Annotated in this window: 39 protein-coding genes, 2 pseudogenes and 1 riboswitch; of the genes and pseudogenes, 23 read left to right on the top strand and 18 right to left on the bottom strand. The window is 72.1% G+C overall.

Annotation, left to right across the window (positions count from 1 at the left end; genetic code table 11):
- Nucleotides 1–51 precede the first annotated feature (51 nt).
- From rsgA to AB0G74_RS29125, 3 genes are all read right to left on the bottom strand, one after another.
- Entirely contained in the window at nt 52–1,065 is a 1,014-nt protein-coding gene (rsgA, locus tag AB0G74_RS29135) for a ribosome small subunit-dependent GTPase A (RefSeq protein WP_361152107.1), read from the bottom strand.
- A gap of 15 nt (nt 1,066–1,080) precedes the next feature.
- On the bottom strand, nt 1,081–2,427 hold the full coding sequence (gene aroA, locus AB0G74_RS29130) for a 3-phosphoshikimate 1-carboxyvinyltransferase (RefSeq protein WP_361152105.1): 1,347 nt from the start codon (nt 2,425–2,427) through the stop codon (nt 1,081–1,083).
- Nucleotides 2,428–2,534: 107 nt separating this feature from the next.
- A complete protein-coding gene (locus AB0G74_RS29125) occupies nt 2,535–3,311 on the bottom strand; it encodes a M50 family metallopeptidase (protein WP_361152103.1) in 777 nt (258 codons plus the stop codon).
- Between the two features lie 394 nt (nt 3,312–3,705).
- Here AB0G74_RS29125 and AB0G74_RS29120 point away from each other — a divergent pair, with 394 nt between their 5' ends.
- The 8 genes from AB0G74_RS29120 (at nt 3,706) to def (ending at nt 11,982) form a co-directional block, all read left to right on the top strand.
- On the top strand, nt 3,706–4,521 hold the full coding sequence (locus AB0G74_RS29120) for an SOS response-associated peptidase (protein ID WP_361152100.1): 816 nt from the start codon (nt 3,706–3,708) through the stop codon (nt 4,519–4,521).
- A 187-nt stretch (nt 4,522–4,708) separates the two neighbouring features.
- Nucleotides 4,709–5,299: an alpha/beta family hydrolase gene (locus AB0G74_RS29115; RefSeq protein WP_361152111.1), complete on the top strand. Its 591-nt coding sequence runs from the start codon at nt 4,709–4,711 to the stop codon at nt 5,297–5,299.
- Nucleotides 5,300–5,577: 278 nt separating this feature from the next.
- Entirely contained in the window at nt 5,578–6,315 is a 738-nt protein-coding gene (locus AB0G74_RS29110; protein ID WP_361152109.1) for a sigma-70 family RNA polymerase sigma factor, read from the top strand.
- Nucleotides 6,312–6,638, top strand: coding sequence for a mycothiol system anti-sigma-R factor (gene rsrA / locus AB0G74_RS29105; protein ID WP_361152096.1), 327 nt, complete (start codon nt 6,312–6,314; stop codon nt 6,636–6,638). The genes AB0G74_RS29110 and rsrA overlap by 4 nt, the downstream gene beginning before the upstream one ends.
- 286 nt (nt 6,639–6,924) lie before the next feature.
- On the top strand, nt 6,925–8,451 hold the full coding sequence (locus tag AB0G74_RS29100; RefSeq protein WP_361152093.1) for an HD-GYP domain-containing protein: 1,527 nt from the start codon (nt 6,925–6,927) through the stop codon (nt 8,449–8,451).
- Nucleotides 8,448–9,923: an HD domain-containing protein gene (locus AB0G74_RS29095; protein ID WP_361152090.1), complete on the top strand. Its 1,476-nt coding sequence runs from the start codon at nt 8,448–8,450 to the stop codon at nt 9,921–9,923. The genes AB0G74_RS29100 and AB0G74_RS29095 overlap by 4 nt, the downstream gene beginning before the upstream one ends.
- A gap of 251 nt (nt 9,924–10,174) precedes the next feature.
- A complete protein-coding gene (locus tag AB0G74_RS29090; RefSeq protein ID WP_361152088.1) occupies nt 10,175–11,182 on the top strand; it encodes a hypothetical protein in 1,008 nt (335 codons plus the stop codon).
- Between the two features lie 167 nt (nt 11,183–11,349).
- Complete coding sequence (def, locus tag AB0G74_RS29085) at nt 11,350–11,982, top strand: peptide deformylase (RefSeq protein WP_361152086.1); 633 nt, start codon at nt 11,350–11,352, stop codon at nt 11,980–11,982.
- A gap of 83 nt (nt 11,983–12,065) precedes the next feature.
- On the opposite strand, the gene AB0G74_RS29080 is transcribed toward def, so the two are convergent.
- The 3 genes from AB0G74_RS29080 to AB0G74_RS29070 all read right to left on the bottom strand — a co-directional run bounded on the left by AB0G74_RS29080 (nt 12,066) and on the right by AB0G74_RS29070 (nt 13,822).
- On the bottom strand, nt 12,066–12,260 hold the full coding sequence (locus AB0G74_RS29080) for a DUF397 domain-containing protein (protein ID WP_361152083.1): 195 nt from the start codon (nt 12,258–12,260) through the stop codon (nt 12,066–12,068).
- On the bottom strand, nt 12,247–13,113 hold the full coding sequence (locus AB0G74_RS29075; protein WP_361152080.1) for a helix-turn-helix transcriptional regulator: 867 nt from the start codon (nt 13,111–13,113) through the stop codon (nt 12,247–12,249). Before AB0G74_RS29075 ends, AB0G74_RS29080 begins: the two co-directional genes overlap by 14 nt.
- 88 nt (nt 13,114–13,201) lie before the next feature.
- Nucleotides 13,202–13,822, bottom strand: a complete 621-nt coding sequence (locus tag AB0G74_RS29070; RefSeq protein ID WP_361152077.1) for a TetR/AcrR family transcriptional regulator — start codon at nt 13,820–13,822, stop codon at nt 13,202–13,204.
- Nucleotides 13,823–13,947: 125 nt separating this feature from the next.
- Between AB0G74_RS29070 and AB0G74_RS29065 the strand changes: the two are divergent.
- Nucleotides 13,948–14,139, top strand: a pseudogene (locus tag AB0G74_RS29065) (amidase family protein); the annotation flags it as partial.
- A 255-nt stretch (nt 14,140–14,394) separates the two neighbouring features.
- Nucleotides 14,395–15,594 (top strand): annotated as a pseudogene (locus AB0G74_RS29060) (amidase family protein); the annotation flags it as partial.
- A 115-nt stretch (nt 15,595–15,709) separates the two neighbouring features.
- On the opposite strand, the gene AB0G74_RS29055 reads toward AB0G74_RS29060, so the two are convergent.
- From AB0G74_RS29055 to AB0G74_RS29045, 3 genes are all read right to left on the bottom strand, one after another.
- Complete coding sequence (locus tag AB0G74_RS29055) at nt 15,710–16,750, bottom strand: ribonucleotide-diphosphate reductase subunit beta (RefSeq protein ID WP_361152075.1); 1,041 nt, start codon at nt 16,748–16,750, stop codon at nt 15,710–15,712.
- Nucleotides 16,750–19,179: a ribonucleoside-diphosphate reductase subunit alpha gene (locus AB0G74_RS29050; protein ID WP_361152072.1), complete on the bottom strand. Its 2,430-nt coding sequence runs from the start codon at nt 19,177–19,179 to the stop codon at nt 16,750–16,752. Before AB0G74_RS29050 ends, AB0G74_RS29055 begins: the two co-directional genes overlap by 1 nt.
- 172 nt (nt 19,180–19,351) lie before the next feature.
- Nucleotides 19,352–19,423: riboswitch (cobalamin riboswitch) on the bottom strand.
- Between the two features lie 500 nt (nt 19,424–19,923).
- A complete protein-coding gene (locus AB0G74_RS29045; protein ID WP_361152070.1) occupies nt 19,924–20,688 on the bottom strand; it encodes a GntR family transcriptional regulator in 765 nt (254 codons plus the stop codon).
- Between the two features lie 390 nt (nt 20,689–21,078).
- On the opposite strand from AB0G74_RS29045, the gene AB0G74_RS29040 reads away from it, so the two are divergent.
- The 6 genes from AB0G74_RS29040 to AB0G74_RS29015 all read left to right on the top strand — a co-directional run bounded on the left by AB0G74_RS29040 (nt 21,079) and on the right by AB0G74_RS29015 (nt 29,540).
- The gene (locus AB0G74_RS29040; RefSeq protein WP_361152068.1) at nt 21,079–22,359 is read left to right on the top strand and encodes an extracellular solute-binding protein; all 1,281 of its coding nucleotides are present in this window, start codon (nt 21,079–21,081) and stop codon (nt 22,357–22,359) included.
- 89 nt (nt 22,360–22,448) lie between these two features.
- Nucleotides 22,449–23,429 (top strand): sugar ABC transporter permease, encoded by a 981-nt coding sequence (locus AB0G74_RS29035; protein WP_361152065.1) that lies wholly within the window; start codon nt 22,449–22,451, stop codon nt 23,427–23,429.
- Nucleotides 23,426–24,256, top strand: coding sequence for a carbohydrate ABC transporter permease (locus AB0G74_RS29030; protein ID WP_361152062.1), 831 nt, complete (start codon nt 23,426–23,428; stop codon nt 24,254–24,256). The genes AB0G74_RS29035 and AB0G74_RS29030 overlap by 4 nt, the downstream gene beginning before the upstream one ends.
- A 15-nt stretch (nt 24,257–24,271) precedes the next feature.
- Nucleotides 24,272–25,846 (top strand): glycoside hydrolase family 3 N-terminal domain-containing protein, encoded by a 1,575-nt coding sequence (locus AB0G74_RS29025; protein ID WP_361152059.1) that lies wholly within the window; start codon nt 24,272–24,274, stop codon nt 25,844–25,846.
- Between the two features lie 94 nt (nt 25,847–25,940).
- On the top strand, nt 25,941–27,023 hold the full coding sequence (locus AB0G74_RS29020) for an SIS domain-containing protein (protein ID WP_361152056.1): 1,083 nt from the start codon (nt 25,941–25,943) through the stop codon (nt 27,021–27,023).
- Between the two features lie 1,044 nt (nt 27,024–28,067).
- Nucleotides 28,068–29,540, top strand: coding sequence for a PAS domain-containing sensor histidine kinase (locus AB0G74_RS29015; RefSeq protein WP_361152108.1), 1,473 nt, complete (start codon nt 28,068–28,070; stop codon nt 29,538–29,540).
- A gap of 176 nt (nt 29,541–29,716) precedes the next feature.
- Here the strand turns inward: AB0G74_RS29015 and AB0G74_RS29010 are convergent, their stop codons facing one another.
- A complete protein-coding gene (locus AB0G74_RS29010) occupies nt 29,717–29,974 on the bottom strand; it encodes a WhiB family transcriptional regulator (RefSeq protein ID WP_003953983.1) in 258 nt (85 codons plus the stop codon).
- Between the two features lie 321 nt (nt 29,975–30,295).
- Nucleotides 30,296–31,264 carry a diacylglycerol kinase family protein gene (locus AB0G74_RS29005; protein ID WP_361152053.1) on the bottom strand — a complete coding sequence of 323 codons (969 nt, stop codon included), beginning with the start codon at nt 31,262–31,264 and terminating at the stop codon, nt 30,296–30,298.
- A gap of 223 nt (nt 31,265–31,487) precedes the next feature.
- Here AB0G74_RS29005 and AB0G74_RS29000 point away from each other — a divergent pair, with 223 nt between their 5' ends.
- A complete protein-coding gene (locus AB0G74_RS29000) occupies nt 31,488–31,901 on the top strand; it encodes a hypothetical protein (RefSeq protein ID WP_361152051.1) in 414 nt (137 codons plus the stop codon).
- Nucleotides 31,902–32,064: 163 nt separating this feature from the next.
- On the opposite strand, the gene AB0G74_RS28995 is transcribed toward AB0G74_RS29000, so the two are convergent.
- The 3 genes from AB0G74_RS28995 to AB0G74_RS28985 form a co-directional block, all read right to left on the bottom strand.
- A complete protein-coding gene (locus tag AB0G74_RS28995) occupies nt 32,065–33,339 on the bottom strand; it encodes an RNA polymerase sigma factor SigF (protein ID WP_361152044.1) in 1,275 nt (424 codons plus the stop codon).
- A complete protein-coding gene (locus tag AB0G74_RS28990; RefSeq protein WP_358825682.1) occupies nt 33,336–33,749 on the bottom strand; it encodes an anti-sigma regulatory factor in 414 nt (137 codons plus the stop codon). The genes AB0G74_RS28995 and AB0G74_RS28990 overlap by 4 nt, the downstream gene beginning before the upstream one ends.
- A 308-nt stretch (nt 33,750–34,057) precedes the next feature.
- Entirely contained in the window at nt 34,058–34,318 is a 261-nt protein-coding gene (locus AB0G74_RS28985; RefSeq protein ID WP_361152040.1) for a UBP-type zinc finger domain-containing protein, read from the bottom strand.
- A gap of 92 nt (nt 34,319–34,410) precedes the next feature.
- Here AB0G74_RS28985 and AB0G74_RS28980 point away from each other — a divergent pair, with 92 nt between their 5' ends.
- Nucleotides 34,411–36,003, top strand: a complete 1,593-nt coding sequence (locus tag AB0G74_RS28980; RefSeq protein ID WP_361152038.1) for a Na+/H+ antiporter — start codon at nt 34,411–34,413, stop codon at nt 36,001–36,003.
- 436 nt (nt 36,004–36,439) lie between these two features.
- Here AB0G74_RS28980 and AB0G74_RS28975 read toward each other — a convergent pair whose 3' ends face one another.
- Nucleotides 36,440–37,366 (bottom strand): pyridoxal-phosphate dependent enzyme, encoded by a 927-nt coding sequence (locus AB0G74_RS28975; RefSeq protein WP_361152035.1) that lies wholly within the window; start codon nt 37,364–37,366, stop codon nt 36,440–36,442.
- Between the two features lie 842 nt (nt 37,367–38,208).
- On the opposite strand from AB0G74_RS28975, the gene AB0G74_RS28970 reads away from it, so the two are divergent.
- The 3 genes from AB0G74_RS28970 to AB0G74_RS28960 all read left to right on the top strand — a co-directional run bounded on the left by AB0G74_RS28970 (nt 38,209) and on the right by AB0G74_RS28960 (nt 40,145).
- Nucleotides 38,209–39,246, top strand: coding sequence for a family 2 encapsulin nanocompartment cargo protein polyprenyl transferase (locus AB0G74_RS28970; protein WP_361152033.1), 1,038 nt, complete (start codon nt 38,209–38,211; stop codon nt 39,244–39,246).
- Between the two features lie 92 nt (nt 39,247–39,338).
- Complete coding sequence (locus AB0G74_RS28965; protein ID WP_361152031.1) at nt 39,339–39,566, top strand: hypothetical protein; 228 nt, start codon at nt 39,339–39,341, stop codon at nt 39,564–39,566.
- 138 nt (nt 39,567–39,704) lie between these two features.
- Nucleotides 39,705–40,145, top strand: coding sequence for a DUF6304 family protein (locus tag AB0G74_RS28960; protein ID WP_361152028.1), 441 nt, complete (start codon nt 39,705–39,707; stop codon nt 40,143–40,145).
- A 229-nt stretch (nt 40,146–40,374) separates the two neighbouring features.
- Here AB0G74_RS28960 and snpA read toward each other — a convergent pair whose 3' ends face one another.
- Nucleotides 40,375–41,058 carry a snapalysin gene (snpA, locus tag AB0G74_RS28955; RefSeq protein ID WP_361152025.1) on the bottom strand — a complete coding sequence of 228 codons (684 nt, stop codon included), beginning with the start codon at nt 41,056–41,058 and terminating at the stop codon, nt 40,375–40,377.
- A gap of 491 nt (nt 41,059–41,549) precedes the next feature.
- Here snpA and AB0G74_RS28950 point away from each other — a divergent pair, with 491 nt between their 5' ends.
- On the top strand, nt 41,550–42,512 hold the full coding sequence (locus AB0G74_RS28950) for a LysR family transcriptional regulator (RefSeq protein ID WP_361152022.1): 963 nt from the start codon (nt 41,550–41,552) through the stop codon (nt 42,510–42,512).
- Between the two features lie 438 nt (nt 42,513–42,950).
- Here AB0G74_RS28950 and AB0G74_RS28945 read toward each other — a convergent pair whose 3' ends face one another.
- Together AB0G74_RS28945 and AB0G74_RS28940 are read right to left on the bottom strand one after the other, a co-directional pair.
- On the bottom strand, nt 42,951–45,269 hold the full coding sequence (locus AB0G74_RS28945) for a peptidoglycan recognition protein (protein ID WP_361152020.1): 2,319 nt from the start codon (nt 45,267–45,269) through the stop codon (nt 42,951–42,953).
- A gap of 128 nt (nt 45,270–45,397) precedes the next feature.
- On the bottom strand, nt 45,398–45,934 hold the full coding sequence (locus tag AB0G74_RS28940; RefSeq protein WP_361152017.1) for an NUDIX hydrolase: 537 nt from the start codon (nt 45,932–45,934) through the stop codon (nt 45,398–45,400).
- Between the two features lie 250 nt (nt 45,935–46,184).
- On the opposite strand from AB0G74_RS28940, the gene AB0G74_RS28935 reads away from it, so the two are divergent.
- On the top strand, nt 46,185–46,985 hold an 801-nt coding region (locus AB0G74_RS28935; protein WP_361152015.1), incomplete at its 3' end, for a hypothetical protein.

The raw sequence follows: 46,985 nt of genomic DNA, 5'->3' as shown, positions 1-46,985 counted from the left end.
GGGGGCGTGGGCCTCACCCGGAGGGCCAAGGCGCTGGGGCCGCCGCCCCCGTCAGTCGCCCTCGCGGCGCTCCCGCGTCGACAGCAGTCGCCGCAGGGACAGCAGCCGGGCCGGGTCCGCGTGGCCGGCGGCCACCCACGCGTCGAGCGCGCAGTCGGGCTCGTCGTGGCTACAGGCGCGCGGGCAGTCCTCGGTGCCCGGCACCAGATCGGGGAAGGCGTTGATGACCCGGGACGGATCGACGTGGTGGAGGCCGAAGGACCGTACGCCCGGGGTGTCGATCACCCAGCCGCCGCCTTCGACGGCCAGCGGCAGCGCCAGCGCGGAGGTGGTGGTGTGCCGGCCCCGGCCGGTGACCGCGTTGACATGGCCGGTACTGCGCCGCCGCTCCTCCGGGACCAGCGCGTTGACCAGGGTCGTCTTTCCGACTCCGGAGTGGCCGACGAAGGCGGTGGTCCGTCCGGCGAGATGTTCCAGGACCCGGTCGGCGGCCCGCCCGTCCACGAACTCCTCGCGGGTGGTGACGATGTACGGCACACCGAGCGCGCCGTACATCTCCAGCAGTTCGTCGGGGGGCGCGAGGTCGGATTTGGTGAGGACGAGAAGGGGTTCGAGCCCGCCGTCGTACGCGGCGACCAGGCAGCGGTCGATCAGCCGGGGCCGGGGTTCGGGGTCGGCCAGGGCCGTGACGACGGCGAGCTGGTCGGCGTTGGCGACGACGACCCGCTCGTACGGGTCGTCGTCGTCGGCGGTACGGCGCAGTACGGAGTCCCGGGGCTCGATCCGGACGATCCGGGCGAGGGTGTCCTTGGCCCCGGAGAGATCCCCGACGAGGGCGACCCGGTCGCCCACGACGGCCGCCTTTCGGCCCAGCTCACGGGCCTTCATCGCGACCACGGTCCGGTCCTCGACGAGACAGGTCAGCCGTCCCCGGTCCACGGTGAGGACCATGCCTTCGGAGGCGTCCTCGTGCTTGGGCCGGATATTGGTCCTGGGCCGGTTCCCCTTGCGGTTGGGCCGGACGCGGATGTCGTCCTCGTCGGGGTTCTTGCCGTAGCGCCGCATTTCCTCAGGCCCCGTTCAGCTTTCCGCTCCCGCAGGGTCGGGGACGCCGAGCAGGGCGGCCCACATCGCCGGGAAGTCGGGGAGGGTCTTGGCGGTGGTCGCCACGTTCTCGATCTCGACGTCCTTGACCGCGAGGCCGATGACGGCGCCCGCGGTGGCCATCCGGTGGTCGTCGTAGGTGTGGAAGATCCCGCCGTGCAGGGTGCGCGGCCGGATGTGGAGGCCGTCCTCGGTCTCGGTGACGTCGCCGCCGAGGCCGTTGATCTCCCGGGTGAGGGCGGCCAGCCGGTCCGTCTCGTGGAGCCGCAGATGCGCGACGCCGCGCAGGGTGGAGGGGGAGTCCGCGAGGGCGGCGACGGCGGCGATGCCGGGGGTCAGCTCGCCGACCTCGGAGAGGTCGACGTCGATGCCGTGGATCCGGCCGCTGCCGGTGAAGACCAGTCCGTGGTCGGTCAGCTCGCAGGAGCCGCCCATCTCGGTGAAGATCCGGCGCAGCGCGTCACCGGGCTGGGTGGTCCGCTCGGGCCAGTCGCGGACGGTGACCCGGCCGCCGGTGATCAGGGCGGCGGCGAGGAACGGCTGGGCGTTCGACAGATCGGGCTCGATGGTCAGGTCGCGGCCGAGCAGCGCGGAGGGGGAGACCCGCCAGACGTTGGGCTCGCCGCCGGTCTCCGGCTCGTCGACCTGGGCGCCGACGGAGCGGAGCATGTCGACGGTCATCCGGATGTGCGGCATGGAGGGCAGCCGGTCGCCGGTGTGCCGTACCTCGACGCCCTGGTTGAACCGGGGCGCGGAGAGCAGCAGGGCCGAGACGAACTGCGACGACGAGGAGGCGTCGATCTCGACGGGGCCGCCGTCCAGGGCGCCGCCGCCGTGGACGGTCATCGGGAGGGAGCCCCGGCCGTCGTCGTCGATCCGGGCGCCGAGGACGCGCAGGGCGTCGATCACGCCGTGCAGGGGGCGCTCGTAGGAGCGGGGGTCGCCGTCGAAGCGGACCGGGCCGTCGGCGAGGGCGGCGACGGGCGGCAGGAAGCGCATGACCGTGCCCGCGTTGCCGACGTCGACCGTGGCGGGGCCGTGCAGCCCGGCGGGGATCACCCGCCAGACCTCGCCTTCGCCGTCCGGGCCGACGCCCTCCTCGATGCCGACGCCGAGGGCACGCAGTGCCTCCGCCATCAGCAGGCTGTCGCGGGAGCGCAGGGGGCGGCGCAGCCAGCCGGGCTCGGCGGCGAGCGCCGCCAGTACGAGGGCGCGGTTGGTGACCGATTTCGATCCGGGCACGGTCACCGTCGCTTCGACGGCTCCGCTCGCGTAGGGGGCGGGCCAGAGTGCGGGGGAGTGGTGCGCGGGGGCTTCGGTCATGGCCAATACTTTAGTGGCTCGGCCGACACCCCGATCTTGATCAAATGCGCCGAAACCGGGGCGTAACCATGAGGTGGTAGGGAAGCGTGCCGCTCCGGGCGCCGGGTTCAGCGCTCAAGCAGCCAGCGGCCGCCGCCGATGAGCGAGCTGAGCGATACCGCGTGGAAGAGGAAGAGCCAGAGCCCGGCGGGTACGTGGGTGAGCCGGGAGAGCTGGTCGGCGTCGGAGTCGGGGGCGCCGCCCCGGCGCCGCTTGGACTGGAGCTCGAAGGCCGGGCGGACCCCGCCGAGCAGCAGGAACCAGACCACCGTATAGGCGAAGGCGGCCTGGACGCCGGAGTCCGCGAGCCAGGAGATCAGCAGGAAGGCTGCGCCCGTCAGGACGACGGCGAAGGCCCCGTACGCGTTCCGGATCATCACCAGCATCGCCAGCAGCAGGGCCGTCGCCAGCCAGAGCAGCAGGGTGATGTGCCCGGTGGAGAGCAGGGCTGCGCCGCCGAGGCCGAGCAGGGGCGGGGCGGTGTAGCCCGCGGCGGCGGTGAGGATCATGCCGATCCCGGTGGGCCTGCCCCGGCTGACCGTCAGTCCGCTGGTGTCCGAATGCAGCCGGATGCCTTCCAGGGAGCGGCCGGTGAGCAGGGCGATCAGCCCGTGGCCGCCCTCGTGGGCGATGGTGACGGCGGTCCGGGAGAGCCGCCATATCGGGTTGGGTACGACGGCGATCAGGGCGAGGGCCCCGGCGAGGACCACGATCCACTGTTCCGGCGACGGCTGGGTGCCGGTGAGCCGGTCCCACAGGTCGGCCGCCGACGCGGCGCTCAGGACGGTGCCGGTGGTCGCGTCGGTCGCCGGGGCGAGGAGACCGGTGGTCGGCGTGGGGTCCATGGCGGGCGGCTCCTCGGGCGGGGCGGGCGGCGGAGTGTCGCAGTCTGGCACCCGGGGGTGCCCACTCGGGAGGACGCCCTGCCGGAGCGGATCGTTCCGGGCAGTGGTACGGGCCGGGCCGGTGCGGCGGCGGTACGGAGCACGGCCCCGGGCGCCGCGACGGTACGGCGGTACGGCATCGGCTCGTACGGCCCCGGCGGCTGCCCGGCCCCGGTTCCGTACGGCCCCGGACCCGCGCGCTCCCGTGGCCCGGCGGCTGCCGGGACCGGGCCCGACCCCGCCCCACCAGGGCTTTCCGCCCCCCCGCCCGGCTCTCCGCCCGGCCCTGGCCCGCGAAGCCACCGTGACTGTCGGTGCCCGCCGGTAGGCTTCTGGATCAAAGGGGTGGTTGACGATGTGTGGACGGTACGCGGCCAGCCGGGCGCCGAAGGATCTCGTCGGGATCTTCGACGTGGCCAAGTGGGATCCGCTGGAGACCCTGGCCCCGGATTTCAACGTGGCGCCCACCAAGCAGGTGTACGCGATAGTCCAGCGGGCCCTGAAGGACTCCGACGACCCGGCGCCCGTCCGGCAGCTGCGGATCCTGAAGTGGGGGCTCGTCCCCTCCTGGGCCAAGTCGCCCGAGGGCGCCGCCCGGATGATCAACGCCCGGGCGGAGACGGTGCACGAGAAGCCGTCGTTCCGCCGGGCCTTCGCCACCCGCCGCTGTCTGATCCCCGCCGACGGCTACTTCGAGTGGGTCACCGGCTCCGACGAGCGGCAGCTGGAGGAGAAGGGCCGCCGCAAGCGCCCCCGTAAGCAGCCGTATTTCGTCACGCCCGCCGACGGTTCGGTCTTCGCGATGGCCGGGCTCTACGAGTTCTGGCGGGACCGCACCCTGCCCGACGACCATCCGCAGGCGTGGTGGGCCACCTGCACCGTCGTCACCACCGAGGCGGAACAGGGCCCCCTGGGCGTCGCGCCCGCCGACGGTCCGGGCAGCCTGGCGGAGATCCACCCCCGGATGCCGCTGATGCTGACCCCCGACCGCTGGGCCGACTGGCTGGACCCGGCGCGGACGGAGGTCGAGGATCTGCGGTCCCTGCTCGTCCCGCCGCCCGAGGGCCTGATGCGGGCCTATCCGGTCTCCACCGCCGTCAGCAATGTCCGTAACAACGGCCCCGAGCTGCTGACGGAGCTGGAGGCCCCGGAGGAGGGCACCCTCTTCTGAGCGCCGCGTGGGAGCCGGGGTACGGGCGGACGTCCGGCCGCCGGACGGCCGTACGCGGCAGGATGGGCCCGTGACCAGCACATCGAGTACATCGAGCGGATCGAGCGCCTCCAACGGATCGAACAGATCGAAGAAGTCGCCCCCGCCCGTCACCGAGGACGTCGAGACCCCCGCCGGGACGGCCCGGATCCACTGGCACCGGGCGGCCCGCCCCCGGCTGGTGCTGGCCCTCGGCCACGGCGCGGGCGGCGGCACCGGCGCCCGCGATCTGACGGCCCTCGCCGCCGCCCTGCCCGCCGACGGGGTGACCGTCGCCCTGGTGGAGCAGCCCTGGCGGGTGGCCGGGAAGAAGGTCGCGCCCGCGCCCAAGACCCTGGACGCGGCCTGGCACGGCGTCTGGCCCGCCCTCACCCGGCCGGGCCCGCCCGTCGTCGCCGGTGGCCGCAGCGCCGGGGCCCGGGTCGCCTGCCGTACGGCCACCGCCCTCGGCGCCCGGGCCGTACTCGCCCTGAGCTTTCCGCTCCATCCGCCCGGCCGCCCGGAGAAGTCCCGGGCGGACGAGCTGCTCGGTTCCGGCGCGCCCACCCTCGTCGTCCAGGGCGGCAACGACTCGTTCGGCCGCCCGGAGGAGTTCCCCCGCGGTGATTTCGAACTGGTCGAGGTGGAGTTCGCCGACCACGGGTTCGCCGTCCCCAAGCGCTCCGGCCGGACCGAGGAGGAGACCGTGACGATGATCACTGGCGCGGTACGGGAATGGCTGGGCCGACTCCGGGAATGACCGGGCCCCATGGGGTGTTGAGGCGAATACCGAGGTAGTCGCGGTACGTCAGCACGCAGCCAGCACCGAGCATGGAGTAGGGAGTCCGACGCATGGGACCGACCATCTGCCCCCGCCGTCCGCACGCCGCCGGTCTGGAGTGGTCCGTGCTCTCGGCGGGCGCCGCGGGCCCCGACCGGCCCAAGGGTGCGGTCGATCACCGGGAGACCTCGGGTGAAGGTCGACTATCCTCCGATTCGAGCGGGTCCGCGTTCGGATTCGCCGCGGCGCTGGAGGAGGTGGGTCCGGTCACTGGGACCGACGCGGGGACCGACGGCGGTCAGCCCGAGAAGACCGGCAAGACCGGTTCCGCGAAGGCGGTCACCGCCGCCGCGGCCGGAGCGGCCGCCCGGGACGGTCAGGAGCGGACGGAGACGCCCGCCGAGCGGAACGCCCGCTTCGAGCGGGACGCCCTCGCCTTCCTCGACCAGATGTACTCGGCTGCCCTGCGGATGACCCGCAACCCGGCCGACGCGGAGGACCTGGTCCAGGAGACCTATGCCAAGGCGTACGGCTCCTTCCACCAGTTCCGTGAGGGCACCAACCTCAAGGCGTGGCTGTACCGGATCCTCACCAACACCTTCATCAACTCGTACCGCAAGAAGCAGCGCGAACCCCAGCGCAGTGCGGCCGAGGAGATCGAGGACTGGCAGCTCGCGCGGGCCGAGTCCCATATGTCCACCGGACTGCGCTCGGCCGAGTCGCAGGCGCTGGACCATCTGCCGGACTCGGATGTGAAGGCCGCGCTCCAGGCCATTCCGGAGGAGTTCCGGATCGCCGTCTATCTCGCGGACGTCGAGGGCTTTGCGTACAAGGAGATCGCGGACATCATGGGTACACCCATCGGGACGGTGATGTCCCGCCTGCACCGCGGTCGCCGTCAGCTGCGCGGCATGCTGGAGGATTACGCGCGTGAGCGCGGACTCGTCCCCGCCGGTGCGGGGGAGTCGGACGAAGCGAAAGGCTCGGGCTCATGAGCTGCGGAGAGCCGCACGAGACGGACTGCTCCGAGGTGCTGGACCACCTCTATGAGCTTCTCGACGGTGAGATGCCCGACGCCGACTGCACCAAGTTCGAGGTGCACTTCGAGGAGTGCTCCCCCTGCCTGGAGATGTACGGTCTCGAACAGGCGGTGAAGAAGCTGGTCAAGCGGTGCTGCGGTTCGGACGACGTGCCGACCGACCTGCGTTCCAAGGTGATGGGCCGGATCGATCTGATCCGGGCCGGTCACCCGGTGCCGGACGAGGAGATCACCGTCGGCGAGCCCGAGCCCGCACCCCGTGCGGCGCCGCGCGAGTAGTACCACCGGCGGTCCGCCCGCCCGGCGCCCGGCGCCGTACGGCACAGGACGCCCGCGCGGCACACCACCACCGCGCCCCCTCCCTCCGCGTTTCCCGCCCCGGGCATCCGTCTGCCGTCGCCCGGGCGGGAGGCCATATCTCCCCCTCGACCGTGCGGTCACCGCCCCGGATTCACCCGGATGCGGGAATCGTCGGATCGGCCGTCACTCCCTTTTCCACGGCTCGTTAGCGTGACGCCCGGGTGCACCGGAAGCACGCGGAGCACGAGGAAGGGGTGGGGCGGACGTGAGGTCCGTACCGGCGGCGGCGCACGCCTATGTGCTGACCGTCGCGCTCGGTGCCGTCTGCTGCGCGCTGCCCGCCCTCCCCGTCCCGCCCGGCCCCTTCCCGCCGGTCTCCTGGCCGACGGCCGCTCTGCTCGCAGGGCTCTACGCGCTCTGCGAGCTGCCCGGCCGCACCCCGGACCCCGGCCGCTCCCCGGACAAGGGGCACCGCGTCCCGGCGGCGGTCCGCTCCGGGTCCTTCTTCCCGGTCCTGCTGGCTGCCGCGTTCCTGCTCCCCGCCGCCGTCGCGGCCCTCGTACCCGTACCGGGCGCGCTGCTGGCCCGGCCCCGCCGCCGTCCGGTCGGGCTGCGCCGGGTCTGGGGGGCGGCCCGGCTGGCGCTGGCGACCTGGGCGGCGGCCGGGACGTACGAACTCATCGGGATCGCCCGCGCCCCGGGCCCGCCGTACTTCCCGCAGGCCCTGCTCGCCGCCGCGGCCGGGGCCCTCGCCTTCTGCGTGGTGCTGGGGCTGCTGGAGACCGGGATCCTGGTCACCGCCGAACGGCTGCCGCCGCGCCGGGCCTGGCGGCTGGCGGGCGGCCGGGGCGGACCCGGCGCCCCGGGTGCGCCCGGCGGCCCCGTCGGCACGGCCGCCCTGCCATATCTGGTGCACGGACTGGCCGGGCTGGTGATGGCGGTCCTGTGGCGCAGCCCGTACGGTCCGGGCTCGGCGGTCTTCGTCCTGCTGCCGATCCATATCTCCTGCTGGCTGTTCGCCCAGTACGACCGGGAGGCCGCCGCGCACCGGGCCACCATCCGGGCCCTGGTCCAGGCCGTGGACATCAAGGACCGGTACACCCGGGGGCACGGTGAGCGGGTGGGCCGCGCGGCGGCGCTGATCGCCCTGGAGCTGCGGATGGACGAGGGGCGGCGGGAGGCGATCCGGCTGGCCGGGATCCTGCACGACGTGGGCAAGCTGGGCGTCCCCACCCGGATCCTGCGCAAGGACGGCCCGCTGACGCCGGAGGAGCGCCGGATCATCGAGCTGCACCCGGAGTACGGGCACGAGATCACCCGGGGCATCGGCTTCCTCCGCGAGGCGCGCGAGGCGATCCTGCACCACCACGAACGGCTCGACGGGACGGGCTATCCGTGCGGGCTCGACGGGGACGGGATCCCCGAGTCCGCCCGGGTCGTCGCGGTCGCCGACGCCTTCGACGCGATGACCTCGACCCGCTCCTACAGCCGGGCCCGCCCGGTGCCGGTGGCCCTCAAGGAACTGGAGCGGTGCGCGGGCACACAGTTCGATCCCCGGATGGTGTCGGCGCTGGTCAGGGCGTTGTCGCGGTACGGCTGGCAGACCTCGGTGACGTCGGACGAGCCGCTGCCGCCGCCGCGGCCGGTGGATCCGGTACCGCCACCGGACGGGGCGGCGGCCCCCGCCGGCCGGCCGAAACGGTCCGCCGCGCCCACCGCGCGCCCGGCACACTCCCCGGCCCCGGACGGCGGTGGCGGTACGGGCCCGGCGCCGGGGAACGGCCCCCGATGAGCGACCGCCGCCGACTCCCGGTCCCGCCACCCCGCCGCACCCAAGGCCCCCCACGGTCCCGGTCCCGGCTCCGGCCGAGGCCCGGGGCGGTCGTCCACGGGGCCGCCGGGGCACTCGGCGCCGCCGGACTGGTGAGCATCGCGGTCAACGGGGTGCACCACCTCGCGATCGCCCTCGGCTTCGGGCTGCTGATCACCGTCGGGGAGGCCGCCCGGCAGCCCTCGGCTTCGGGGGAGCGCGACCCCGCGCCCCTCGGGGCGGCCGGAGTGCTGGGATACGCCCTCCTCGGCGAGTGCGCCGGCCGGATGACGGCACCCGGCACGCTCCAGGTCGTCGCCGTGGTCCTGCTCGCGACCCTCGCCGGTTCCCTGCCCTGCTGGGCCCGGCTGCCCTGCCGGTCCCGGCCGCCCCGCCGCCACGGCGCGGGACCGGGACCGCGCGCCCCCGCCCGTGCCCCCGCGCCCTCCCGGGCCGAACTGGCGGACCATCTCGCCCGGCGGGTCCTGGTCGCCGCCTTCGCCGCCGTCTGCTTCCAGCCCCTGTACGCCGCCGGACCGCCCGCCGACCACTACGCGGGCGCCCTGTACGCCCTCGCCATGCTGGTCCTGCTGATGCTGACGGCGCTCTGCGACAGCGTGCTGCGCGCGGCGGTACGCGGTTCGCGCACCGGCTTCCCGTACGGCCCCCTGCTCCGCGACGAGCTCCGCGCGCTCCCCGGTATCGGCTCCGCCGTCTGCGCCACCGGCGTGGTGATCGCGCTCTCCGTGACCGTCGCCGGACTGTGGGCGCTGCCCGTGTTCAGCCTGCCGCTGCTGCTCACCCAGCTCTCCCTCAGCCGGTACGAGGCCGTCCAGACGACCTACCGCCAGACCATCGCGTCCCTGGCCCGGGCCACCGAGGTCGCCGGATACACCCCGCCCGGACATGCCCGCCGGGTCGCCGATCTCGCCGTCGCCGTCGGGCGCGAGCTGGGGCTCGGCGGCGACGATCTGACCGTCCTGGAGTACGCGGCCCTGATGCACGACATCGGCCAGCTCTCCCTCGTCGACCCGGTGCCGGACGGCGCCACCGCCCCGCTCCCGGCGGCCGAGCAGCGCCGGATCGCCCTGCTGGGCGGCGCGGTGGTCCGGCAGACCGGGGTGCCGTCGGCCGTCGCCGTCGTGGTGGAGCGGCAGGCGGATCCGTACCGCGATCAGCCGCTCACGGCCCGTATCGTCCGGACCGTCAACGCATACGACGATCTGACCGGGGGAACCGGAAGGGAGAACGGCCCGCGACCGGGCGGGCGCCGTACGGTGACCCCGCTGGACGCGCTCGAACGGCTCCGGCTCGCCACCGGCCGCGACCATCAGCCCGAGGTCGTGGAGGCGCTGGCCGGGGTCCTGGGCCGGGGCGGCGGGCCACGGATCCCCCCGCGCCGCCGGGCACAGGGGGCACAACGCCCGCTCCGGGCCCCGGACCATCCCGGGTAACCCACGAGTAATGAGCGGGCCTTCGGTGCGGCATGGTTGGATGCGAAGAGGGGGAGCGGCAGCGCGAGCGGGAAGGAGCGGCGGACCGGCACCGACCGGTACCGACGAGCACGGCCAGGTTCGGACAACGGCACGGCAAGGGTACGGAAGGTACGGACAGGCACCGCGGGAGACGCCCCGGCGGCGTCCGGCGGGCGGAACGAGACAGCACGTCCGGGGGAACTGTCCCGAGCGACCGGCAGGCGGGAATCGTGAAGATCTTCGGGAAGGTACGGCATCGGCCGTCCGCCTCGTGGCGGCAGGCCACCGACCGCGCGTTCACGCTGATCGGCGACGGCCGGTACGAGGACGCGGGCGCCCTGCTGACCCGGGCCGCCGATCTGGAGCCCTGGCTCTCCGAGTCCTGGTTCAACCTGGCGCTGTTGCACAAGTTCCGGCACGACTGGGAGCAGGCGCGGGCTGCCGGACTGCGCGCGGTCGCCCTGCTCGACCGCGATACCGGAGCCCCGGACTGGTGGAATGTGGGTATCGCGGCGACCGCCCTCCAGGACTGGCCGCTGGCCCGCCGCGCCTGGCAGGCGTACGGGCTGAAGGTGCCCGGCGGCGGGGCGCGGACCGGTGGCCGGGCGGCGCTCGGTCCCGCGACCGAACCCGTCGGCATGGAGCTGGGCAGCGCCGCCGTCCGGCTCTCGCCCGAGGGCGAGGCCGAAGTCGTCTGGGGCCGCAGGCTCGACCCGGCCCGGATGGAGGTCCTCTCCGTGCCGCTGCCGTCGTCCGGCCGCCGCTGGGGCGAGGTCGTCCTGCACGACGGCGTCCCCAACGGGGAGCGGACCACGGCCGCGGGCCCCTCCTACCCGGTCTTCGACGAGATCGAGCTGTGGGCCCCCTCACCCGTCCCCACCTGGGTCGTGCTGCTGGAAGCCGGGACCGAGGAGGACCGGGACGCGCTGGAGCGGCTGGCGTCGGACGCCGGTTACGCCGCCGAGGACTGGTCGTCGTCGGTACGGCTGCTCTGCCGGACCTGCTCCGAGGGGTCGATGCCCAGCGCCGAGGGCGAGGGCGAACACCTCGACCCGCACGACCACAGCGAGCCGGGCCACCCGGGTCCGCTGGGGCACCGTACCTCCGGCGACCTCTGGTCCCCCGAACGCGAGTGCGGCATAGCGGCCCCGGCCGGACTGGTGCGCGGGCTGCTCGACGGCTGGGTCGCCGACAGCCCGGACAGCCGTGAGTGGCGGGACCTCGAAGAGGTCTGCTGAGCCGCCCGCCGGGCCCGCCGGATCCGGCCACCGGCACGATCACCGGACCCCGGACCGGCCCCGGGCCGTAGTCTGTACGTGCGCGGATGCCCGCGCAGGGGCCCGCGCCCGCCGCGCGGCGCCTCTCGGCCAGTCACCGAACGATTACCCGGGGTTTCGAGGAACACATGGCGTCGCAGCAGGACACGGACCAGTCGCTCGTCGACGAGTTCATCAATGACACGGAGGACGCCGAGGCGCGCGAGCTGGCGTACCGCGAGCGGGGCACGTCCCGTCCGATCACGGTCGTCGGCAACCCCGTTCTCCACCGGGAGTGCCGGAACGTCACCGAGTTCGACGACGAACTCGCGCGGCTCATCGACGACATGTTCGCCAGCCAGCGGACCGCCGAGGGGGTCGGCCTGGCCGCCAACCAGATCGGTGTGGACGCCAAGGTCTTCGTCTACGACTGCCCGGACGACGACGGCGTCCGGCACGTGGGCTATGTGATCAACCCGGTCCTGGAGGAGCTGCCCGCCGACCGCCGGGTCCTGGACGAGTCCAACGAGGGCTGCCTGTCCGTCCCGACCGCGTACGCGGCCCTGGCCCGCCCGGACTACGCGGTGGTCAGCGGCCAGGACGCGCGGGGCAACCCGATCCGGGTCGAGGGCACGGGCTACTTCGCCCGCTGCCTCCAGCACGAGACGGACCACGTCTACGGCCGGCTGTACATCGACCGCCTCTCCAAGCGGGACCGCAAGGACGCGCTCCGGCAGATGGAGGAAGGCACGCCGCGCTATCCGGTCGTCGCCAACGACTGAGCCGTACGCGCGAGTACGCGACGGGAAGGGCCGCCCCCTGGAATTCGCCCGAGGAGGCGGCCCTCTGTCGTACCCCGGCCGGTTCAGCCGTCGTGCTTGACCATGCCGATGAAGGCGGCCCAGGCGGGGTCGGCGAAGCTGAGGGCGGGCCCGTGGGGGACCTTGGAGTCGCGCACGGGGACCGCGCCGGGGACGTCGTCCGCGACCTCGACGCAGTTACCGCCAGCTCCGTCGCTGTAGCTGGACTTGCGCCAGACCGGTGCGTCAGTGCGGTTCATTTTCGTAGTCCTCTGCGATCGTCCTGATCAGAGCCAGGGATTGCTCGTGCGACAGGGCATCCCCCAGGGCGAGATCGTAGGCCGTCTGTACTTGTAGTACCAGGTCGGGTTCATCCATCAGGCAACCGGAGTTGAGTGCTTCCGTATAGGCGATCGGGGGCATGTCCTCGAACCACATCAGGGTCGTATTGCAGTTCAGCAGGGCATGGCTGCCCAGCTCGAACGGGAGGACATGGACCCGGATCCGGTCCGATTCGCCCAGGGCCTGGATATGGCGCAACTGCTCCGCCATGACCGCCCGGCCCCCCACCTCGCGCCGTAGCGCCGCCTCGTCCAGCAGCGCCATGAAGACCGGCTCCACGGGGTCCAGCAGGATCTGGGCCCGGTCGAGCCGCGCGGTGACGGCCGATTCGACCTGCTCTGCGGGCTTCGACGGGAAGTGGCGCCGGAACAGCGCCCTCATAAAGCCCTCGGTCTGGAGCAGACCCGGGATCAGCAGACCGCCGTACTCCCGGATCATGTTCGCCATCTGCTCGAAGTGGCGAGCCGCCTCGAAGTGCCGGGCGACCTGCCGCACATTCAGCAGCGGCAGGAAGTTGACGAACACCCCGCCCGTGTCGAGTGCCGCGTCCAGCCGCCGGGCGTCCTGGAGGCAGGGCTTCCGGCGGCCCGCCTCGATATGGGCGATGTGCGTACGGGTCATGATCGCGCGGTCGGCCAGTACCTGCTGGGTCAGGCCCGCCGCGAGCCGTCGGCGGCGCAGCTCCGTTCCGTACGGGGTCCTCGGCCTGTCCATCGGCTCGGCGTCGGCGTTGTTGATGTTCTCGGTGTTCTCGGTGTCGTCGGCGGACATCGGAACCAACTCCTCGACGTGCTCAGGTGATTACCGTGAGTCTTGATGCGTTCCGAGATTACGCTCGCCGCCGAGGCCGCTGGTTTGTTTACTCAGAACCACTCGTGTGGGTGATGAACCTGCTTTCCAGGGCCGCGAGTTGGGTCCGGACGACCTCTCCCGCCTCCGCCGAGGTGCGATGGCCGACCAGGACGTGCATGGTGAGGCCGTCCGCGAGGGCGAGCAGTGCGCGGGCCTCCCGTACGGCCTCCGGCTCCCGGCCCCCGTCCGGTCCGGCCGCGCGGAGCAGCAGCCGGACGAACAGCTCTTCCAGCTCCGTGTAGTCGGCGCGCAGTACGGCCGCGAGGGAGTCGGTGACGGCGGCCTGGGCGACGAACGAGAGCCAGACCCGGGCGTCGGCGCTGTCGGCCGCGTCGACCAGGGCGACCTCGGTGACCGCGCGGGCGAGGCCGGTGAGCGATCCCGGGGCGGTCGGGATATCGGCCCCGGCCCTGACCCGGGTCCCGATCCGTTCGCCGACCTCGGTCAGGGCGAACCTCAGCATCTCGTCCTTCGTACGGAAGCAGCGCTGGACGGCCCCCATGGAGACGCCCGCGCGGGCCGCCACGTCCCGCAGGGTCACCCCTTCGAGGCCGTGTTCGTCGGCGAGGGCGCGGACCGCGTCGGCGATCCGGCGCCGCCGGGCCTCGGTGTCGACCGTTCTCGGCATAGCTCCTCGAACCCCCTGGGTCGGCCCGGTGCCGGGCTGCCGCGGTATTCCGATGCGGTTGCATCGCTGCCAGGATACGGTTCCGATGCAAGTGCATCGGAACGAGGCCCTGGAGGACGAGAACGGTGTCGTACGACGACGACCACACCGCCCCGTGGCGGCTGACGGCGGCGGAGCTGACGGAGAGCCATCTCGGCCGGATCGCCGAGGTCGACCCCCGGGTCAACGCGGTCACCCAGCTCATGGCGGAGAGCGCGCGGGAGACCGCCGCCGCGATCGACCGGCGGATCGCGGCGGGCGAGGACCCCGGGCCGCTAGGCCGTCTCTTTCGGATCTTGCTGGGGCTCGCGTGCCCTGGCACCGCGCTCCCCCTGGGCCTGGCGGCCCGGGCGGTACCCCCACGCCGCGTTGTCGTCAATCACCAATGGCCCCCTGCGCCTAACGGCGCGGGTGGGGGTCCCCCCGGGCGAAGCCCAGGGGGCGTACCCCCACCGCAGTGGCTCAATCCTCCGCCTTGCGATCCACGGCACCAGACCCCGCTCCCTATCCCAGCCTGATCCGAAAGAAACGACCTGGCCGGGGTGCCGTTCACGGTCAAGGAGACGACACCGGTCGCCGGGGTGCCGACCACCTTCGGCGTCGAGCGGTTCCGGGACCTGGTGGCCGCCGCCGACGCGATCCCGGTGGTCCGGCTGCGGGCCGCCGGAGCCGTACCGGTCGGCCATACCAATATGCCGACCCTGGTCCTGGCCGGGATGCACAGCCGCAGCGACCTCTTCGGCGACACGGTCAACCCGTGGGACCCGGCCCGAACCCCGGGCGGTTCCAGCGGCGGCGACGGGGTCGCGGTCGCCACCGGGATGGCCGCCATCGGACTCGGCAACGACGCGGGCGGCTCGGTCCGGCTGCCCGCCTCCTTCTGCGGGGTGACCGGACTGAAGCCGACCCCCGGCCGGTTCCCCGCCGACCCCCGGGTGATCGGCCCCGACGATCCGGGGCCCGCGTCGCAGATCCTGGTCACGGACGGCCCGCTGGCCCGCTCGGTCGCCGATCTGCGCCTCGCCTACGAGACCCTGGCCGGGCCGGACCCGCGCGACCCCCGGGCCGTGCCCGTACCGCCGTACGGCGAACCGCTCCCCGGCCCGGTGAAGGTCGCCGTCGTCACCGACCCCGGCGGCCTCGGGGTGCATCCCGTGGTCGCCGGGGCGATCGCGACCGCCGCCGACGCGCTGCGCGACGCGGGCTACGACGTCCACGAGGTGACCGAGCTGCCGCTGTTCGCGGAGGCGCTGGCCGCGTACGACACCCTCACGGTCACCGAGTTCGCGCCCGCCTGGCCGCTCGTCCGGCAGCTCCTCGGCGACGGCGGCGACCGCTACATCGCTATGACCATGGAGCGCGTCGAACCCGCCGACTCCGCCGGACTGGTCCGGCTACTGGCCCGACGGCTGACGATCCGCCGGGCCTGGGCCGAATTCCTCGACACGTATCCGCTGCTCCTGGGCCCGGTCTTCACCGAACCACCGGTCGAACCGGGAATCGAGTCCCGGGACCCGGCGGGCCGCGACCGGGTGGCGACGGCGCTCCGGCTCTCCGCCGTGACCAGCTTCGTCGGGGTACCCGCGGTCGCCGTGCCCACGGGCGTCACGGCCGGACTCCCGACGGGCGTCCAGCTCATCGGCCGGGCCTTCCGGGAGGACCTGTGCCTGGCCGCCGGTCAGGCGCTGGAGAACCGGCTCGGGGTACTGACCCCGATCGACCCCCGGGACTGACGGCCGCCGGGCCCGGCGAGTCCCGGCGGCCGGGTACGGGAACGGGCCCGGCGCCCCCCCCTTCGGCGGGGGCACCGGGCCCGTTCCGAGGCCGTCCGGCCCGGTGCCGTACGGCTCAGAAGTCGTCGTCGAAGCCGACCGAGCCCTCCACCGCGACCTGGTACGCCGACGGGCGGCGCTCGAAGAAGTTGGTCAGCTCCTGGACGCCCTGGAGCTCCATGAACGAGAACGGGTTCTCCGAGCCGTACACCGGCGCGAAGCCCAGCCGGACCAGCCGCTGGTCGGCCACGCACTGGAGGTACTCGCGCATCGACTCGGTGTTCATCCCCGGCAGACCGTCGCCGCACAGGTCACGGCCGAACTGCAGCTCGGCCTCCACGGCCTCCTTCAGCATGTCCGTGACCTGCTGCCGCAGCTCGTCGTCGAACAGCTCCGGCTCCTCCTTGCGGACCGTGTCGACGACCTCGAAGGCGAAGTTCATGTGCATGGTCTCGTCGCGGAACACCCAGTTGGTGCCGGTAGCCAGGCCGTGCAGCAGACCGCGCGAGCGGAACCAGTAGACGTAGGCGAAGGCGCCGTAGAAGAACAGGCCCTCGATACAGGCCGCGAAGCAGATCAGGTTGAGCAGGAAGCGCCGGCGGTCCGCCTTGGTCTCCAGCGTGTCCAGCTTCTCGACCTGGTCCATCCAGCGGAAGCAGAACTGCGCCTTCTCCCGGATGGAGGGGATGTTCTCGACCGCCGCGAAGGCCGCCGTACGGTCCTCCGGGTCGGGGAGATAGGTGTCCAGCAGGGTCAGATAGAACTGGACGTGCACCGCCTCCTCGAAGAGCTGACGGCTCAGATACAGCCGCGCCTCGGGGGAGTTGATGTGCTTGTAGAGGGTGAGCACCAGGTTGTTGGCGACGATCGAGTCACCGGTGGCGAAGAACGCCACCAGGCGGCCGATCAGATGCTGCTCACCGGGGGTGAGCTTGGCCAGGTCGGCGACGTCGGAGTGGAGGTCGACCTCCTCGACGGTCCAGGTGTTCTTGATCGCGTCGCGGTACCGCTCGTAGAAGTCGGGGTAGCGCATCGGCCGCAGGGTCAGCTCGAACCCCGGGTCCAGCAGATTCTGGGTACGCCCGGTGGCCGCGGCGGTGGTAGTGGTCTCGGACATTACTGGCACGCCTCGCAGGACTCGGGGTTCTCCAGGGAGCAGGCGAGCGCCTCTTCGGGCGTGACCTGCGCCGGTACGGCGGAGGAAGGAGATGAAGGAGAGGAGGGAGATGAAGGAGAGGGGACGGGAGCGGTGGCGGCGGTCGAGCCCGTCGCCGCGCGGGCGATCCGGGTCGCGGGCCGGGACCGCAGGTAGTACGTGGTCTTCAGACCCCGCTTCCAGGCGTACGCGTACATCGAGCTGAGCTTCCCGATGGTCGGCGTCTCCAGGAACAGATTCAGCGACTGCGACTGGTCGAGATAGGGCGTACGGTCCGCCGCCATGTCGATCAGACCCCGCTGCGGGATCTCCCACGCCGTCCGGTACAGCTCCCGGATCTCCGCCGGGACCCAGGAGAAGCCCTGGACCGAGCCGCTGGCGTCGCGCAGCGCCTCCCGGGTCTGGGCATCCCAGACGCCCAGCTCCTTCAGATCCGCCACCAGATACGAGTTCACCTGGAGGAACTCACCCGACAGCGTCTCCCGCTTGAAGAGATTGGAGACCTGGGGCTCGATGCACTCGTAGACCCCCGCGATGGAGGCGATCGTCGCGGTCGGCGCGATCGCCAGCAGCAGCGAGTTGCGCATCCCGGTCGCCGCGATCCGCTCGCGCAGCGCCGCCCACCGCTCCGGCCAGGCCGAATCGACACCGTAGTGGTCCGGGTGGAACACGCCCCGGGCCGCCCGGGTCTTCTCCCACGCCGGGAACGTGCCGTGCCGCTCGGCCAGCTCGGCGGACGCCTCGTACGCGGCCAGCATGATCCGCTCGGCGATCCGGGTCGACAGCGCCCGGGCCTCGGGCGAGTCGAACGGCAGCCGCAGCTTGAAGAAGACGTCCTGGAGGCCCATCGCGCCCAGGCCCACCGGCCGCCAGCGGGCATTGGAGCGGCCCGCCTGCTCGGTCGGGTAGAAGTTGATGTCCACGACCCGGTCGAGGAAGGTCACGGCCGTCCGGACCGTGGCGTCCAGCCGCTCCCAGTCGAGGTCGTCACCGGCCACGAAGGCGCCCAGGTTGACCGAGCCCAGATTGCAGACCGCGGTCTCGCCGTCGTCCGTGACCTCCAGGATCTCGGTGCACAGATTCGACGAGTGGACCGTGTGGCCCGGCTCGGCGGTCTGGTTCGCGGTCCGGTTCGCGGCGTCCTTGAACGTCATCCAGCCGTTGCCGGTCTGGGCCAGGGTCCGCATCATCCGCCCGTACAGCTCCCGGGCGGGCATCGTCTTACGGGCCAGGCCCTTCGCCTCCGCCGCCCGGTACGCGGCGTCGAACTCGTCGCCCCACAGATCGACCAGCTCGGGGGCGTCGGCCGGGGAGAAGAGCGACCACTCGGCGTCCGCGTCGACCCGGCGCATGAACTCGTCCGGGATCCAGTGCGCCAGATTGAGGTTGTGGGTGCGGCGGGCGTCCTCGCCCGTGTTGTCCCGCAGCTCCAGGAACTCCTCGATATCCGCGTGCCAGGTCTCCAGGTAGACGGCCGCCGCGCCCTTGCGCCGACCGCCCTGGTTCACCGCCGCGACCGAGGCGTCGAGGGTCTTCAGGAACGGCACGATGCCGTTGGAGTGGCCGTTCGTGCCCCGGATGAGGGAGCCGCGGGCCCGGATCCGGGAGTACGAGAGCCCGATCCCGCCCGCGTGCTTCGACAGCCGGGCGACCTGGTGGTACCGGTCGTAGATGGAGTCCAGCTCGTCCAGCGGCGAGTCCAGCAGATAGCAGGACGACATCTGCGGGTGCCGGGTGCCCGAATTGAAGAGCGTCGGCGACGAGGGCAGGTAGTCCAGCCGGCTCATCAGCCCGTACAGCGCCACGACCTCGTCCAGGGCGCGGACACTGTCGTCCTCGGCCAGTCCCGAAGCGACCCGCAGCATGAAGTGCTGCGGGGTCTCCACGACCTGCCGGGTGATCGGATGGCGCAGCAGATACCGGCTGTAGAGGGTACGCAGCCCGAAGTAGCCGAACCGGTCGTCGCCCGCCGGGTCGATCACGGCGTCCAGGCGGTCCGCGTAACGGGCCACGAAAGCGGCCGTACGGTCCGCGATCAGGCCCTCGGTGTGACCCACCGCGACCGAGGCGGAGAACGAGACCGCGCCCTGACCCGCGGCCTCGTCGGCGATCGTCCGGGTCAGCAGCCGGGCGGCCAGCCGGGAGTACGCCGGGTCCTCGGAGATCAGCCCGGCGGCGGCGTCCGTGGCCAGCTGCCGCAGCTCCGCCGCGTCCGAACCGGGGTGCCGGCCGCGGAGCGCGGCGGCGGCGACCCTGCCGGGGTCGGTGTCCGGCAGATCGGCGGTGAGATCGGTCAGGGTCCGCAGCAGCGCGGTCCCCGGGCCGTCCTCGGGCGCGGACACCGCCGGGGCGGCGATGCCTGAAGCCGGATCGGCAGGCGCGATGGTCACGTGGAGCACTCCCTCGCTCGGCTCACGGACCGGTGGCGAGAGGAACGGCGGCAGGCCGGAGCGGGCCCGGCCTCGTCCGGCGGGCGACACGCGACGGCGTCCACCGGCCCAACCACGAGGCCCGGACGTCTGGGCACCGGGTCGGACGACCGGGTGCACTGTCGGCAGACGGCCGGACTCGCTTGCGGCATGACAAAGTATGCCGAAGATCACCGTTGCGGGACAGTTCCGGATTCGCACCGGATTCCTCTGCGACGACAGCGAGATGAGCATACATGTGGGGGCGGGCCCGCGACGTACCCCCCACATGTTGTGTCGCGCCTGGCGGCCTCTCTCCCCGTTCCGGCCGTCCTGCGGGCCGCCTGTGGCTTGTCTCGCAGTTCCCCGAGCCCCTAAATGCTCTCCCGAGCGCCGCCCCGGGGGGAGGGGTCGTCTCCCTGCGAGGGCGACGAGAAGAGCAACCCAGGGGCGCGGGGAACTGCGCGAACGGCCACGACGGTGGCGCGGACCGCGAACAAGAATCAGTGGCTGGGCGCGGCCCGGGGTTGTGGGCCTCACCCGGAGGGCCAAGGCGCTGGGGGTCCTCCCATTGCCGAAGGCATAGGGGGCGGAACTGCGCGACAAGCCCACCGCCGGGGTGCGGACTGTGAGCAAGCTCAGGGAGGCGCGGCGCGGGGCGGTTCGGAAAAGGGGCGCGCCCCTGAAGGGAGGCTTCAGGGGCGCGGGTGCCGTAAAGAGGCGGCGTCAGTCGTGGGGGCGGCGGAGGCGGGCGACGAACTTGTAGCGGTCGCCGCGGTACACCGAGCGGACCCACTCCACCGGCTCCCCCTGCGCGTCCAGCGAATGCCGCGAGAGCATCAGCATCGGCAGGCCCACGTCCGTCCCGAGCAGCCCCGCTTCCCGCGGCGTCGCCAGGGACGTCTCGATGGTCTCCTCGGCTTCGGCGAGGTGGACGTCGTACACCTCGGCGAGGGCGGTGTAGAGGGACGTGTACTTGACGAGGCTGCGCCGCAGCGCCGGGAAGCGCTTCGCGGAGAGATGCGTCGTCTCGATCGCCATCGGCTCACCGCTGGCCAGCCGGAGCCGTTCGATCCGCAGGACCCGGCCGCCGGTGGTGATGTCGAGCAGTCCGGCGAGGGTGTCGTCCGCGGTGACGTACCCGATGTCGAGAAGCTGGGAGGTGGGTTCGAGGCCCTGGGCCTTCATGTCCTCGGTGTACGAGGTCAGCTGGAGCGCCTGGGACACCTTGGGCTTGGCGACGAATGTGCCCTTGCCCTGGATCCGTTCGAGCCTGCCTTCGACGACCAGCTCCTGGAGCGCCTGGCGGACCGTGGTGCGGGAGGTGTCGAACTCGGCGGCGAGGGTCCGTTCCGGCGGTACGGGCGTACCGGGCGGAAGGGTCTCCGTCATGTCCAGCAGGTGCCGCTTGAGGCGGTAGTACTTGGGTACGCGCGCGGTCCGGGTCGGTGCTCCCGCCTCGGTCTCCGCAACCACCCCGTCCGTCGTCATGGCCCGCCTTCCCGTTCCCGACTGCTGCGCTGCCGTCACCGGCTCCTCCGTCTGTAGCGGATCACATCGTGGCACGGGCCGGTCCCGGGGAGTGACCCTCTCCCGCCTGGATTTCTGTCTCCATGGGGACACCACTGCTTCTTATACACCGAGGGGGCTAGGGTTGGTCTAGTCCAAGGGGATGCCCCAAGGGCGCCCGGATCGTGCCCAGATGTCGGTCCGATAACGGACTGGACAGGCAGGTTTATCGAGCCTTGACAGCCCCAAAGGTCTAGGCCAAGCTCCCGGTACTGGTCTAAACCATTAAAGACCAGGTCCCAGCCCCAGGCAGTACTTTTCCCGTATCGCTTCGTGGTGGGCGGGGTGGCAGGCATCCCTTAGGAGGGTGGCGTGAAGCGCAAGCTCATCGCGGCGATCGGTGTCGCGGGCATGTTGGTCAGTGTTGCCGCATGTGGCTCGGACGACAAGAAGAAGGACGAGGGCGGCCCCGGCAAGGACGGCAGCTACAAGGGTCAGACCCTGACCTTCTGGGCCATGGACGGCTCCACGCCGGACCAGTGGCTGGCCGACCTCACCAAGGAGTTCGAGGCCAAGACCGGCGCCAAGCTGAAGTACGAGAAGCAGGCGTGGAACGGTATTCAGCAGAAGCTGACGACCGCCCTCTCCGAGGAGAACCCGCCCGACGTCTTCGAGATCGGCAACACCCAGACCCCCGCGTACGCCAAGACCGGCGGTCTCGCCGACCTGGGTGACGTGAAGTCCGCGATCGGCGCCGACTGGTCCGAGACCCTGAACAAGGCGTCCGTCTTCGAGGGCAAGCAGTACGCCGCCCCGTGGTACTTCGCCAACCGCGTCGTGGTCTACAACAAGAAGGTCTTCGCCGAGGCCGGCATCGCCGCGCCGCCGAAGACCCGCGCCGAGTTCTACGCCGCGCTCGACAAGATCAAGGCGAAGGGCAAGGAGCCGATCTACCTGCCCGGCCAGAACTGGTACCACTTCGTCGGTCTGGTGATCGGCCAGGGTGGCGAGCTGGTCAAGAAGGACGGCGACAAGTGGGTCTCCAACCTGGCTGACCCGAAGGTCCAGGCCGCCGCCGAGGAATACAAGAAGATGCAGGCGTACTCCAAGGCGCCCAAGGACAAGGACGAGGCCACCCCGCAGCAGGCCGACGTCTTCGCCAAGGGCAACGTCGGTGCCTTCATCGGCATGGGCTGGGAGGGCGCCACCGCCATCAAGGCGAACCCGGCCATCGAGAAGGACCTCGGCTACTTCACCATCCCCGGTGAGACCCCGGACAAGCCCGAGGGCGTCTTCCTCGGCGGCTCCAACGTCGCCGTGGCCGAGGGCAGCAAGAACAAGGCGCTCGCCAAGGAGTTCCTGAAGCTGCTGCTGTCCGACAAGTACGAGGGCGGTCTGGCCAAGGCCAGCGGCGTCATCCCGAACAAGGAGTCCCTCAACTCCAACCTGACGGGCAACCCGGTCGCCGAGGCCGCCGCGCCGTCCGCCAAGTTCGGTGGCACCACCCCGCTGATCGCCGAGTGGGCCTCCGTCGAGAACGAGCCCAACCCGATCAAGGCTTACCTCACCGCCGTGGTGAGCGGTAAGTCCCCGGCGGACGCCGCCAAGCAGGTCGAGGGCGACTTCAACAAGCGCCTGTCGCAGAAGCAGTAACCGAATCCGGCGGCCGGGGCGGGGGTCTCACGGCCCTGCCCCGGCCGCCGACTGCTGTCCCCCGAGCGCCTAGTGAAGAGATGGCGAGCATGACCGTGCAGACCGAACGGGCGCCTTCCGGCCCCGCGGAGGTACCCACCCCTCCGGTCAAGGGCAAGGGCAGGCCCAAAGCGCCGCGCAGAGTCGGCGATTTCGTTCCTTATCTGTTGCTGCTTCCCGCGGTAGGCGTCACCCTGGTCTTCCTGGGGTGGCCCCTGGTGAACAACGCGGTTCTGTCGTTCCAGAACCTCAATATGAGACAGCTGATCCAGCGTCTCACCGAGTGGAACGGCATCGACAACTACCGGGAAATCCTCACCGGCGAGGAATTCTGGCGGGTCACCGGACGCTCGATCGCCTTCACCGGCGTCAACGTCCTGCTGATCATGATTCTGGGTACCCTCGTAGGTCTGCTGCTCGCCCGCCTCGGCAAGAAGATGCGCTTCGCCCTGATGATCGGGCTCGTGCTCGCCTGGGCCATGCCGGTCGTCGCCTCCACCACTGTCTACCAGTGGCTCTTCGCCCAGCGCTTCGGTGTCGTCAACTGGGTCCTGGTCCAGCTCGGCTTCGACGGGATGGCCAACCACAACTGGTTCGGCACCCAGATGTCCACCTTCTTCGTGATCACCCTGCTGATCGTCTGGCAGTCGATCCCGTTCGTCGCCCTCTCCCTCTACGCGGCGACGACCACCATTCCGAAGGAGCTGTACGAGGCCGCCGCACTGGACGGCGCCAACGCCTGGCGCCAGTTCACCTCGGTGACCATGCCCTTCCTGCGGCCGTTCCTCTACGCCACCACGTTCCTGGAGATCATCTGGGTCTTCAAGGCCCTGGTCCAGGTGCTCAACATCAACCGCGGTGGTCCCGACCGGCTCACCGAGATCCTCCCCGTCTACGCCTACATCGAGGGCATGGGCAACCAGCACTACGGCATGGGCGCGGCCATCGCGATGCTCACCATCGTGATCATGCTGTTCCTGACGTCCTACTACCTCCGGATCGTGCTCAAGCAAGAGGAGGACGTGCGATGAAGCGTTCCCTGTTCGGCCGCTTCTGGCCCAACGCGACCGCCGTACTCCTGGTCGCCTTCTTCGCCTTCCCCGTCTACTGGATGTTCGCCACGGCATTCAAGAAGACGCCGGACATCGTCGCCGACACCCCGGTGTGGATCCCGCTCGAACCGACGATGCAGCACTTCAAGTCGGCGATCGACGCGGAGAACTTCTGGACGTTCGTCGCCAACTCGTTCACCGTGACACTCCTCGCGGTGATCTTCTCCCTGATGATCGCCCTGGCCGCGTCCTTCGCACTGGCCCGGATGAAGTTCAAGGGACGGCGCGGCTTCATCATCGGCTTCATGATCGCCCAGATGGCGCCCTGGGAAGTGATGGTCATCTCCATCTACTTCATCGTCCGCGACGCCGACATGCTGAACAGCCTGATCCCGCTGACGATCTTCTACATGGTGATGATCCTCCCCTTCACCCTCCTGACGCTCCGCGGCTTCGTCGCCGCCGTGCCCAGGGAGCTGGAGGAGGCCGCCATGGTCGACGGCTGCTCCCGCCGCCAGGCGTTCATCAAGGTGATCTTCCCGCTGCTCGCCCCCGGTCTGATGTCGACCTCGATGTTCGGCTTCATCACCGCCTGGAACGAGTTCCCGATGGTGCTGGTCCTCAACAAGCAGGTCGAATACCAGACCCTGCCGCTCTGGCTCTCCGGATTCCAGTCCGTCTTCGGCAACGACTGGGGCGCCACCATGGCGGCGTCGTCCCTCTTCGCCATTCCGGTACTGCTCCTCTTCCTCTACCTCCAGCGCGGAGCCGTAAGCGGGCTCTCCGACGGTGCGGTGAAGGGATAATCCGCGGTGACTTCCATGACCAACGACCTGCGGGCGACCGGCCAGCTCAGCCGTGACGCCCTCACCGTCCTCCAGCCCGGCTTCGAGGGCACCACCGCCCCCGACTGGCTGCTCCGCCAGATCGCCGACGGGCTCGGCGCCGTCGGCCTCTTCGGCCGGAACATCACCACCCCCGAGCAGCTCACGGCGCTCAACGCCCAGCTCCGGGCCGAACGCGACGACCTCCTCATCGCCATCGACGAGGAGAGCGGCGACGTCACCCGCCTGGAGGTGGTCGAAGGCTCCTCCTTCCCGGGCAACTACGCCCTCGGCACCGTCGACGACACCGGGCTCACCCGGGACGTCGCGCACGCCCTCGGCCGGCGGCTCGCCGCCTGCGGCGTCGACCTCAACTGGGCGCCGTCCGCCGACGTCAACGCCAACCCGGACAACCCCGTCATCGGGGTCCGGTCCTTCGGCGCCGACGCCGGACTGACCGCCCGGCACACCGTCGCGTACGTCCACGGCCTCCAGGCCGCCGGAGTCGCCGCCTGTGTGAAGCACTTCCCCGGCCACGGGGACACCAATGTCGACTCCCACCACGCGATGCCCCGGATCGACGTCGGACTCGACACCCTGCACGCCCGCGACCTGCTGCCGTTCCGCGAGTCCATCGCGGCCGGCGCCAAGGCGGTCATGAGCGCGCACATCCTGGTGCCCGTACTCGACGCCGACCGTCCGGCGACCCTCAGCCCCCGGATCCTCACCGGCCTCCTCCGCGAGGAGCTGGGCTTCGACGGGCTGATCGTCACCGACGGTATGGAGATGCAGGCCATCGCCGCGGTGTACGGCATCGAACGCGGCTCCGTCCTCGCGCTCGCCGCGGGCGCCGACGCGATCTGCGTCGGCGGAGGACTCGCCGACGAGGCGACCGTACTGGCACTGCGGGACGCCATCGTCGCCGCGGTCCGGGACGGTGACCTGCCCGAGGAGCGGCTGGCCGACGCGGCGGCGCGAGTACGCGCCCTCGCCGACTGGACGCGCCGGGCCCGGGGGGCCGACGCGGAGCCGGGCGCGGAAATGCAGGAGGGGACCGCGCTCGGCATCCGCGCCGGTGCCACCGCCGGTGCCAACGATGTCGGCCTGGTCGCCGCCCGGCGGGCCGTCCAGATCACCCCCGGTGAGGAGCCGTACGAGCCGGTCACCGAGCCGCCGTACGTCGTCACCTTCTCGCCCGAGGCGAACATCGCCGTCGGTGACGAGACCCCGTGGGGCGTCGCCGGAGAACTGACGGCCCTGGTGCCCGGGACGCTCACCGCGACCCACACCGACGTCCCCGTCGAAGCCGCCGGCGACCTCGCCGGTGAGGTGCTGGCGGCGGCGGCAGACCGTAGGATCGTCGCAGTGGTACGCGATGTCCACCGCCACCCCTGGATGGCGACGGCCCTCGACGCGGTCCTCGCCGCCCGGCCCGACACGGTCGTGGTGGAGATGGGCCTCAACCGGGCCGAACCCAAGGGCGCGCTGCACATCGCCACCCACGGCGCCGCCCGCGTCTGCGGACGGGCCGCCGCCGAGGTCATCACCGGCGCGAAGAGCGCGGGGGACTGACCCGGCGGACCGTGTGCTGTGCCGGGGGGCCACCGGCGGCTTATGCCGCCGGTGGCCCCTTCGGCGCACCGACGCCCGCTGGAGGCAACGGAAAATGGCTGCGACGGACCCGGCACCCCCCGACGACGAACACCGCGAACGCCCCGGCCGCCTGATGGCCGCCGAAACCGCGGAACAGCCCGCCGTGCTCCGGCGCATCCTCCGGGACGGCGCCCCCGCGATCCGGGAGACCGCGGCCGCCGTCGCCGCCCGCGCGCCCCGCTTCGTCCTGCTCACCGCCCGGGGCACCTCCGACAACGCGGCCCTCTACGCGAAGTACCTGCTGGAGATCGAGCTGGGGCTGCCCTGCGGGCTCACCTCCATGTCCACCACCACGGCGTACGGGGCCAGGCCCGATCTGCGGGACGTCCTCGTGATCACCGTCAGCCAGTCCGGCGGCTCACCCGACCTCGTCGCCTCCACCCGGGCCGCCCGGGAAGCGGGCGCCGTGACGCTCGCCGTCACCAACAACCCCGACTCGCCGCTCGCCGCCGTCTCCGAATTCCATATCGACGTCCTCGCGGGACCCGAGAAGGCGCTGCCCGCGACCAAGACGTACACCGCGACCCTGCTCGCGCTCTACCTCCTCGTCCAGGGGCTCAAAGGCGCCGACGGGGCGCCCGCCGCCGAACTCCCCGACCTCGCGGAACGCACCCTCGCCCGGGGCGACGAGGTCCGCCGGCTCGCGGGGCGCTACCGGTTCGCCGAACGGATGGTCATCACATCCCGGGGGTACGGGTACCCCACCGCCAAGGAAGCCGCCCTCAAGCTCATGGAGACCAGCTACATCCCGGCGCTCTCCTACTCCGGAGCCGACCTGCTCCACGGGCCCCTCGCCATGGTCGACAACATCTCCCCGGTCATCGCGGTCGTCACCGACGGCCGCGGCGGCGAAGCGCTCCAGCCCGTGCTCGACCGGCTCCGGGGCCGGGGCGCCGACCTCGTCGTCGTCGGCCCCGCACGACAGGTCGCCGCCGCGTCGGCCGGCTTCGTCCTGCCGACGGACGGCCTCCCCGAGAACCTCCAGCCCGTCCTGGAGATCCTCCCGCTCCAGCTCCTCGCCTACGAGGTCACCCTCGCGCGCGGCCAGGACCCGGACGCGCCGCGGGCTCTCGCCAAGGTCACGGAGACCCGCTAGCCCCTTGAGCCTCCGGCTCCGGGGCGCGTCCCGCCGGGGCGGCAGGTGCGTCGGGGACGGTCGCGTCTGCCGACGACGGCGCGTCCCGGCCTGTGGCCCGGTGGGTGGCTTGTCTCGCAGTTCCGCCCCCTATGCCTTCGGCAATGGGGGGACCCCCAGAGCCTTGGCCCTCCGGGGCACCGCCTACTACCCGGTCGCGTCTGCCGACGACGGTACGTTCCGGCCCGCGGCCCGGTGGGTGACTTGTCTCGCAGTTCCCCGAGCCCCTGGTTGCCCTTCTCGCCGCCCCGGCAGGGGGAACGGGTCTCCCCCTTCAGTCGGTCGCGTCTGCCGACGACGGTGTGTCCCGGCCTGCGGCCCGGTGGGTGGCTTGTCGCGCAGTTCCGCCCCCTATGCCTTCGGCAATGGGGGGACCCCCAGCGCCTTGGCCCTCCGGGGCACCGCCTACTACCCGGTCGCGTCTGCCGACGACGGCGCGTCCCGGCCCGCGGCCCGGTGGCTGGCTTGTCGCGCAGTTCCCCGCGCCCCTAAATGCTCTCCCGAGCGCCGCCCCGGGGGAGGGGCCGTCTCCCTACGAGGGCGAAGAGAAGGGCAACCCAGGGGCGCGGGGAACTGCGCGAGCAACCACGGCCGGTCCGCAGGCCGCGAACAAGAATCAGTGGCTGGGCGCGGCCCGGGAGGGGCGAGGCGCTGGGGTCCCCCAATGCCCGGCGCAGCCGGGGCGGCGGCGCTCGGCGGGGGAAAAACCCGCGGGCCGCGGCGCCTGGCGGGACCCTCAACCCGCCCGGCACCGCAGCCCGGAGTGCTCCGGCCGGGCGAGTGTGCGGGCCCGCGCGGCCGATGGGGAGGGGCGCGTCGCAGTCAGGGCAGAGAGCACGCGTCCCTCATCCGCCCACCTGTGCGGGGAGGGCGGAAGTTCTCGATGACTTCATTGTGGACTAGACCATTCATGGATGTCCATGCGTCGGCGGCGAACAGTTCGAAGTCTCATCCGGGCTCTCATCTTCCTCATCGACCGCGGGTACGCTCGCATCTGTGCCCTCCATGAACGACCTCGTACGCCAGCACACCGCCCTCGGCGACTCGGACCTCGAGTGGCTCCATCTGCTGGTATCGGAGTGGCAGCTGCTCTCCGATCTCTCCTTCGCCGATCTCGTGCTCTGGGTCCCGACCCGGGACGGGACGCGCTATGTCTCCGTCGCCCAGATGCGGCCCAATACCGGCCCCACGTCCTACCAGGACGACATGGTCGGCCATCTGGTGCCCAGGGGCCGCCGGCCGCTGCTGGACGCCGCCCTGGACGAGGGGCGGATCGTGCGCGAGGGCGATCCGGAGTGGCGGGAGGAGGTCCCCGTACGGGTCGAGTCCATCCCGGTCCGGCGCGAGGGCCGGGTGCTGGGCGTGATCGCCCGTAACACCAATCTGCTGACCGTGCGGACCCCGTCCCGGCTGGAGCTGACCTATCTCCAGTCCGCCTCCGACCTGGCCCAGATGATCGCCGCCGGGTCCTTCCCGTTCCCGGGGCAGCAGGTCGACATGGACGCCTCGCCACGGGTCGGCGACGGGCTGATCCGGCTGGACTCCGAGGGCGTGGTGCAGTACGCCAGCCCCAACGCGCTCTCCGCCTATCACCGCCTCGGGCTCGCCTCCGACCTCGTCGGCCATCATCTGGGCCAGGTCACCGCCGAACTGGCGCCCTCCCGGGGCCCGGTGGACGAGGCGCTGGTCAAGCTGGCCAGCGGCTACGCGCCCCGGGAGACCGAGGTCGAGGGCAACGGCGGCGTGATCCAGCTCCGGACCATTCCGCTCCGCCCCAAGGGCACCCGGATCGGGTCCCTGGTCCTGCTCCGAGACGTCACCGAACTGCGGCGGCGCGAACGCGAGTTGATCACCAAGGACGCCACCATCCGGGAGATCCACCACCGGGTGAAGAACAATCTCCAGACCGTCGCCGCGCTGCTGCGGCTCCAGGCCCGCCGGATGGACTCGGTCCGCGGCCGGGAGGCCCTGAACGAGGCCGTACGGCGGGTGGGGTCGATCGCCATCGTCCACGAGACCCTCTCCCAGAACCTCGACGAGCGGGTGGAGTTCGACGAGATCGCGGACCGGGTCATCGCGATGGTGGCGGAGATCTCACCGGGCAAGGTCGACTGCCGCCGGATCGGCCGGTTCGGCATTCTCGACGCCGAGGTCGCCACCCCGCTGTCGATGGTGCTGACCGAGGTCCTGCAGAACGCGCTGGAGCACGCATTCCCGGCGGGGGAGCGGGGCTCGGTCGAGGTCTCGGCGGTACGCGGCCCCCAGCGGCCCGACAGCAGGCTGCTGATCACCGTCCAGGACGACGGCTCGGGCCTGCCCGAGGGCTTCGACGCCCAGACGGCCGGGAATCTGGGGCTCCAGATCGTCCGGACCCTGGTCGAGGGCGAACTGGGCGGCAGCTTCGACATGCTCCCGGTCCCGGAGCCCGGCCGCGGTACCCGGGTCGTCCTCGACATCCCCGTCCGGTCCCAGAAGTAGCGCCCGGGCCCGGGGCGCTGGGGGCGTTCGCGTCCGAAACGGCAGCGAGCCCCGGAAGCCTGGGGCTTCCGGGGCTCGAACGCTGTGGGTCGTACTGCTGCGCGCTGCGGCTCGGTGGCGGTGATTGCGTACGCTCCGTACGCGCCGCCGGTCGCTTCGGCGTATCGCGGGGGCGATCAGGCGCTGGCGTTACGCGCCCGGTTGCGAGCGGCGCGGCGCTTCATCGCGCGGCGCTCGTCCTCGCTCAGGCCACCCCAGACGCCGGAGTCCTGGCCGGACTCGAGCGCCCACTGCAGGCACTGCTCCATGACGGGGCAGCGACGGCAGACGGCCTTGGCTTCCTCGATCTGCAGCAGCGCAGGACCGGTGTTGCCGATGGGGAAGAACAACTCGGGGTCTTCCTCGCGGCAAACGGCGTTGTGACGCCAGTCCATGGCTGCTACCTCTCCTTGTGTGACATGCGGATTGCTTGTGAATGTGAACGCTTTCACGAATCCCCCCGCAACGGAAGGGCCGACTACCGACATCACATCGGCGTGGTCCAGGTGTTTGAGGAGGGGTTCCGGCGATCTGCGGGGCCGAGGTTTAGCGGGCCGTCCCGATCGCCATGAAGAGACTCGCAAACCTCGGCGGCGGATACAACCCCTTCTGGAAAGTTTTTTTTGATTCCTCGGTGTCGACTAGGTCACAGCCGTACTTCCATGGGGTGGATACTGGTCCGTACGTTCGAGATGAAGGCGGTACGGCCCTTCCACTCACACAATCACACGCAGTGCATGGCGTACGCCTGTGAACGTCACGCTCGTCCGCAGTCCGAGATGGTCACCGTCCATCTGAAAGGGGAGCGGAACCTTTGAATTCAAGGTGAAGTCATCCATGTCGTGCACCGTCACCGCGTGCTTGCCGTGCGGACCCCGTTCGGGCGTCGAACGCAGTAGCTGGGTCGCGTAGCGGGCCACCGCGGGGGTCGACAGCCGGGAGAGCCCCAGCAGGTCGAGGCCGGTGTCGAAGGACGCGTCGGGGGATACGTATATCGGGCGATTGCCGAGGTACGTCCAGGGGGAGGTGTTGGCGACTATCGCCACCACGAGATCGGTGACCGGGTCGGCGCCGGGGCGTTCGAGGGCGATCGTGCCGTGATGCCGGTGGGGGTACTGGAGGAACTGGCGTACGACCTGCCGGACGTAGAGGGGGTGCGTCGAACGCTTTCCGAGTTCCCGCTGCTGTTCGACCCGGCCGATCACACTGGCGTCGAATCCGTAACCCGCGCAGAACGTGAACCAGCGGCCGGGAACTCCCTCGTCCGGGGTGCCGGGCGTACCAGCCGCGAGGCCGAGACCGACGGTCCGCTCGCTCCGGGTGGCGAGGGCGTCCAGAATCGCGCCGGTCGCCTCGACGGCGTCGTTCGGCAGCCCGAGCGCGCGGGCGAAGACATTGGTCGAGCCGCCGGGGACCACGGCCAGCTTCGGCAGCCCCTCCGGGTCGGGTCCCGCGTGCAGCAGTCCGTTGACGACCTCGTTGACGGTGCCGTCGCCGCCGAGGGCCACGACCAGATCGATCTCGCCCGAGTCGGCCGCCCGGCGGGCCAGGTCGCGGCCGTGGCCGCGGTACTCGGTCGTCACGGCCTCCAGCTTCATCTCACTGGCGAGGGCGTGGATCAGTACGTCCCGGGTGCGGGCACTGGTGGTGGTTGCTGCCGGATTGACCACGAGAAGTGCGCGCATGAGGTGCAGCGTACCCAGCCCGCGTCGGGGGCGGTAATGCCGGGCCCGGCGGCGGGCCGGGGGCCGGGCACGGGGCCGGTACGGACGGGTGTCCGGGCGCTCGCGCGAGGACGGCGCCGTCCCCCGGTCCGGCGGTGGCGGCCGGGCAGCGGTCGGGGAGGAGCTGGGGAAGGGCCGGGGAGGCGGCGTCCGGCGGCGGGGCCGTACGGACTACCCTGCTGGGGTGAGCGCTGACCCGACCCCCCGCCCCAGCCGTCTGACCGCCGCCGCCGCGGTGTCCGGTCTGGAGGGCGTCGCCCTGGTCGGATACGGCGTCTATCTGCTGGTGATGGGCCTGCTGGGGCGGCCGGAGAGCCCGACCCAGGCCGAGATGGGCGGACTGACCCTGATCGCCCTCGGCGCGTTCCCGCTGGTCGCGGCGCGCGGACTGCTGCTCTGCCGGTCCTGGGCCCGGGGGCCGGCGCTGATCACGCATCTGATGGCGCTCATCCCGGCCTGGTCGCTGCTGCGGTCGCCGTCGTCGGCGCTGGTCCCGGTGGGGATCGTGGTGGGCGTGGTCGCCGTCACCGGTCTGACCCTGCTGATCAGCTCGGAGACCACCCGGGCGCTGGGGATCCGGCCCCCGAGCGGCGACTGATCCACCGGCCCGGTTGATCCGCCGGGCCGACCGCTTGGGCGGCGCGTACCGCCGTGGGTCTCGTACGGGCGCGTTCCTGTGCCGTCACGGTGTCGTACGGCGGCCCTGCGGCGCTTCGGCGGCCCGCGCCCCGGACGGGCCGGGACGGGGGCCGGTGCCCGTCCTACTCCTCGACCAGGAGCTTGTCGCGGAGCTGGGCCAGCGTTCTGGCCAGCAGCCGGGACACATGCATCTGGGAGATGCCGACCTCCTGCGCGATCTGCGACTGGGTCATATTGCCGAAGAACCGCAGCAGCAGGATCCGCTTCTCGCGCGGCGGCAGATCCTCCAGTAGCGGCTTGAGGGACTCGCGGTACTCCACGCCCTCCAGGGCCTCGTCCTCCGCGCCGAGGGTGTCGGCGACCGCGGGCGACTCGTCGTCGGTGTCGGGGACGTCGAGGGAGAGGGTGGAGTACGCGTTGGCCGACTCCAGCCCCTCCAGGACCTCCTCCTCCGAGATCCCGAGCCGTTCGGCCAGCTCGTGGACCGTGGGGGAGCGGCCGTGCAGCTGCGACAGCTCGGCCGTCGCCGTCGTGAGGGAGAGCCGCAGCTCCTGGAGTCTGCGGGGGACGCGGACCGCCCAGCCCTTGTCCCGGAAGTGGCGCTTGATCTCGCCCACGACGGTCGGCGTGGCGTAGGTCGAGAACTCCACCCCACGCTCCGGGTCGAACCGGTCCACGGACTTGATCAGACCGATCGTCGCGACCTGGGTGAGATCGTCCAGCGGCTCGCCCCGGTTGCGGAACCGCCGGGCCAGATGCTCCACCAGCGGCAGATGCATCCGGACGAGCTGATTACGCAGCTCGGCCCGCTCGGGGGAGCCGTCCGGCAGCTTGCGCAGCTCCACGAACATGGCCCGGGCGCCGCTGCGGTCGGTGGATTCCTGCCGCCCCTCCGCGACACCGTTCCCACCGGCCTTCGAACCGGCCCCGTCCGTCTCGTCCGACTCGCCGGTGGCGCCCGCAGCGGTCGCAGCGGTTTCGGCGGTCGCAGCGGTTTCGGTGGTTTCGGTGTCCTCAAGGGGCGCGGCGCCGCTGTCCGGAGCCGGGACGGGCGCGGGGTCGCCGGGGCCCTCACCCCGGGCGCCCGCGCCCGCTTGCGCCGGTGCCGTCGCGGTCGCCGTGCCGTGGCCCGCTCCGGCGCCCGGCCGGGCGCCGACGGGATCGTGGTCGTTCGCGTTCTCGTGATCGTTCTCGGTCATCTGGTCCGCCCTCGCCCCGGGCTCCGCCGCAGTGGCAGCCCCCGCCTGCTCAGCCGCGGCCGGTCGGCCGCCGAGTACGTCGCCGTCGAGTCCGTGGAATCCGTCGAGTCCGTGGGCCTGCTGCTCCGGGATGTCGGGTGGCGCGGCGGGCTGCCCGTCCCGCTCGCCGTCCCGTACCGGACCGTTCCCGCTCCTCACGCCGGCCCGGGTCCCGCGCCGCGCTGTTTGTACAGGCTGATACAGACCGTGCGGTCGTCGGCGACCGACGACTCCACCTTTCCGGCCAGTGCGGAGAGCACCGTCCAGGCGAAGGTGTCGCGCTCGGGGGCCCGGCCGTCGGTGGTCGGGGCGGAGACCGTGACCTCCAGTGAATCGTCGATGAGCCGGAACACACAGCTCAGGACCGAACCGGGGACCGCCTGCTGCAACAGGATCGCGCACGCCTCGTCGACCGCGATCCGCAGATCCTCGATCTCGTCGAGGGTGAAGTCCAAGCGCGCCGCGAGGCCGGCGGTGGCCGTACGCAGCACGGACAGATAGGCACCCGCAGCGGGCAGCCGGACTTCGACGAAGTCCTGGGTCCCGGGCTCGCCTGCGATCTGGGACACCCTCACCTCCAAGGTGACACATGCTCTATCGGGGCCCGCGGGGCGGATCCCGGGGCCGTCGGTACGCGCTCCGGTACGACGGGGGCTCACGCGACGAACGCGCGGCCGGGTACCGGCCCGGCGACGCTATCGCGATCCATGGTGCCCTGTCGCAGGGCCCCCCGGAGTTACTGTCACTCATGGTAGGCATATGAGTACGCACAGTGGCTAGTGGTCTGCGGGACGCAATTCCAGGTACCGGGGGGAGGGTTGACGTACCCACCGTTCGAACTGGTGAATCCCCAGGACGGGGGCGGTACGGGCCCCGCTCAGACGAGGGCGCCGTCCACGAAGCACCAGCGCCAGTCCTCGCCCGGCTCGAAACTGCGCATCACGGGATGACCGGCCTCCCGGAAGTGGGCCGTCGCGTGCCGCAGCGGCGAGGAGTCGCAGCAGCCGACATGGCCGCACTCCAGACAGAGCCGCAGATGAACCGGCTGTACGCCCGCGATCACGCATTCCGGGCACGTTTCGGACTGGGCGGCGGGCTCCGGGCGGGGCAGCGCCGCGGTATGCGGACACTCACTCATGATGGCCAGATTACGGCGCCCGGGCCGGGGCTTCCCGTCGAGCGGTCCGACCGCCGATCCCGACCGGACGGACGACGGACGGAGAACCGGGCATGGAGGCACTGTCCCTGGTGGGGCTGGTCGCGGCGAGCGCGGCGGTGGCCGGGGCCGCCCGCCGTACCCCCGTACCGGCGCCGCTGCTGCTCGTCACGGCCGGGCTCCTGGCCGCCTACGTCCCCGGGGTGCCCGAGTACGCCCTCGACCCGCATATCGTGCTGCCGCTGATCCTGCCGCCGCTGCTGCACACGGCCGCCCTGGAGAGCTCGTATCTCGATCTGCGGGCCAACATCCGGCCCGTCGCCCTGCTCTCCTTCGGCTACACCCTCTTCGCCACCCTCGCCGTGGGGTGGCTGGCCTATCTGCTGATCCCGCAGCTGCCGCTGACGGCGGCCCTGGTCCTGGGCGCCGTGATCGCACCCCCCGACGCGGTCGCCGCCACCGCGATCGCCCGCAAACTGGGACTGCCGCACCGGATCACCACCATCCTCCAGGGCGAATCGCTGATCAACGACGCCACCGCGATCACCGCCTACCGGGTCGCCGTCGCCGCCGCCGTCGGCGAAGGCGCCAGCTGGCTCGGCGGCCTCGGGGAGTTCGCCGTCGCCGCCGTCGGCGGGGTCGCCGTGGGGCTGCTGCTCATGGTGCCCATCCACTGGCTGCGGACCCGGCTCAAGGAACCCCTGCTCCAGAACACCCTCTCGCTGCTGATCCCGTTCGCGGCCTACGCGGCGGCCGAACAGGTCCATGCCTCCGGGGTACTCGCCGTCGTCGTGGTCGCGCTCTACCTCGGCCACCGCGCCTGGCAGGTCGACTTCGCCACCCGGCTCCAGGAGGCCGCCGTCTGGAAAATGGTCGCCTTCCTCCTGGAATCCGTGGTCTTCGCCCTGATCGGACTGCAACTCCCCTACGTCCTGCGGGGCCTCGGCGACTACGGAGTGGCACAGGCCCTGGCGTACGCGGTCGGGATCTTCGTCCTCGTCGTCGCCGTACGGTTCCTCTGGGTCTTCCCCGCGACCTTCCTGCCCCGGCGGCTCTCCGCCCGGATCCGGGCCCGCGAACCGGGCGTGACCTGGAAGGCGCCCCTGATCGTCGGCTGGGCCGGAATGCGGGGCGTGGTCTCCCTCGCGATCGCCTTCTCCATCCCCCTGACCACCGCGTCCGGAGCACCCTTCCCGTCCCGGAACCTGGTCCTCTTCCTGACCTTCACCACGGTGATCGGCACACTCGTCGTCCAGGGACTTACCCTGCCCGCCCTGATCCGGGCGCTCCGGCTGCCGCGCCCCGACGCCTACGCCCAGACCCTCGCCGAGGCCGAGGCCCAGAACGAGGCGTCCGAGGCGGCCGACCGGCGGCTCGACGCCCTGCTCACCGATGAACGCAACGCCCTCCCCGGCCCGCTGGAGGACCGGCTGCGGACCGTGATGGAACGGCGGCGCAACTCCGTCTGGGAACGGCTCGGCTCGGTCAACGAACACACCGGCGAGTCCGCGGACGAGACGTACCGGCGGCTGGCCCGGGAGATGATCGGCGCCGAGCGCGCGGTCTTCGTCCGACTCCGCGACGAACGCCGGATCGACGACGAGATGATGCGGGCGCTGCTGTTCCGCCTGGACTTGGAGGAGGCGGCGGCCTACCGCGACGACTGATCGCCTCCGGCGCGGTGGGGGGATCGGGTGCCGTGCGGTGGCCTGGTGTTGTTCGCGGTCTGCGGACCGTGTGTGGCTGGTCGCGCAGTCCCGCTCCCTGTGCCCCCAGCGCCTTGGCCCTCCGGGGCACCGCCTACTACCCGGGCCGCGCCCGGCGACCTGATGTTGTTCGCGGTCCGCACCACCGTCGTGGCTGGTCGCGCAGTTCCCCGCGCCCCTAAAAGCTCTCCCCGGCACCGCCCCTGAGAAGGGGGCCCGCCTCGCTGCGAGGGCGATCAGGAAGGCAACCTGGGGGCGCGGGGAACTGCGCGAACAGCCACGGACGGTCCGCAGACCGGGAACGACATCGGGTCGCCGGGCGGAACCGGGTTGCCGAAGGCATGGGGGGCGGAACTGTGCGACCAGCCACAGGCGGGCGCGGTCCGGACGCGGGACGTTACTGCGGGGTGCCCGTGATGATCGCGGTGAGGGTGGTGCCGCGGGGGAACGCTCCCTCCGTTGTGAGGGTCGTCAGGGCCAGCAGCGCCTTGGCGACGTAGAGCCGCTCCACGGGGAGGCCGTGGCGGGACTCGAAATCGGTGGCGAAGGCGAGCAGTTCGGGCGGCGTACGGGCATAGCCGCCGCAGTGGAACCGGTCGTCCAGCGACCACTCGCCGCGCCGCCCGCCGAACGCCTCGTGCTGGAGGCGCTCCACCTCCGCCCCGAGGAAGCCGCCCTTCAGTACCGGGATGCCCAGGGTCCGCTGGCCGGGGCCGAGGCCGGCCGCCAGGCCCGCGAGGGTGCCGCCCGTGCCGCAGGCGACCACGACCACATCGGCCGCGCCCCGCAGCTCGCGCCCCAGCTCCGCGCAGCCCCGGGCGGCGAGCGCGTTGCTCCCGCCCTCCGGTATGACGCGGACCCCGGCGGGACCGGCGCCGGAAGGCGCGTCCCGGGTCGCTGTGGCGACGATGTCGGTGAGCACGGCGGGATCGTCCTTCGCGCGGTACGTCCCCCGGTCGACGAAGACCAGCCGCATCCCGTCGGCGGCGCACCGGGCGAGCGACGGATTCAGCGGGCGGTCGGCCAGCTCGTCGCCCCGGACCACGCCGATCGTCGTCACCCCGAGCAGCCGTCCGGCGGCGGCCGTGGCCCGCAGATGGTTGGAGTACGCCCCGCCGAAGGTCAGCAGGGGGCGTCCGGCGGCGGCCCGCAGATTCGGTGCGAGCTTGCGCCATTTGTTGCCCGGGAGATCGGGGTGGATCAGATCGTCCCGCTTGAGCAGCAGCCGGACGCCGTGCCGCGAGAAGCGCTCGTCCTCGACGGCCACCAGCGGCGAAGGCAGCCGGGGCCGCAGGGCGGCGGGGTCGAGCGCTTCCGGGTGCATGACCCCATTGTGACCGGCACCGGCGACCCCGGCCCCGGCCTGTGGACAACGCCCCGGGACCCTCGCGACGAGCGGCCGCCGGACATCTCAGACCTGAGACGGGAGATCCGGGACCGGAAAGGGGTTCGCCGGAAGGAATCAGCCGGAACGGCCCGCCCGGACGGAGATCGGGTACGTCGAATTCCGTATCAGCCTACTTAACCGGGTCACTGGACAGAGCGCCGCTGTTCGGATCGTGTGCGATCCGAATCGGTCATCCGCGATCGCCCCACCTGGCGGATTGCCCTTTTCTCCGGGGTGTGCCCAGGGTCCGTGGAACTAGTCCCATCAATTCGTGTAATGGCGTTGCGACTTCACCCGCTGGAAGCTTTTTGCCGTGCGGACCGGACGGTTCCGGCGGGTGTCCGCCGTGCGCCGGTCCGAGGGCCGCACGCGGTGACGAGAGGAAGCATCGATGTCGGTTGGTCCGGTTGGTCCGGTTGGTCTGCGGGACGCCGTCGGCCCGGCCGCGCCGGGGTAACCCGTACGCCGTCCGCGGCCCCGGTCGCCGCCGACCGCCCGTCGGCCGTCAGCCGTCGCAGGGCCGCCCCCGGCCGCCCCGCGCCCCGACCCCGGCGCCGTACCCCCGTAACGCCGCCTCCGGAGCCGTCGTCCGGACGCCCCTCGGTGCGCCGGCCGGGCTCCCGGCTGACCGCCCGGGCGGTCACCCCGTACCCCGTACGTCCCCCTCCGGGGCCGTAACGCCGCATACCGCCCCCGGGCCGTACCCGGGTACGACCCGTGTCCCGGGCGTGCCCCGAACCGTCGGCCGGGACACCGTCCGCGTGGAAAGGACCCCGTACGTGAGCATTTCCGAGACCGTCGAAGGCCGTGAGGCCCTCGACCTGCTCGAACGGACCCGGGCGGTCGTCGACCCCCGGCTGCGCGCGGCCCTCGGGTCGCTGCCGGGGCCCATGAGCCGGGTCGCCCTCTACCACTTCGGCTGGGAGAACGCCGACGGCAGCCCGGCCGCCGGGTCCCCGGGCAAGGCGATCCGGCCGGCGCTCGTCCTGGCCGCCGCCGAGGCGTTCGGCGCCGCCCCGGAACGCGCGGTCGCCGCCGCCGCCGCGATCGAGCTGGTGCACAACTTCACCCTGCTCCACGACGACGTGATCGACGAGGACCCCACCCGCAGACACCGCCCCACCGCGTGGACCGTCTTCGGCACCCCCGACGCGATCATCGTCGGGGACGCCATGCTGGCCCTCGCCTACCGGCTCCTGGCCGAGGACGGCCATCCGGCGGCCGGGGCCGCCGCCGAACGGATCGCGAACTGTGTGATCGAGCTGTGCGGCGGGCAGCAGGCCGACTGTGCCTTCGAGGAGCGCGCCCCGGAGGAGGTCTCCCTGGACGAGTGCGTGGCGATGGCGACCGCCAAGACCGGGGCGCTGCTGGGCTGCGCCTGCGCCGTGGGGGCGCTGTACGCGGGCGCCGGGGCCGAGGAGACCGACGCCCTGGACTCCTTCGGGCGGGAGGCCGGTCTCGCGTTCCAGCTGATCGACGATCTGATCGGGATCTGGGGGGACCCGGGGCGGACCGGGAAACCCGCGGGTGCCGATCTCGTCGCGCACAAGAAGAGCCTGCCGGTCGTGGCGGCCCTGACGTCGGGGACCCCGGCCGCCGCCGAGCTGGCCGGGCTCTACCGGGGCCATATGTCACCGTCGGCGGTGGCGCTGGCCGCCGACGCCGTGGACCGGGCGGGCGGCCGGGACTGGGCCCAGTTCCAGGCGTCGGAGCGGATGGCGCGGGCCGTGCACGAGCTGTCGCGGGCCGTACCGGACCTGGCGGCGGCGGGGGATCTGCTGGCGCTGGCGGAGTTCGTGACCCGAAGGTCCCGGTGAGCGGAGGGCCGCCGGGTCTCCGCTCTCCGTACCGCCGCGGCCCCGGGCCGCCGTACCGTGCCGCCCCCGGGCCACCGGCCTATGCTGGACGCATGGGCACTACAGGACGAGGCACCGTCCACAGCCCGCAGGCGGAGTTCCGCTGCCCGGCGTGCGGTGAACCGGTGGCCACGGAGATGCGACGGCACAAGACCATGGGCACTTTCGTGCCCCTGTGGGGTCCCGGGCCGTGCCACAACCGGGAGTGCGCCGCCTATGCCGGGCTCGAGGAGACCGCCGCGGACGGCCCCGCGGACGCCCCGGCCGTCGGTACCGGCTGAACCCCTGTGACAACGGGGGCGCGAGCGACGTTCGCGCCCCCTGATCCGGCCCGCTTTCGCAGGTCGTAGCGGTCCGAAGGGGCCGAAGAGGTATCCCGGATGCACGCCCCCGGCCCGCGTAGCGCTACAGTCCGCGCCATGTCATCGGAGTCGACTGAGGTCTGGGCGGGCTGGTACCGCGATCGGCGGGGCGCGGAAGCGGTCACGATCGCGGCGCGCGGACGGCAACTGTGTACGCGCATCAGGGGTGTTGAGTACGAGGGGGCGGCCTTCGCCGCCTTGGAGGCCGCGGGGACCGGGGGATTGCTCTCGTCCTGTGTACTGGAGTGGGACATGCCGCTTCCCGTCCATGCGGACGGAACGGTCCACCGGGCCACGCTGAGCTGTCTGCTGACGCTCGGCGAGCCCCGGCCGGACGGATCGCTCGACCGGGCCGATCTGAATCTGACGCTCCATTACGGCGGGGCGGCCTTCGAGGCCGGAGTCGCCGGGGGCGACTTCGAGGACGCGCTGGACCGGTTGCAGCGACAGCTGCCGCAAGGCGCCGAACTGGGGGTACGGGCACCAGCCGACGTATGACGCCGTCCGGGGCGCGGGTGCTTCCGGACGGCGGAGGGCCCGGAGCCGTACGGCCGAGTGGGTGTTGCGGGGAGGCGCCCCGCCGCAGCGGCGGCGGGGCGCCGGACGCGTCCGGGACCGGGTTTCACCGGTACCCGGCCCGGACGCGGGACCTCGGGGCGACGGCCGGTAGCCCGACCGCCGACGGTACTCCCGGCCGGTTCCGGCCGGTTCCGGCCGGCCGGATCCGTTACCGGTTGCGGTTCACCGGCGCGAAGCCGTTGGCCCACAGCTGGTTGACCCGGTTGCGTTCGGCCGAGTTGGGGATGTCGTTCTGACAGGACGGGCCGGGGCCGCCGCCGGACATCAGCTCACTGCACGGGCCCCGGTAGTTGTCCCGCAGACCGAGGACATGGCCGGTCTCGTGGGTCGTGACGCGGTTGGAGTTGTAGATCTGGTTCTGCCGGTAGTCGAGGAAGATGAAGCCGCGACCGTGGCCGTCGGTGCTGGCGTACGAGCCGCGCGGGTCATTGCCCTCGCGGTAGGTGAAGCTGGGGTTCGGGCCCTCCTGGAGACGGACATTGGCGACCGTGCCGTTCCACACCTGGGTGCTGCGGGCTATCTGGCTGCGGAACGACGGCGCGCCGGCGGCGCTGTACGTGACGGTCACCGCGCGGGCGCCGGGATTGGCGGCGCGCTTCTCGGCGACGGACTTCTGGACCGCCTTGAAGAACGCCTCGGTGGCACGGGCGTCCTCGCCCGAGCCCTCGTACGACTCCCAGGCGGCGGTGAGCGCCTTGGCCGTGACGGAGAGACCTGCGGAATCGGCCGTGGGGGCGGCCGAGGAGTCGGCGGCGGTGGCGGGGGTGGCGCCGAGTGCCGCGGCGAGGCCGACACCGATGGCGGCGGCGAGGACGGATCGGGGGTGACGCATGGGGGGCTCCTACTCGTCCGTTGAACGGGTTCGGTACGGAGTTTCGAGGAACCACCCCTGCTTGGGATGATGCCAACCGGCGATAACACCCGGCTATCACCGGCCCGTCGGGCGCATTCCGCCTCGGTGGCGGAGGCGGGCGTTCCGGGGCGTACGGCCATGCTCGGGCCGTCGTACGGGTCTGTCGTACGGGGCCGCTCGGGCGCCGGTCGCCAGGGGAATCGCCGACCGTCCCGAACCGGGCCGGGACATGGACCGGCCGGGCCGCGAAGAGCTGTTCCGGGGCCGCGCCGGGATAGTGCCGGGGCTGTTCGACCCAGGTTCACACAGCCGTACGCGACCGTTCACACCGGCCCCCGGGACGGTCACCGTCGCTGTCCGCTATCCGGTCCAGGGGATTCCGTTTGTTGTTTTTCTTTGCCGGTCTTTGTGGCGGTGCGCCGGGACTGTGCGTCTGGTGTGGCCGGGCGGCCCGGTCCTACTCTCCAGTCATGGAGCTCGAGGTGAGACACCTTCGCGCACTGTGCGCCATCGCGGACACGGGCAGCCTGCACAAGGCCGCCCGCCGACTGGGCGTCAGCCAGCCGTCGCTGACGACCCAGTTGCGCCGGATCGAGCACTCCCTCGGCGCGGAGCTGTTCTCCCGGCAGCGCAGCGGCTGCCGGCCGACGCCCGTCGGCCGGGCCGTACTCAGCCGGGCCCGCCCCCTGGTCGCCGAGATGGGCGCCCTGGTGGCGGAGGCCAAGGCCGCCGCCGCCCGGTCCCGGGGCCCCCGGCTGCGGATCGGGTCCACCGCCAGCCGCGCGCTGCCCGGCTGGCTCGGACGGCTCCGCCGCAGGCTGCCGGGCACGGATATCTCCCTCCATATGGACGTCTCGCCGAACGCCCTGCTGAGGATGGTCGCCGCCGGTCAACTCGACGTCGCCTTCGTCCACGAGGTGGAGGGCTCACCGCTGACGGTGCCGCCCGGACTCGCCGTCCGGGTCCTGATCGAACGCGAACCGCAGTTCGTCTCCATGGCCCGGGACCACCCGGCCGCCGCCGCGGCCGTCGTCGACCTGGCCGACCTCGCCGGAGACCGCTGGATCGTCGACCCCACCGTCGACGGCGAATGGGAAGGGGTACGCAGAGTCCTCACCGCCGCCGGGATAGACCCCCAACTCCTCCACGGCGACTACCACACGGCCGCCGCGCTGATCGCCGTCGGCGAGGGCGTCGCGCCCTGCCAGCCCACCTCCGACCCGCGCGACGACATGGCCGTACGGCCGCTCCGCGGCGACCCGCTGGCGGTCCGGCTGCTGCTGGTCACGGGCCCGGACGAAGCGGAACGGAACGCGGGGGTGTACGAGGACCTGGAGGCGGCGTACCGCGACGCGGCCGAGGGCTCGACGGCGTACCGCCAGTGGCTCCGCCGCAACAAGAGCCCGCTGCTTCCGGTCCCGACGCCCTGCTGACGCCCGCCTGTGGCCGTTGCCAGGCCCTCCGGGGTGCCGTCCCGAACCCCGGTCTCGCCCGGCGCCCTGATGTTGTCGGCGGCCCGCCCCACCGTCGTGGCTTGTCGCGCAGTTCCGCCCCCTATGCCTTCGGCAATGGGGGGACCCCCAGCGCCTTGGCCCTCCGGGTTGCCGCCTGAACTACCCGGGTCTCGCCCGGCGTCCTGATGTTGTCGGCGGTCTGCACCACCGTCGTGGCTGGTCGCGCAGTTCCCCGCGCCCCTAAATGCTCTTCAGCTTCCCGCCCCTGGGAAAGGGGCCCCACTCTCCGAGGGCGGTCAGGAAGGCACCCCAGGGGCTCGGGGAACTGCGAGACAAGCCCACCACCGGGCCGCGGGCTGCCGACAACATCAGGTCGCTGGGCGCGGCCCGGGGGCAGAGATCGGGGCCCGCGGCCGGTCAGCGGAGGTAGATCAGGCCGTCCGTGGTGATCGTGGGGCGCTTGGACGTGCCGGTGACGACGATCTTGACCGTGTGCCGGGCGCTGGTCGACCAGGTCTGGCTCCAGATCACATCCCGGAACTTCGTCGTCGTGGACCGCAGATCGACCGTCTTGGCCAGCTTGCCGTCCACATAGATCGACGCCTGGCCGGAGGTCGCCGCGCGGGAGACCACCCAGGCGGCCGAGCGGCCCGAGAAGGACCAGGTCAGGGAGGCGTTCTTGGTGGAGCTGCTGTACGACTTGCCGCCCAGGTAGCCCGAGGCCGACTTGGTCGTCCAGGAACCGGTCCGTACCGCCTGGGACTCCTGGAGGATTACCGGGGTCGCGGCGACGGACGCCGAGGCCGTGTTGCCCGCCTGGTCGGACGCGGTCAGTGCCCAGGTCGTGGCCGCGCCCGGCTTGGCGGTGAGGGACGCGGCGGTCGTCGCGGGCCCGTAGACGGCGGCGGTCGGGCCGGTGAGCCGGACGTCCTTCAGGGCGCGGGCGTCGGCGGCCTTCCAGCCCAGGGTGACGGGGACGGACGTGGCGCCGGCCGTGCCCGCGCGCAGGGCGATAGAAGGCCGGGTGGTGAAGGCGGGCGCGGTGGTGTCGGCGACGACGGTACGGGGCGCGGAGGTCACGGTCTTGCGGGAGATATGGGTGGCGCGGACCTCGACCCGGTGGACACCCGGGGCGAGGGTGACCTTGGCGGAGGTCGCGGTGCCCGGGAGGGACGCCGCGACCCTGCCGCCGACCAGGACCTCGTACTTGCCGATCAGCGCGGCCGGGGTGGTGGCCCGCCAGTTCACGGTCGCGGTGTTCTTCACATAGGTCGTGGTGCCGACCGTGCCGCCGCCGGTGACGGAGCCGACGGCCAGTCCGGACACGGCGCCGCCCGCCAGTTCGCGCACCGTTTTGAGCTGGGGGAAGGTCAGCTTGCCCGGGCATTCGGTGGCGTAGACGTCACCGTGGCCGTGGATGGTGGGGAAGGTCAGCCGGGCGCCCTGGGCCCACTTGCGGCCCGCGAGGTTGCCGCCCGCCGCGCCCGCCGTGAGGACGGTGGTGCCGGTCGGGTCGACCCCGTACTGGCCGAGTTTCCACGCGGCGACCCGGGCGGCGGAGTTCAGCGCGGCCTGCGGCGGGGACGTCTGCATGAAGTTGCCGAGGATCGAGACGCTGGTGGTCTCGGCGTTGAAGCCGTAGGCGTGGGCGCCGACGACGGGCCGGTCGATGCCGCCCTTGCGGCCCTCGAAGACGGTGCCGCACTTGTCGACCAGGAAGTGGTAGCCGATGTCCTTCCAGCCGCGTCCCTTGACGTGGTACGCGTACAGGCCGCGGACGATCGCGGGCGACTGGTCGCAGGTGTAGGCGTTGGTCTCGGAGGTGTGGTGGACCGTGACGGCCTTCACCCGGTCGTCGGGGAGATAGGCCGGGGCCTCGGGGCTCATCGACTCGTCGGCCTGCCAGCCCGCGCGGGTGGTGATCGGCGGGCGCGGGGCGGTCGACGGCGGTCCCGGTGTCGGGGTGGGTGCCACGGTCGGTGCGGTGGTGGGCGCGGTGGCGGACGGTGTCGGGTCCGGCGAGGCGGCCGGGGAGCCCGTGGGCTGCGGCACCGGCGGCTCGGTGGACGGCGTCGGGTCCGGGGTTCCGGCGGGGGCGGTCGGCTCGGTGGTCGCGGCGGGCGGGGTCTCCGTCGTGGGCGCGGTCTCCGTACCGGTTCCGCCGCCGGTCGCCGGGCCGGTCTCGGTGTCGGCCAGCGGGCGGGCGTACGCGGCGGGCTCCATCGCGGTCACCGAACCGGTACCCGGGTCGACCATGTCGAGCCGCAGCCCGGCGGGCAGCCTCGTCTCCTGGCCGCCCGCCTTCGCCCGTACCTCGACGCCCTTCGACGGGCCGACCCAGACCGGGTCCGTACCGCCGCGGCCCCCGGCGTCGCCCAGCAGGGCGTGCTCGCCCTCCAGCTGACGCCACGGCGACCACTTCCCGGACGCCGCCGACCTGGTCCGCACCTCGACGGAGCCGGTGATCCGCGCGGCGGGATCGGTCCAGGTCACACCGAGCATGCTGAAGGGCTCGGTGTCCCGGCGGGGAAGCGTGGCGGAGGTGCCGTCCGCAGCGATCTCCAGACCGGCGGCCCTGGCCTCCGTACGCGGCGAGCCGGATACGGCGTTCTTCCCGCCGCCACCCTCGCCACCGCCGGTCGGTCCGCCCGCGACGCTCTGGATCACCAGCACACCGGCGACCCCGGCCGCGATCGCGCCGCCGCCCCACCACAACCGTCTCTTCCCCGCCCCCACGGACCCTCCCCAAGTTGAATTTTTGATGTGTAACGCAACAACTGGGGTGCAAGTTACCGGAGGGGTGAATGTGAACGCTCAAGAGGGGCGGTACGGACACGTGATATCGGGCCGTCCCGGACGGGCCGTCAGAACGTTCCGGCCTCGTCCAGCAGCAGATAGAGCAGCCCGTTGAGGGTGGCGCCGCTGACGATCTCGCGCCGGTCGATCATGCCCCTGATCTCGGAGAGGGGGATCCACTCGATCCGGTCGGTCTCGTTCCGCTCGACCGGCGGCCCGGTGTACGTCGCGCCCTCGCCCCGGAAGAGGAAGTGCTCGGAGTCGGTGATCCCGTTCGCGGGCTGGGCGTAGAGCATCGGCTTGATCGCCGAGATCCGCCAGCCGGTCTCCTCCTCCACCTCCCGTACGGCGGTCTGCTCCGGTGTCTCACCCGCCTCGATCAGCCCCATGGGCAGCTCCCAGCCCCAGGTGTCGGTGACGAACCGGTGCCGCCACATCATCAGCACCCGCCGCCGGTCGTCCACGACGGCGGCCACCGCGAGATGCCGTATGCGCACCACATGGTGGTCGAACCGGTGGCCGTCGGGCTGCTCGACGTCCACCAGCCACAGGTTCACCCAGGGGTTGGTGTAGATCTGCCGCTCACCGTGGACGGTCCACCGCATCGCACCCGACTCCTCTGCTCCGTAACACCGTTCGGCGCTGTTCCGTCCGGTCGTCGGACGGTGTGCTGATCGTCCCACCGGGCCCGGGGGTGATCCCGGGCTTACGGCGCGGCTTCACCCGCAGGTGACCGGGTACGGCGGAGCCGCGGCGGTCCGGCGGCGGGAGCCGCTCCCGCGGCGGTGGGTGAAAACGCGTTGGCCGGACTGCGCCGAGCTGCGAGGATGCGTCTGTTTCCCGGCTGGAGGGTATTTGTTCGTCTTTGTGTGCGCGGGCTGCGGTGCCGAGCTGACCGTCCCGCTGTCCCGGGTGGCCCTGCCGGTCCACGCCCGTCAGAAGTACGGCAACGGGGCTCAGCTCCCGGTGCTCATGCGGTCGGGGGAGTTCGCCGTGGACCCGGACCCCTGGGGCGGGCCGCGGCGGCTGTGGGCCGGGATCGATCCGGCCGAGGCGGCGGCGCGCGGTATCCACGCGCCGGTCCACGCCCTGTCCGACGGAACGCCCGGGGCGACTGTCATCGCGCCGGGCGATATCCGGGGGACCCGGCTGATTCCCGAGAAGCGCGGCGGCGCCTGCTGCGGACTCGACGGCGCCGACGGGCCCAATATGGCCTGCGAGAGCTGCGACCTGCCCGTGGCGGCCAGGGTCGACGACTGCTCGCTCTGGCAGATGGTGCGGCTCGATCCGGACGCCGTACGCCGGATCCCCGTCGACCCCGGCGGTGGTGCGCCCGCCGCGCCCCTCTCCTGGGCGGAGCTGGTGGAGCAGGGGGAGGAGACACCGCTGTTCGAGCCGATCGCCACCTGGGGCGGACCGTCGGGACCGGGCCACTACTGGTCGTGGAGTCCGCGGTGGGAGGCGGCGGCCGGCCATGCGCTCGCCCATCTGCTGGTGGCCTCCGAGGGGCGGCCGGTGGAGGTCCCGGGCGGCCTGGCGGCGGACGTCTTCCAGCGCGCGCTCGATGTGCTGCTGCCCGCGGGCGCCCCGACCCCTAGGTTGCCTCTCTTGCCGTCCTCGTGGAAAGGCGGGGCCCTCTTTTCAGGGGCGGTGCTG

This window comes from Streptomyces sp. NPDC020875 (genome assembly GCF_040641415.1).
GTDB lineage: Bacteria > Actinomycetota > Actinomycetes > Streptomycetales > Streptomycetaceae > Streptomyces.
Note: the sequence above shows the minus strand (reverse complement) of the source record. Positions and strands in the feature narration are given on the sequence as shown.

Coding starts and splice junctions, on each gene's coding strand:
- rsgA (WP_361152107.1), bottom strand. CDS start 1,065: ATGCGGCGCTACGGCAAGAACCCCGACGAGGACGACATCCGCGTCCGG.
- aroA (WP_361152105.1), bottom strand. CDS start 2,427: ATGACCGAAGCCCCCGCGCACCACTCCCCCGCACTCTGGCCCGCCCCC.
- AB0G74_RS29125 (WP_361152103.1), bottom strand. CDS start 3,311: ATGGACCCCACGCCGACCACCGGTCTCCTCGCCCCGGCGACCGACGCG.
- AB0G74_RS29120 (WP_361152100.1), top strand. CDS start 3,706: ATGTGTGGACGGTACGCGGCCAGCCGGGCGCCGAAGGATCTCGTCGGG.
- rsrA (WP_361152096.1), top strand. CDS start 6,312: ATGAGCTGCGGAGAGCCGCACGAGACGGACTGCTCCGAGGTGCTGGAC.
- AB0G74_RS29095 (WP_361152090.1), top strand. CDS start 8,448: ATGAGCGACCGCCGCCGACTCCCGGTCCCGCCACCCCGCCGCACCCAA.
- def (WP_361152086.1), top strand. CDS start 11,350: ATGGCGTCGCAGCAGGACACGGACCAGTCGCTCGTCGACGAGTTCATC.
- AB0G74_RS29080 (WP_361152083.1), bottom strand. CDS start 12,260: ATGAACCGCACTGACGCACCGGTCTGGCGCAAGTCCAGCTACAGCGAC.
- AB0G74_RS29075 (WP_361152080.1), bottom strand. CDS start 13,113: ATGTCCGCCGACGACACCGAGAACACCGAGAACATCAACAACGCCGAC.
- AB0G74_RS29070 (WP_361152077.1), bottom strand. CDS start 13,822: ATGCCGAGAACGGTCGACACCGAGGCCCGGCGGCGCCGGATCGCCGAC.
- AB0G74_RS29055 (WP_361152075.1), bottom strand. CDS start 16,750: ATGTCCGAGACCACTACCACCGCCGCGGCCACCGGGCGTACCCAGAAT.
- AB0G74_RS29045 (WP_361152070.1), bottom strand. CDS start 20,688: ATGACGACGGACGGGGTGGTTGCGGAGACCGAGGCGGGAGCACCGACC.
- AB0G74_RS29035 (WP_361152065.1), top strand. CDS start 22,449: ATGACCGTGCAGACCGAACGGGCGCCTTCCGGCCCCGCGGAGGTACCC.
- AB0G74_RS29030 (WP_361152062.1), top strand. CDS start 23,426: ATGAAGCGTTCCCTGTTCGGCCGCTTCTGGCCCAACGCGACCGCCGTA.
- AB0G74_RS29025 (WP_361152059.1), top strand. CDS start 24,272: ATGACCAACGACCTGCGGGCGACCGGCCAGCTCAGCCGTGACGCCCTC.
- AB0G74_RS29020 (WP_361152056.1), top strand. CDS start 25,941: ATGGCTGCGACGGACCCGGCACCCCCCGACGACGAACACCGCGAACGC.
- AB0G74_RS29015 (WP_361152108.1), top strand. CDS start 28,068: ATGAACGACCTCGTACGCCAGCACACCGCCCTCGGCGACTCGGACCTC.
- AB0G74_RS29010 (WP_003953983.1), bottom strand. CDS start 29,974: ATGGACTGGCGTCACAACGCCGTTTGCCGCGAGGAAGACCCCGAGTTG.
- AB0G74_RS29005 (WP_361152053.1), bottom strand. CDS start 31,264: ATGCGCGCACTTCTCGTGGTCAATCCGGCAGCAACCACCACCAGTGCC.
- AB0G74_RS28985 (WP_361152040.1), bottom strand. CDS start 34,318: ATGAGTGAGTGTCCGCATACCGCGGCGCTGCCCCGCCCGGAGCCCGCC.
- AB0G74_RS28980 (WP_361152038.1), top strand. CDS start 34,411: ATGGAGGCACTGTCCCTGGTGGGGCTGGTCGCGGCGAGCGCGGCGGTG.
- AB0G74_RS28975 (WP_361152035.1), bottom strand. CDS start 37,366: ATGCACCCGGAAGCGCTCGACCCCGCCGCCCTGCGGCCCCGGCTGCCT.
- AB0G74_RS28965 (WP_361152031.1), top strand. CDS start 39,339: ATGGGCACTACAGGACGAGGCACCGTCCACAGCCCGCAGGCGGAGTTC.
- AB0G74_RS28960 (WP_361152028.1), top strand. CDS start 39,705: ATGTCATCGGAGTCGACTGAGGTCTGGGCGGGCTGGTACCGCGATCGG.
- snpA (WP_361152025.1), bottom strand. CDS start 41,058: ATGCGTCACCCCCGATCCGTCCTCGCCGCCGCCATCGGTGTCGGCCTC.
- AB0G74_RS28950 (WP_361152022.1), top strand. CDS start 41,550: ATGGAGCTCGAGGTGAGACACCTTCGCGCACTGTGCGCCATCGCGGAC.
- AB0G74_RS28940 (WP_361152017.1), bottom strand. CDS start 45,934: ATGCGGTGGACCGTCCACGGTGAGCGGCAGATCTACACCAACCCCTGG.